This is a genomic window from Pseudomonas sp. HLS-6 TE3448 (genome assembly GCF_053629555.1).
Window position 1 is genome coordinate 627,672 of sequence record NZ_JBRJIO010000001.1, and the last position, 57,671, is coordinate 685,342.

At 56.5% G+C, this 57,671-nt stretch carries 47 protein-coding genes, 1 other RNA gene and 2 pseudogenes (2 of these 50 cut by a window edge); 21 read left to right on the forward strand and 29 right to left on the reverse strand.

The genetic code is table 11. The features are described 5' to 3' along the window. The 3 genes from dnaJ to grpE all read right to left on the reverse strand — a co-directional run. A protein-coding gene (gene dnaJ, locus AB7M23_RS02965; protein ID WP_065758253.1) for a molecular chaperone DnaJ crosses the window boundary here: on the reverse strand, window positions 1-1,081 show its 5' portion. It extends 44 nt beyond the left edge of the window; 1,081 of the gene's 1,125 nt are visible here — the first part of the coding sequence; the start codon lies at window positions 1,079-1,081; the stop codon falls past the left edge of the window. A gap of 192 nt (window positions 1,082-1,273) precedes the next feature. Next, window positions 1,274-3,190, reverse strand: a complete 1,917-nt coding sequence (dnaK, locus tag AB7M23_RS02970) for a molecular chaperone DnaK (RefSeq protein ID WP_065758252.1) — start codon at window positions 3,188-3,190, stop codon at window positions 1,274-1,276. Between the two features lie 101 nt (window positions 3,191-3,291). Continuing rightward, complete coding sequence (grpE, locus tag AB7M23_RS02975) at window positions 3,292-3,858, reverse strand: nucleotide exchange factor GrpE (protein WP_065758251.1); 567 nt, start codon at window positions 3,856-3,858, stop codon at window positions 3,292-3,294. A gap of 229 nt (window positions 3,859-4,087) precedes the next feature. On the opposite strand from grpE, the gene recN reads away from it, so the two are divergent. Continuing rightward, on the forward strand, window positions 4,088-5,761 hold the full coding sequence (recN, locus tag AB7M23_RS02980; RefSeq protein ID WP_099775844.1) for a DNA repair protein RecN: 1,674 nt from the start codon (window positions 4,088-4,090) through the stop codon (window positions 5,759-5,761). A gap of 74 nt (window positions 5,762-5,835) precedes the next feature. Here the strand turns inward: recN and fur are convergent, their stop codons facing one another. Then, window positions 5,836-6,240 carry a ferric iron uptake transcriptional regulator gene (fur, locus tag AB7M23_RS02985; protein ID WP_065758249.1) on the reverse strand — a complete coding sequence of 135 codons (405 nt, stop codon included), beginning with the start codon at window positions 6,238-6,240 and terminating at the stop codon, window positions 5,836-5,838. Window positions 6,241-6,337: 97 nt separating this feature from the next. Between fur and AB7M23_RS02990 the strand changes: the two genes are divergently transcribed. Beyond that, entirely contained in the window at window positions 6,338-6,859 is a 522-nt protein-coding gene (locus tag AB7M23_RS02990; RefSeq protein WP_065758248.1) for an outer membrane protein assembly factor BamE, read from the forward strand. A gap of 52 nt (window positions 6,860-6,911) precedes the next feature. Here AB7M23_RS02990 and AB7M23_RS02995 read toward each other — a convergent pair whose 3' ends face one another. The 3 genes from AB7M23_RS02995 to AB7M23_RS03005 are packed head-to-tail and all read right to left on the reverse strand — an operon-like array spanning window position 6,912 to window position 9,067. Then, the gene (locus AB7M23_RS02995; protein ID WP_065758247.1) at window positions 6,912-7,229 is read right to left on the reverse strand and encodes an RnfH family protein; all 318 of its coding nucleotides are present in this window, start codon (window positions 7,227-7,229) and stop codon (window positions 6,912-6,914) included. Then, window positions 7,222-7,656, reverse strand: coding sequence for a type II toxin-antitoxin system RatA family toxin (locus tag AB7M23_RS03000; RefSeq protein ID WP_065758246.1), 435 nt, complete (start codon window positions 7,654-7,656; stop codon window positions 7,222-7,224). The genes AB7M23_RS02995 and AB7M23_RS03000 overlap by 8 nt, the downstream gene beginning before the upstream one ends. Window positions 7,657-7,663: 7 nt before the next feature. Then, window positions 7,664-9,067, reverse strand: coding sequence for a sodium-dependent transporter (locus tag AB7M23_RS03005; protein ID WP_065758245.1), 1,404 nt, complete (start codon window positions 9,065-9,067; stop codon window positions 7,664-7,666). Window positions 9,068-9,181: 114 nt separating this feature from the next. Between AB7M23_RS03005 and smpB the strand changes: the two genes are divergently transcribed. Beyond that, complete coding sequence (smpB, locus tag AB7M23_RS03010; protein ID WP_065758244.1) at window positions 9,182-9,664, forward strand: SsrA-binding protein SmpB; 483 nt, start codon at window positions 9,182-9,184, stop codon at window positions 9,662-9,664. A 50-nt stretch (window positions 9,665-9,714) separates the two neighbouring features. On the opposite strand, the gene AB7M23_RS03015 is transcribed toward smpB, so the two are convergent. Beyond that, the gene (locus AB7M23_RS03015) at window positions 9,715-10,482 is read right to left on the reverse strand and encodes a GntR family transcriptional regulator (RefSeq protein ID WP_065758243.1); all 768 of its coding nucleotides are present in this window, start codon (window positions 10,480-10,482) and stop codon (window positions 9,715-9,717) included. A gap of 254 nt (window positions 10,483-10,736) precedes the next feature. Here AB7M23_RS03015 and AB7M23_RS03020 point away from each other — a divergent pair, with 254 nt between their 5' ends. From AB7M23_RS03020 to AB7M23_RS03050, 7 genes and pseudogenes are all read left to right on the forward strand, one after another. Next, entirely contained in the window at window positions 10,737-12,425 is a 1,689-nt protein-coding gene (locus AB7M23_RS03020; RefSeq protein WP_454240180.1) for a lactate permease LctP family transporter, read from the forward strand. Between the two features lie 150 nt (window positions 12,426-12,575). Beyond that, on the forward strand, window positions 12,576-13,400 hold the full coding sequence (locus AB7M23_RS03025) for a (Fe-S)-binding protein (protein ID WP_065758241.1): 825 nt from the start codon (window positions 12,576-12,578) through the stop codon (window positions 13,398-13,400). Further along, the gene (locus AB7M23_RS03030; RefSeq protein WP_065758240.1) at window positions 13,397-14,851 is read left to right on the forward strand and encodes a LutB/LldF family L-lactate oxidation iron-sulfur protein; all 1,455 of its coding nucleotides are present in this window, start codon (window positions 13,397-13,399) and stop codon (window positions 14,849-14,851) included. The genes AB7M23_RS03025 and AB7M23_RS03030 overlap by 4 nt, the downstream gene beginning before the upstream one ends. Further along, complete coding sequence (locus AB7M23_RS03035) at window positions 14,851-15,522, forward strand: LutC/YkgG family protein (protein WP_099775849.1); 672 nt, start codon at window positions 14,851-14,853, stop codon at window positions 15,520-15,522. The genes AB7M23_RS03030 and AB7M23_RS03035 overlap by 1 nt, the downstream gene beginning before the upstream one ends. Then, on the forward strand, window positions 15,519-18,329 hold the full coding sequence (locus AB7M23_RS03040; RefSeq protein WP_065758238.1) for an FAD-binding and (Fe-S)-binding domain-containing protein: 2,811 nt from the start codon (window positions 15,519-15,521) through the stop codon (window positions 18,327-18,329). The genes AB7M23_RS03035 and AB7M23_RS03040 overlap by 4 nt, the downstream gene beginning before the upstream one ends. 124 nt (window positions 18,330-18,453) lie before the next feature. Next, window positions 18,454-18,845: a transfer-messenger RNA gene (ssrA, locus tag AB7M23_RS03045) on the forward strand. 73 nt (window positions 18,846-18,918) lie between these two features. Then, window positions 18,919-19,131 (forward strand): annotated as a pseudogene (locus tag AB7M23_RS03050) (integrase); the annotation flags it as partial. 36 nt (window positions 19,132-19,167) lie between these two features. On the opposite strand, the gene AB7M23_RS03055 reads toward AB7M23_RS03050, so the two are convergent. Both AB7M23_RS03055 and AB7M23_RS03060 read right to left on the reverse strand, forming a co-directional pair. Beyond that, entirely contained in the window at window positions 19,168-19,452 is a 285-nt protein-coding gene (locus AB7M23_RS03055) for a helix-turn-helix domain-containing protein (protein ID WP_454240181.1), read from the reverse strand. After that, window positions 19,442-19,637, reverse strand: a pseudogene (locus tag AB7M23_RS03060) (hypothetical protein). The gene AB7M23_RS03055 and the pseudogene AB7M23_RS03060 overlap by 11 nt, the downstream one beginning before the upstream one ends. A 352-nt stretch (window positions 19,638-19,989) precedes the next feature. Between AB7M23_RS03060 and AB7M23_RS03065 the strand changes: the two are divergent. Next, the gene (locus AB7M23_RS03065; protein ID WP_409281860.1) at window positions 19,990-20,466 is read left to right on the forward strand and encodes a BRO-N domain-containing protein; all 477 of its coding nucleotides are present in this window, start codon (window positions 19,990-19,992) and stop codon (window positions 20,464-20,466) included. A gap of 507 nt (window positions 20,467-20,973) precedes the next feature. Here AB7M23_RS03065 and AB7M23_RS03070 read toward each other — a convergent pair. The 5 genes from AB7M23_RS03070 to AB7M23_RS03090 form a co-directional block, all read right to left on the reverse strand. Beyond that, window positions 20,974-22,449, reverse strand: coding sequence for an N-6 DNA methylase (locus tag AB7M23_RS03070; RefSeq protein ID WP_454240182.1), 1,476 nt, complete (start codon window positions 22,447-22,449; stop codon window positions 20,974-20,976). 153 nt (window positions 22,450-22,602) lie between these two features. Beyond that, on the reverse strand, window positions 22,603-24,195 hold the full coding sequence (locus AB7M23_RS03075; RefSeq protein WP_454240183.1) for a restriction endonuclease subunit S: 1,593 nt from the start codon (window positions 24,193-24,195) through the stop codon (window positions 22,603-22,605). Further along, complete coding sequence (locus AB7M23_RS03080; RefSeq protein ID WP_454240184.1) at window positions 24,192-27,038, reverse strand: type I restriction endonuclease subunit R; 2,847 nt, start codon at window positions 27,036-27,038, stop codon at window positions 24,192-24,194. Before AB7M23_RS03080 ends, AB7M23_RS03075 begins: the two co-directional genes overlap by 4 nt. 666 nt (window positions 27,039-27,704) lie before the next feature. After that, entirely contained in the window at window positions 27,705-28,616 is a 912-nt protein-coding gene (locus tag AB7M23_RS03085) for a restriction endonuclease (protein ID WP_454240185.1), read from the reverse strand. 27 nt (window positions 28,617-28,643) lie between these two features. After that, entirely contained in the window at window positions 28,644-28,775 is a 132-nt protein-coding gene (locus tag AB7M23_RS03090; RefSeq protein ID WP_454242215.1) for a hypothetical protein, read from the reverse strand. Between the two features lie 232 nt (window positions 28,776-29,007). Here AB7M23_RS03090 and AB7M23_RS03095 point away from each other — a divergent pair, with 232 nt between their 5' ends. Continuing rightward, window positions 29,008-29,811, forward strand: coding sequence for an HNH endonuclease (locus tag AB7M23_RS03095; protein ID WP_454240186.1), 804 nt, complete (start codon window positions 29,008-29,010; stop codon window positions 29,809-29,811). A 196-nt stretch (window positions 29,812-30,007) separates the two neighbouring features. On the opposite strand, the gene AB7M23_RS03100 is transcribed toward AB7M23_RS03095, so the two are convergent. The 5 genes from AB7M23_RS03100 to AB7M23_RS03120 form a co-directional block, all read right to left on the reverse strand. Continuing rightward, complete coding sequence (locus tag AB7M23_RS03100; protein ID WP_454240187.1) at window positions 30,008-31,564, reverse strand: methyl-accepting chemotaxis protein; 1,557 nt, start codon at window positions 31,562-31,564, stop codon at window positions 30,008-30,010. Window positions 31,565-31,977: 413 nt separating this feature from the next. Next, window positions 31,978-33,234, reverse strand: coding sequence for an aromatic amino acid transport family protein (locus tag AB7M23_RS03105; protein WP_099775875.1), 1,257 nt, complete (start codon window positions 33,232-33,234; stop codon window positions 31,978-31,980). A gap of 316 nt (window positions 33,235-33,550) precedes the next feature. Then, window positions 33,551-34,150, reverse strand: a complete 600-nt coding sequence (locus tag AB7M23_RS03110) for an HAD family hydrolase (RefSeq protein WP_065760943.1) — start codon at window positions 34,148-34,150, stop codon at window positions 33,551-33,553. Then, window positions 34,147-35,016, reverse strand: coding sequence for an acyl-CoA thioesterase II (gene tesB / locus AB7M23_RS03115; protein WP_065760942.1), 870 nt, complete (start codon window positions 35,014-35,016; stop codon window positions 34,147-34,149). Before tesB ends, AB7M23_RS03110 begins: the two co-directional genes overlap by 4 nt. 75 nt (window positions 35,017-35,091) lie before the next feature. After that, window positions 35,092-35,661 carry a GNAT family N-acetyltransferase gene (locus tag AB7M23_RS03120; RefSeq protein WP_065760941.1) on the reverse strand — a complete coding sequence of 190 codons (570 nt, stop codon included), beginning with the start codon at window positions 35,659-35,661 and terminating at the stop codon, window positions 35,092-35,094. Window positions 35,662-35,757: 96 nt separating this feature from the next. Here AB7M23_RS03120 and AB7M23_RS03125 point away from each other — a divergent pair, with 96 nt between their 5' ends. Together AB7M23_RS03125 and AB7M23_RS03130 are read left to right on the forward strand one after the other, a co-directional pair. Next, a complete protein-coding gene (locus AB7M23_RS03125) occupies window positions 35,758-36,669 on the forward strand; it encodes a histone deacetylase family protein (RefSeq protein ID WP_065760940.1) in 912 nt (303 codons plus the stop codon). A gap of 149 nt (window positions 36,670-36,818) precedes the next feature. Then, window positions 36,819-38,057, forward strand: coding sequence for a TIGR03862 family flavoprotein (locus AB7M23_RS03130; protein WP_454240188.1), 1,239 nt, complete (start codon window positions 36,819-36,821; stop codon window positions 38,055-38,057). Window positions 38,058-38,105: 48 nt separating this feature from the next. On the opposite strand, the gene AB7M23_RS03135 is transcribed toward AB7M23_RS03130, so the two are convergent. Continuing rightward, window positions 38,106-39,437, reverse strand: coding sequence for a DEAD/DEAH box helicase (locus tag AB7M23_RS03135; protein ID WP_454240189.1), 1,332 nt, complete (start codon window positions 39,435-39,437; stop codon window positions 38,106-38,108). Window positions 39,438-39,535: 98 nt separating this feature from the next. Next, a complete protein-coding gene (yedA, locus tag AB7M23_RS03140) occupies window positions 39,536-40,468 on the reverse strand; it encodes a drug/metabolite exporter YedA (protein WP_099775879.1) in 933 nt (310 codons plus the stop codon). A gap of 149 nt (window positions 40,469-40,617) precedes the next feature. Between yedA and AB7M23_RS03145 the strand changes: the two genes are divergently transcribed. Continuing rightward, window positions 40,618-41,076, forward strand: a complete 459-nt coding sequence (locus AB7M23_RS03145; protein WP_102051680.1) for an Lrp/AsnC family transcriptional regulator — start codon at window positions 40,618-40,620, stop codon at window positions 41,074-41,076. On the opposite strand, the gene AB7M23_RS03150 is transcribed toward AB7M23_RS03145, so the two are convergent. From AB7M23_RS03150 to AB7M23_RS03160, 3 genes are all read right to left on the reverse strand, one after another. After that, window positions 41,073-41,678 (reverse strand): 3'-5' exonuclease, encoded by a 606-nt coding sequence (locus AB7M23_RS03150; RefSeq protein ID WP_065760937.1) that lies wholly within the window; start codon window positions 41,676-41,678, stop codon window positions 41,073-41,075. The two genes, AB7M23_RS03145 and AB7M23_RS03150, sit on opposite strands and share 4 nt — an antisense overlap. A gap of 19 nt (window positions 41,679-41,697) precedes the next feature. Next, window positions 41,698-42,177: an NYN domain-containing protein gene (locus tag AB7M23_RS03155; RefSeq protein ID WP_099775881.1), complete on the reverse strand. Its 480-nt coding sequence runs from the start codon at window positions 42,175-42,177 to the stop codon at window positions 41,698-41,700. A gap of 94 nt (window positions 42,178-42,271) precedes the next feature. Beyond that, on the reverse strand, window positions 42,272-43,021 hold the full coding sequence (locus tag AB7M23_RS03160; protein ID WP_454240190.1) for a DUF2076 domain-containing protein: 750 nt from the start codon (window positions 43,019-43,021) through the stop codon (window positions 42,272-42,274). 239 nt (window positions 43,022-43,260) lie between these two features. Between AB7M23_RS03160 and AB7M23_RS03165 the strand changes: the two genes are divergently transcribed. From AB7M23_RS03165 to AB7M23_RS03190, 6 genes are all read left to right on the forward strand, one after another. Beyond that, the gene (locus tag AB7M23_RS03165) at window positions 43,261-44,340 is read left to right on the forward strand and encodes an endonuclease/exonuclease/phosphatase family protein (protein WP_454240191.1); all 1,080 of its coding nucleotides are present in this window, start codon (window positions 43,261-43,263) and stop codon (window positions 44,338-44,340) included. Between the two features lie 597 nt (window positions 44,341-44,937). Further along, window positions 44,938-45,336, forward strand: coding sequence for a hypothetical protein (locus AB7M23_RS03170; protein ID WP_454240192.1), 399 nt, complete (start codon window positions 44,938-44,940; stop codon window positions 45,334-45,336). A gap of 298 nt (window positions 45,337-45,634) precedes the next feature. Beyond that, window positions 45,635-47,155: an AAA family ATPase gene (locus AB7M23_RS03175; RefSeq protein ID WP_454240193.1), complete on the forward strand. Its 1,521-nt coding sequence runs from the start codon at window positions 45,635-45,637 to the stop codon at window positions 47,153-47,155. Then, the gene (locus tag AB7M23_RS03180) at window positions 47,155-47,811 is read left to right on the forward strand and encodes an HNH endonuclease (protein ID WP_454240194.1); all 657 of its coding nucleotides are present in this window, start codon (window positions 47,155-47,157) and stop codon (window positions 47,809-47,811) included. The genes AB7M23_RS03175 and AB7M23_RS03180 overlap by 1 nt, the downstream gene beginning before the upstream one ends. Window positions 47,812-48,435: 624 nt before the next feature. Beyond that, window positions 48,436-49,983 carry a hypothetical protein gene (locus AB7M23_RS03185; RefSeq protein ID WP_454240195.1) on the forward strand — a complete coding sequence of 516 codons (1,548 nt, stop codon included), beginning with the start codon at window positions 48,436-48,438 and terminating at the stop codon, window positions 49,981-49,983. 600 nt (window positions 49,984-50,583) lie between these two features. Continuing rightward, on the forward strand, window positions 50,584-52,353 hold the full coding sequence (locus AB7M23_RS03190; RefSeq protein WP_454240196.1) for a retron Ec67 family RNA-directed DNA polymerase/endonuclease: 1,770 nt from the start codon (window positions 50,584-50,586) through the stop codon (window positions 52,351-52,353). 90 nt (window positions 52,354-52,443) lie between these two features. Here the strand turns inward: AB7M23_RS03190 and AB7M23_RS03195 are convergent, their stop codons facing one another. The 4 genes in view from AB7M23_RS03195 to AB7M23_RS03210 are tightly spaced (at most 2 nt apart) and all read right to left on the reverse strand, a layout consistent with a single transcriptional unit that may run on beyond the window. Beyond that, window positions 52,444-52,914, reverse strand: a complete 471-nt coding sequence (locus AB7M23_RS03195; RefSeq protein WP_454240197.1) for a hypothetical protein — start codon at window positions 52,912-52,914, stop codon at window positions 52,444-52,446. A 2-nt stretch (window positions 52,915-52,916) separates the two neighbouring features. Beyond that, window positions 52,917-54,959, reverse strand: a complete 2,043-nt coding sequence (locus AB7M23_RS03200; protein ID WP_454240198.1) for an integrase — start codon at window positions 54,957-54,959, stop codon at window positions 52,917-52,919. Next, window positions 54,956-56,890, reverse strand: coding sequence for a hypothetical protein (locus AB7M23_RS03205; RefSeq protein ID WP_454240199.1), 1,935 nt, complete (start codon window positions 56,888-56,890; stop codon window positions 54,956-54,958). Before AB7M23_RS03205 ends, AB7M23_RS03200 begins: the two co-directional genes overlap by 4 nt. Continuing rightward, a protein-coding gene (locus AB7M23_RS03210) for a site-specific integrase (RefSeq protein ID WP_454240200.1) crosses the window boundary here: on the reverse strand, window positions 56,883-57,671 show its 3' portion. It continues 684 nt past the right edge of the window; the window shows 789 of its 1,473 coding nt (coding positions 685-1,473); its start codon lies beyond the right edge, outside the window; its stop codon occupies window positions 56,883-56,885. Before AB7M23_RS03210 ends, AB7M23_RS03205 begins: the two co-directional genes overlap by 8 nt.

A 57,671-nucleotide genomic window follows, 5' to 3' on the forward strand; every position in this document is an offset into this window, starting at 1 on the left:
TGGCCTTGGGAGAATGGGAGCTGTCACAGTCCAGCGAATCGCGCAGCTCTTCGAGCAGTTCACGCTGACGGCGGCTCAGATTGACCGGCGTCTCGACTGCGACGCGGCACATCAGATCGCCCGCCGCACCGCCACGCACCGGGGCAACACCCTTGCCGCGCAGACGGAACTGCTTGCCGGTCTGAGTACCCTCAGGGATCTTCAGCTTGACCCGACCATCAAGGGTCGGCACTTCAAGCTCGCCACCCAGCGCAGCATCGGTGTAACTGATCGGCACTTCGCAATACAAATGCTTGCCATCACGCTGGAAGATCGCATGCTCGCGCACATTGATCACAACGTAAAGGTCGCCGGTAGGCCCACCATGGCTACCCGCCTCGCCCTCGCCAGACAGGCGGATGCGGTCTCCGGTATCGACACCGGCCGGCACCTTGACCGACAGCGTCTTGTACTCTTCGACACGCCCTTCGCCATGGCATGCATCGCAAGGATCGGTAATGATCTTGCCTTGGCCATGGCAACGCGGGCAGGTCTGCTGGACCGAGAAAAAGCCCTGCTGCATGCGCACCTGGCCAATACCACCACAGGTCGGACAGGTCGACGGCGAAGAGCCCTTCTTGGCACCGGAACCCTCGCACGGCGAGCAGTTCACCAGTGTCGGCACACGGATATTGACCGTGGTACCACGCACCGCTTCTTCGAGGTTCAGCTCCAGGGTGTAGCGCAGGTCACTGCCACGCTGGGCACCGCCACGGGAACCACCCCGGCCACCACCAAAGAAGTCGCTGAACACATCACCGAAGATATCGGAGAAGTTCGCACCGCCAAAGCCAGCACCGCCACCACCCATGCTAGGGTCGACGCCGGCATGGCCATACTGGTCATACGCCGCACGCTTGCTGCTATCGGACAGCACTTCGTAGGCCTCGTTGGCCTCCTTGAATTTTTCTTCCGACTCTTTGTCATCGGGATTACGGTCCGGGTGATGCTTCATCGCCAGACGACGATAAGCCTTCTTCAGCTCCGCCTCGCTGGAGCCGCGCTCTACACCCAGAACCTCGTAATAATCACGCTTTGCCATAAGTCTTTGTACTCTTGAGGACGTTCGGCAAACCTCTGCGCTACTCGCGCTATGCCGCCAGCATTCAAACCCGGTCGAATGCCGTAAAAATTCGGGTATTCCAGACACGCCAACGCGGGAGCAAGCCCCCGCGCGGCGACATCCTACCAGCCACCGCTAAAATGCAGTCAACCGGCCGACAACCTGTAGTAATTACTTGTTGTCTTTGACTTCTTCGAACTCGGCGTCGACTACATCGTCATGCTTGCCAGCTTCTTCCGCAGGCTTGGCAGCAGCTTCAGGCTTCTCGCCCTGCTCAGCGTACATTTTCTGAGCCACTGGCGCGGAGACCTTCGACAGCTCTTCGACCTTGGCATCGATGGCAGCCTTGTCATCGCCTTTAACGGCAGCTTCCAGCGCTACGACCGCAGCTTCGATAGCAGCCTTCTCTTCGGCAGTGACCTTGTCACCGGCATCAGCGACCATCTTGCGAGTCGAGTGCACCAGCGCATCACCCTGGTTACGGGCAGCGGCCAGCTCTTCAAACTTGCGGTCTTCCTCGGCGTTAGCCTCGGCATCACGCACCATGCGCTCGATTTCTTCGTCCGACAGACCGGAGTTGGCCTTGATCACGATCGACTGAGTCTTGCCAGTGGCCTTGTCTTTCGCACCAACGTGCAGGATACCGTTGGCGTCGATGTCGAAGGTCACTTCGATCTGAGGCACGCCACGTGGTGCTGGTGGAATGTCAGCCAGGTCGAACTTGCCCAGGGACTTGTTCTGTGCGGCTTGTTTACGCTCACCTTGCAGCACGTGAATGGTCACGGCGCTCTGATTGTCATCAGCGGTCGAGAACACCTGCGACTTCTTGGTCGGAATGGTGGTGTTTTTCTCGATCAGCGCGGTCATCACGCCACCCATGGTTTCAATACCCAGGGTCAGCGGGCTAACGTCCAGCAGCAGAACGTCTTTCACGTCACCTGCCAGAACGGCACCCTGGATAGCAGCACCCATGGCAACGGCTTCGTCAGGGTTGACGTCTTTACGCGCTTCTTTACCGAAGAAATCGGTAACGGCTTTCTGTACCAGCGGCATACGGGTCTGGCCGCCAACCAGGATCACGTCGTTGATCGAACCTACGTCGATACCGGCATCTTTCAGCGCGATACGGCAAGGCTCGATGGTGCGCTGAACCAGGTCTTCAACCAGCGATTCCAGCTTGGCGCGGGAGATCTTCACGTTCAGGTGCTTAGGACCGGTGGCATCTGCAGTGATGTACGGCAGGTTGACATCAGTCTGCTGGCTCGAAGACAGCTCGATCTTGGCTTTCTCAGCGGCCTCTTTCAGGCGCTGCATGGCCAGCGGGTCACCCTTGAGGTTCATGCCGCTTTCTTTCTTGAACTCGTCAACAAGGTAGTCGATCAGACGGATATCGAAGTCTTCACCACCGAGGAAGGTGTCACCGTTGGTTGCCAGTACTTCGAACTGGTGCTCACCATCAACCTCGGCGATCTCGATCACCGACACGTCGAAGGTACCGCCACCCAGGTCGTAAACGATCACGGTGTGATCGCCCTTGGCCTTGTCCATACCGTACGCCAGCGCAGCAGCGGTAGGTTCGTTGATGATGCGCTTGACGTCCAGACCAGCAATACGACCGGCATCCTTGGTAGCTTGACGCTGGCTGTCGTTGAAGTAGGCAGGCACGGTAATAACCGCTTCAGTCACTGCCTCGCCGAGGTAGTCTTCGGCGGTCTTCTTCATCTTTTTCAGGATTTCAGCCGAGATTTGTGGCGGCGCCATTTTCTGGCCGTTCACTTCAACCCAAGCGTCGTTGTTGTCCGCCTTGACGATCTTGTAAGGGACCATCTGGATGTCTTTCTGAACGACTTCTTCATCGAAACGACGACCGATCAGACGCTTTACCGCGTACAGGGTGTTGTGCGGGTTGGTGACAGCCTGACGCTTGGCCGACTGACCGACCAGAATCTCGCCATCGTTGGCGTAAGCGATGATCGATGGGGTGGTACGCGCGCCTTCGGCGTTCTCGATAACCTTGACGTTACCGTTTTCCAGAATGGAGACGCAGGAGTTGGTGGTCCCCAGGTCGATACCGATGATTTTACCCATGTTAACTCTCCCGAAACTTGAATAAGGTTGCCGCAGCAGTGCTGGCTAACTGCGGTAATACTTGAATGCTTGACACCTAAATGGGGACGCCCCGGACGATTTCAAGCCTGCTCGTCAATCGACGGCGAAACCGGCGCCGGCGCCTTGCTGACCACAACCATGGCTGGGCGCAGCAGACGACCATTGAGCTGATAGCCCTTCTGGAACACTTTCAACACGCTGTTAGGCTCTACCTCAGCGCTTTCCTGCATGGCCATGGCCTGGTGATGCTCAGCATTGAACGGCTCGCCATGCGGGTCGATGGCTTCAAGGTTGAAGCGCTTGAGGGTGTCGTGGAACATTTTCAGCGTCAGCTCAATGCCTTCACGCATTGGGCGAATGCTTTCATCATCGGCGCTGGAAAGCTCCAGACCGCGCTCCAGGCTATCGATGACCGGCAGCAGGTCGCCAGCGAACTTTTCCAGGGCGAACTTGTGGGCCTTCTCGATATCCTGCTCAGCACGACGGCGAATGTTCTGCAGATCGGCTGCCGCACGCAGAGATTGATCCTGGGCCGCCGCCAGCTGCTCTTCGAGCACCTGAACGCGAGCATTGAGGTCGTCGCCGGTCGCGCCTGCGGATTTGTCGGCGTTCAGATTCTGTTCGTCCAGCATCTGTTCGTCAGCCATAAAATCTCTCCTTTCAATTTTGTCAGCGAGCTGAACTCGCGCATCTGCCGCCTATATGGGGTCGCAAAATGCAGGTTCAAGGGCTGAAATCAGCAGAAGCACACCCGCGCTATGATCACTCGCGATCAAAAGCCACCTCACTCAAGCAAACAGAGCTAAAACCAAGCATTGTCAGCCGATTTGAAAACACTGTATAAATAACCAGACTTAACACTTGGGAGCCGCCCCAATGCTGGTGCATCTGTCTGTACATAATTACGCCATCGTCGAACACCTGGACCTCGAACTGTCCCGTGGCATGAGCGTCATCACTGGCGAAACCGGGGCCGGCAAGTCGATCATGCTTGACGCCTTGGGCCTGACACTCGGCGACCGGGCCGACAGTGGCGTGGTACGCCCAGGTGCAGACAAAGCCGACATCCTGGCCACCTTCGACCTGGTCGACATCCCCGAGGCTCGAGCCTGGCTGGCCGAGCGCGACCTGGACACCGACGGCCCCTGCATCCTGCGGCGCGTCATCACTGCCGAGGGGCGTACCCGCGGCTACATCAACGGCACCCCCTGCCCGCTGAGCGACCTCAAGGCATTGGGCGAACTGCTGATCGACATTCACAGCCAACACGAACATCAGTCGCTGCTGAAATCCGACACCCATCGCCGCCTGCTTGACGAATACGCCGGCGCCACCGACCTCGCCCGCCAGGTGCAGCTGGCGGCCCAGCGCTGGCGACAAACGCGCCAGGAACTGGAGCGCCTGTCCAACTCCAGCGAAGAGCAGCAGGCTCGTCACCAGTTGTTGAGCTATCAACTGGAAGAGCTGGACAACCTGGGCCTTGGGGAAGATGAGCTGGAGCAACTGGAGCAGGAACACAAGAACCTGACCAACGCAGAGGCCCTGTTCGGCATTTGCCGCCAGGTCATCGACCATTGCAGCGAAAGCGATTCGGGCAATGTACTCAGCGCACTGACCGCCAGCCTCAACCGCCTGACCGCTGTGCACAACGCCCCCAAAGCACTGGGCGAAGCTGCCAATCTGATTGCCAGCGCGCAGATTCAGGTCGAAGAGGCCGTAGGCGAACTCAATCGCTTCCTCGACAACTTCGATGCCGATCCAGCGCGCCTGCAACAACTGGAAGAACGCCTCGACACCATCTATACGCTGGCACGCAAGCATCGGGTTCATCCCACTGAACTGACTCAGTTGCAGTGCAAGCTGAGCAGCGAGCTTGGAACGCTCGACGCCAGTGATGAAGCAATCGAGCGCTTGAGCGAAGAACTCGCCGCCTATGCCCGCCATTACCAGGAAAAAGCCAGTGAGCTCAGCACGCTGCGCAGAGCCGCCGCGGACAGCCTGGCCTGCGCCGTGGAGCAAGAAATCCAGCGCCTGGGCATGCCCGGGGGGCGCTTCAACATTGCACTGCAGGCCAGCAACAGTGACGAACTACTGCCCCACGGCCTGGAACAGGTCGAACTGTTGGTCAGTGCCAACCCCGGCCAACCGCTCAAGGCGCTGGCCAAGGTAGCCTCCGGGGGCGAGTTGTCGCGCATCAGCCTGGCGATTCAGGTCATCACCGCACAAACATCGCGCATCCCGACACTGGTGTTCGATGAAGTCGACGTAGGTATTGGCGGCCCGACAGCCGAGATCGTCGGCCAACTGCTACGCCGACTGGGCGAGCGCGGCCAGGTACTTACGGTTACCCACCTGCCGCAAGTCGCCGCCCAAGGCCATCATCATTTATTCGTACACAAAGTACGCAACAGTGATGCGACCCACACGGCGGTCGCCAACCTGAGCAAACGTGAGCGCGTGGAGGAAGTGGCACGAATGCTCGGCGGCATTGACCTGACCAAAGAGTCCCTGGCCCACGCGCGCAAAATGGTCGTCACCAGCAAGGCCTGAAATATCCACTCACCAAAAATCACGAAGGCGACCCCAGGGTCGCCTTCTATGCCGTGCCTTAATGCTGGAAACGATTAACGCTTCTTGCGCACATACAGCACCAGATTGTGATCCACGAGCTCAAAGCCATGCTCGGCAACAATTTCTCTCTGGCGCTTTTCGATCTCGCTGTCGAAGAACTCGATCACTTCACCGGACTCCACATTGACCATGTGGTCGTGGTGGCCGCCATCAGCGAGCTCGAATACCGCGTGACCACCATCAAAGTTATGACGGACCACCAGGCCTGCCGCTTCGAACTGGGTCAGCACCCGGTAAACAGTGGCCAAGCCGACGTCCTCGCCTGCCTCCATCAACGCTTTGTAGACGTCCTCGGCGCTCATATGACGCTGCTCGGTTGAGTCAAGCATCTGTAGAATTTTGACTCGAGGCAGGGTCACCTTGAGACCGACTTTGCGTAGTTCGCTATTTTCAACCATGGTCAGCTTTCTCGCCGATGCTGCTTCGCAGCTTCTCTTAATACGGGTATGATCGGGGTTTACGTTGTCCAGCCAAGATAGTGGAAGTCGCCCACCGATGCAAAACACCAAGCTCTTGCTAACCAGCCTCACGTTTGTGGGACTGCTCGCACTCGCCGGTTGTTCATTCCCCGGGGTTTACAAAATCGACATCCAGCAGGGCAATGTCGTAACGCAAGACATGATAGACCAATTGCGCCCGGGAATGACCCGCCGGCAAGTGCGGTTTATCATGGGCAACCCACTGATTCAGGACACGTTCCACCCTAATCGCTGGGACTACCTGTACAGCCTGCAACCTGGTGGCGGCCAACGCCAGCAGGAACGCATGAGCGTTTTCTTCAACGAGAACGACCAACTGGCCAACCTGTCCGGCGACTTTATGCCAGGCGTGAGCCGTGACCAGGAGATCCTGGGGAGCGACGGCAATACCACCATCAGCCCGGCGCGCGGCAACGAAGCGGCTAAAGAAAAGCCCGCCAAAGCCGGCTCGCTGGAAGAGAAGCTGCAACGCGACGTGGATACCATCGAAGTTATCCCAGTGCCCGTGCAACAGCCGCTGGACACCTCGCCGCAGTAAGGCACACATAAAAAAGCCCGGATCATTCCGGGCTTTTTTATATCCGTTGTTTTTAGCGCTTGGCTTTTTTGAACACCCGAGCCACCTTGGCTGCACGCTGCTTGCGCACCTCTTTAGGGTCAACCAACAGCGGCCGGTACAACTCGATACGCTCCCCTGCCTCGACCAGGCGCTCAGCCGGATTGGGCACGACACGCCCAAAGATACCCAACGGGCACTCGCTCACGTCGACCCCTGCAAGCTGCTCGGCAATGCCGGACAGGCGCACCGCCTCGCTCACCGAAGTCCCTTCTGGAACGCTGCACGCCAGCAGCCACTGACGCTCGGCAGTTGCATAGACCACTTCAATTTCAAGCATCGTCTCAGCCATTGAGTTGCTTTGCCCGCTGACAGAACGCATCAACCAGGGTATTGGCGGCCTGATTGAAGAGTGGGCCCAAGGTGGCCCGCACCAGCGGACCGGCATAGTCGAACGACAGGTCAAGGCTGATCTTGCAGGCCTTTTCGTTCAATGCCTTGAACACCCAGACACCGTGCAACTGGTTGAACGGCCCTTCCTCCAGGTTCATTTCGATCGACTGCCCGGGTACCAGCACATTACGCGTCACAAAGCGCTGGCTCATGCCACCCTTGGCAACCTCCAGGCTGGCGCGCATCTGCGTATCACTGGCCTCAAGCACCGTGCTCGATGAACACCAAGGCAGAAACTCCGGATAACGCGCCACGTCATTGACCAGATCGTAAAGCGCCTGGGCAGGGTAAGGCAGCAGGGCCGAACGTTGAATATGGGTAGTCATCCAGGCGTCACTTCCAAAGCTGAGCGGCAAACACAATCAGAATGCCGAGGGGCGCCACATAGCGCATCAAGAAGAAGGTCAGAGCAAACAGCAGCGGGCTGCGCATGGCCAATTCCTCGCGCACCGCTTCACGCCCCATGATCCAACCCGCGAATATCACAAAGCACAAACCACCCAGCGGCAACATGATGCGCGAGGTAAAGAAGTCGATCACCCCGAAAAAGTCCAGGCCGGCCTTGGCGCCCCATTCATAGAGCCGAAAGCCACTTTCATCGCTCACAAAGAACTTTGCCTGCTGCCAGACGTTGAACGAGAACACCGTGCCCAGGCCCACCAACCAGCAACTGAATGCCAGCCACGTGGTGATCCAGCCACGCCGCACACCCGTACGCTCAACCAGGTAGGCAACCATTGGCTCAAGCAGTGAAATTGCCGAGCTCCAGGCAGCCACTGCCACTAGAACAAAGAATACGACGCCCATCAACTGGCCGAAGGCCACATTGCCGAAGGCGAATGGCAATGCGACAAACATCAACCCTGGCCCTTCGCTGGGGTTCAAACCGGCGGCAAACACAATTGGAAACAACGCCAGACCGGCAAGCAACGATACAAAGGTATCAAGCAGGGCCACCGACACAATCGTACCGGCAATCGATGATTGCTTCGGCATGTATGCGCCATAAATCAGCAGAGAACCGACACCAACACTCAGCGAGAAGAACGCATGCCCCATGGCTGGAAGCAGGCCATCCATCAGGCGCGACGGATCGAAGTCGAACATGAAGTGCACGCCCTGCATGAAGTGCCCGGTGGTCAGGCTGTAGCCCAGCAGGATTACCAGCAGCAGAAACAGCAGCGGCATCATGATGCGCAGGCTGCGCTCCAGCCCGGCGACAACGCCCCTGGCGATCACGACCGCAGACAGCGCCATGAACAGGCTGTGCCAGAGCACCAGGCGCCAAGGATCACTGATCACACCATTGAAGTAGGCGCCCACCTGGTCGGCCGTCACACCTTGAAAATCACCCCGCCCCATGTCGAGGATGTAGTCAAACGACCACCCGCCCACAACGCTGTAAAACGAGAGAATCAACAATGCGGTAAGCATGCCGGCGAAGGCCCACCAGGACCAGCGCGGCGAGTGGCCGGTTTCAACTGCCAGATCACGCAAGGCATTGGCCGGGCTTTGCCGGGTACGCCGCCCGATCAAGGTTTCGGCCAGCATCACCGGAATACCGATCAAGGCGATGCAGGCAAGGAAAACCAGGACAAAGGCACCCCCACCGTAAACCCCGACCATGTAGGGGAATTTCCAGATGCTCCCCAGGCCTACCGCTGCGCCTGTCGCCGCCAGCACGAATACCCAGCGACTGGCCCAGCCACCATGGACAGAAACCTTGTCCGTCGACATCGACACACTCAACTCAGAAAAAAGAGCGCGCATTGTCCGGGATTCACTCCGGCGGCTCAAGCGCACCGCAACCCCGTAGCCGACAGCGCAGCGACTGCCTATAATGCCGCCCCTATGGCTAAAAAAACGAAACACCCCACAGGGACCATCGCGCAGAATAAAAAGGCGCGACACGATTACTTCATCGAGCACAAGTTCGAGGCCGGTTTGGTCCTGGCCGGTTGGGAAGTAAAGAGTCTGCGTGCCGGCAAGGCGCACCTGACGGACAGCTACGTGGTGCTCAAGGATGGCGAGGCATGGCTGATGGGTAGCCATATCACGCCACTGACCACGGCCAGCACCCACGTCATTGCCGACCCGACACGTACCCGCAAACTGCTGCTCAACCGCCGCGAGCTCGAGCGCCTGCATGCGGCTGTGCAGCAGAAGGGCTACACCTGCGTCGCCTTGTCGATCTACTGGAGCAAGCACTTGATCAAGTGCGAAATTGCGCTAGGTAAAGGCAAGAAGGAATACGACAAGCGCGATACCCAGCGCGAGCGTGATTCCGACCGCGAACTGCAGCGCGCAGTGCGCAGCAAGGGCCGGGAAGACTAACGCCCGCCACACCCTGGCACCGGCATGGCCGGCCCCTGAAAAGCGGCTGGCTAGCGGCCTTTGCGGCGCTCGGCCCGGGCAACCCGTTGCACTTCCTGACGCACCTCTTCGAGGACTTCCTGCACATACAGAATGTGCCGGCTAGACACCTCACGAGCATCTTGCGCACGCCCCTCGACAATCGCCAGATACAAATCACGGTGCTGGGCAATCAGCATGTCGCGTGTCTCGCTGCGCTGCTTGTACATACCGCCAATGTTGGTCACAACGTTGCGCTTGAGCAAGTCGAACAACCCACGAATGGTATGCAACAGAACAGCATTGTGGCTGGCCTCGGCAATCGCCAGGTGAAAACTCGCATCGGCAGCCCCCTCCTCGGCCCGACTGACTTCATCGGCACGGGCGTAGCAATCCTGAAGCGCATCGAAGGCGGCTTTCAGTCGCTCGCGATCAACCTCGGTTGCACGAATCGCCGCATAGTAGGCACACGAGGCCTCCAGGGTGTGCCGGAACTCAAGCAGATCACGCTGCGCTTCAGGATTATTCTCAAGCAGCAGTAACAATGGATCACTGAACGTCGAGCCCAGCGACTCAGCCACGTAGTTACCGCCACCCTGGCGACTCACCAGCATGCCCCGGGCCACCAGTTTCTGGATGGCTTCACGCAACGACGGCCGTGAAACACCAAACTGCTCAGCCAGCAACCGCTCGGCCGGCAATCGCTCGCCAGCAGTCAAAGTGCCTTCAAGAATCATCCCCTCAAGCCGTTCGACAATGTCATCGGACAAACGGCGCTGGCGGACCTGATCGAAAACCATCACGTACTCTCCACTATCCCGGGCACCTCCGGAGCCGCCTATTCTGGCGTATCCACACCCGATCGACACCCATCAGTTTGCATCTTTCCAGACCACTCAGGCGTCTTTTCCTACGTCCTGATACGAAAGTTTCGCCGAGGCAAATTGACACACCCCCGGCACGGCTTTTAACCTAGCGCCACGACATTGTAAATTGGTATTACCAATTAACCAACTGTCAGCGCACGACCAACAACAATTAGGGGCCACCCCATATGCAAACCTGGCAACAGATCTACAGTCCGCTTGGCAGTCTTGGCTTGTCCGCTATGGCGGCAGTCATCCCCATCGTGTTCTTCTTCCTGGCTCTGGCCGTATTCCGCCTCAAAGGCCACATCGCTGGCAGCATTACCCTGGCGTTGTCGATCCTGGTAGCGATCATTGCGTTCCAGATGCCTGCCGACATGGCGTTCGCCGCTGCCGGCTATGGCTTTGCCTATGGCCTGTGGCCCATTGCCTGGATCATCGTCGCCGCCGTCTTCCTGTACAAATTGACGGTCAAGAGCGGTCAGTTCGAAGTCATCCGCAGCTCGGTGTTGTCGATTACCGACGACCAACGCCTGCAGGTGCTGCTGATTGGCTTCTGCTTCGGTGCGTTCCTTGAGGGTGCGGCCGGCTTCGGCGCACCTGTGGCCATCACCGCAGCGTTGCTGGTAGGCCTGGGCTTCAACCCGCTCTACGCTGCCGGCCTGTGCCTGATCGCCAACACCGCGCCAGTAGCATTCGGCGCCTTGGGCATCCCGATCATCGTGGCCGGACAAGTCACCGGCATCGACGCGTTCAAGATTGGCGCCATGACCGGTCGTCAACTGCCACTGCTGTCGATGTTCGTACCGTTCTGGCTGGTGTTCATGATGGACGGCCTGCGCGGCGTCAAAGAGACCTGGCCAGCAGCGCTGGTCGCCGGCCTGAGCTTCGCCGTCACTCAGTACTTCACCTCCAACTTCATCGGCCCGGAACTGCCGGACATCACCTCGGCCTTGGCCAGCCTGATCTCCCTGACCCTGTTCCTGAAGGTCTGGCAGCCCAAGCGCTCGTTCGCAACAGCCAACGCCAGCGTAGGCGCGGCTGCAGTTCAGAGCGCTGGCGGCTTTGGTCAGCCACGCACGACCCAGCCGTCGCCTTACAGCCTGGGTGAAATTTTCAAAGCCTGGTCGCCGTTCCTGATCCTCACCGTGCTGGTCACCATCTGGACCCTGAAGCCGTTCAAGGCGATGTTCGCCGCTGGCGGCTCGATGTACAGCTGGGTGTTCAACTTTGCCATCCCGCACCTGGATCAACTGGTCATCAAGAGCGCACCGATCGTTGCCAACCCAACGGCGATCCCGGCGGTGTTCAAACTTGACCCGATCTCGGCCACCGGTACGGCGATTTTCTTCTCTGCCCTGATCTCGATGCTGGTACTGAAGATCAACATCAAAACTGGTCTGACCACTTTGAAAGAGACCTTCTACGAGCTGCGCTGGCCCATTCTTTCGATTGGCATGGTGCTGGCCTTTGCCTTCGTCACCAACTACTCGGGCATGTCCTCGACGATGGCTCTGGTGCTGGCCGGTACAGGCGCTGCGTTCCCGTTCTTCTCGCCGTTCCTGGGTTGGCTGGGCGTGTTCCTGACCGGTTCGGACACCTCGTCCAACGCGCTGTTCAGCTCGCTGCAAGCCACCACCGCACACCAGATCGGGGTCAACGACACCCTGCTGGTTGCGGCCAACACCAGCGGCGGCGTTACCGGCAAGATGATTTCGCCACAGTCCATCGCTGTCGCCTGCGCCGCCACCGGCCTGGTCGGCAAAGAGTCGGACCTGTTCCGCTTCACGCTTAAGCACAGCCTGTTCTTTGCCACCATCGTCGGCCTGATCACCCTGATCCAGGCGTACTGGCTGACCGGCATGCTGGTGCACTGATTCACGTTACGCTTGATGCAATAAACCTGGCGCGGGCACGCTCGCGCCAGTTGTTCAACAACCCCGCCTGCAAGGTTGCCGAAAGCTTCGCTGGATAAAGTGCCGGCAGCACGCAGGATGGATAACCGGGCCCACCCGGAGACACGCCTGATGAGCGACCTGTTTTACAACGCCGTGCCTAACGCCACCCGCGTCGCACCGCCACTGCCCCAACCACGGGAATACCCACAACACAAACCCGCGAAGGTCTACCTGTTCGGTACCTGTGTGGTCGATCTGTTCTACCCGGAAGCGGGCATGGACGCGATCCGCCTGCTGGAGCGTGAGGGCATTCGTGTCGAGTACCCCCAAGGCCAGAGCTGCTGTGGTCAACCGGCTTACACCAGCGGTTACACCGAGCAGGCCCGGGAAGTGGCCAGGGCACAACTGGCGCTGTTTGCCGGCGATTATCCGGTGGTCGTCCCGTCTGGCTCGTGTGCGGGCATGATTCGCGAACACTATGCGGACCTGTTCCACGACGAACCTGCCACACTGCAACAGGTCAAGGCGCTTGCGGCGCGTACCTATGAGCTGGCCGAATTCCTCCTGCATGTGTGCAAGGTACAACTGCAGGACAGCGGTAATCCGGTCAAAGTGGCGCTGCATACCTCATGCTCGGCACGCCGGGAAATGAACACCCATGTACACGGTCGTGCGCTGCTGGCACAACTGGGTAATGTGGAACGGGTCGAACACGACCATGAAAGCGAATGTTGTGGCTTTGGCGGCACCTTCAGCGTCCGTATGCCAGACATTAGCGGTGCAATGGTCGCAGACAAGACCCGCGCCCTGAAAGACTCCGGTGCCCACCAGGTGGTGAGCGCCGACTGCGGTTGCCTGATGAACATCAACGGCGCCCTGGAAAAACAGCGTGAAGCGCTGCGCGGTCAACACTTGGCCAGCTTCCTCTGGCAACGTACCGGGGGTGGTCAATGAGCACGCCATCGCTGATTCCGACCGTCGAGGTGCAGGACGATTTTCGCGCTCGGGCTCACAAGGCCCTGGGCGATCAACAACTGCGGAACAACTTCCGCAGCGCCATGGACTCGCTGATGACCAAGCGCGCCGTGGCGTTCAGTGATGCTCATGAACGTGAGCATCTGCGCGCATTGGGTAACGCCATTCGCGCTCGCGCATTATCCAAGCTGCCCGACTTGCTCGAGCAGCTTGAGCAGAACCTGACTCGCAATGGTGTGAAGGTACACTGGGCGGAAACGGTGGACGAAGCCAATGGCATCGTCCTCTCGATCATCCGGGCTCACGAGGCCCGGCAAGTGATCAAGGGCAAATCGATGGTCAGCGAAGAAATGGAGATGAACCATGTCCTCGCTGAACAGGGTATTGAATGCCTGGAATCGGACATGGGCGAGTTCATCGTCCAGCTCGACCACGAGAAGCCTTCTCATATAATTATGCCGGCAATCCATAAGAATGCCGGCCAGGTCGCGTCCTTGTTCCACGACAAACTTGGCGTGGAGTACACCAAGGACGTTGACCAACTTATTCAGATCGGCCGCCGGGTACTGCGTGAGAAGTTCTTCGAGGCTGATGTCGGCGTCTCCGGGGTGAACTTCGCGGTTGCCGAAACCGGCACCTTGCTGCTGGTAGAAAACGAAGGCAACGGGCGTATGTCTACCACCGTGCCGCCGGTGCATATTGCCGTGACCGGCATCGAAAAAGTGGTCGAGAACCTGCGCGATGTGGTGCCGCTGCTGTCGTTGCTGACCCGCTCCGCACTCGGCCAGCCGATCACCACCTACGTCAACATGATCTCCGGCCCACGCAAGGCAGAAGAGCTCGACGGCCCACAGGAAGTCCACCTGGTGCTGCTCGACAACGGCCGCAGCCAGGCCTTCGCCGACAGCGAACTGCGCCAGACCCTGAACTGCATCCGCTGTGGCGCCTGCATGAACCATTGCCCGGTCTACACCCGCATTGGTGGCCATACCTACGGTGAGGTCTACCCCGGCCCTATCGGCAAGATCATCACCCCTCACATGGTCGGCCTGGCCAAGGTTCCAGACCACCCGAGCGCGTCATCGCTGTGCGGTGCCTGTGGTGAAGTTTGCCCGGTGAAGATCCCGATTCCAGCCCTGCTGCGCCGCTTGCGCGAAGAAAACGTGAAAGCGCCGGACAGCCCGCATCAAGTCATGCGTGGCCAAGGCAGCAAGTACTCACGCAAGGAACGGATGATCTGGAACTTCTGGGTTCGCCTGAATACATCGCCAGGGCTTTACCGCCTGTTCGGTTTCTTCGCTACCCGCTTGCGCCAGTGGGTGCCGAACAACGTCGGCCCCTGGACACAGAACCACAGCGCCCCGAAACCGGCTGCCCGCTCGCTGCATGAGCTGGCGCGTGAACACCTGGCCAAGCAGGACAAGCACTGATGAGCGCAAAACAGAACATCCTCGCCAAACTGCGCAAGAGCCTCAGCGGCACCACACCGCTGGCCGACAATTTCGATGAAGCGCTGGTCACCGAACCTTGGCGCTATGCTCCCGAGCAACGCATTGCCCAACTGCGCAAGTTGATGGAAGCGGTGCATACCGAAATCCACCTGACGACCGCTGCCGATTGGCCGCAGCGCGTGGCGCAACTGATGCGCGAACGCCAACTGCCCAGCCTGCTGATCGCCCCGGCCACGGCTCATGGCCAGCAGCTGTCGGCCTACTGGCAGCAATGCGGCGACCTGCCGCCACTCAAGGCCTACGACCGGCCCGTGGAAGAGTGGAAAGCCGAGCTGTTCAATGACACACCGGCCAGCCTCACCGGCACCCTGGGCGCGATCGCCGCGACTGGCAGCCTGATCGTCTGGCCAACCCCACAGGAACCACGCTTGATGAGCCTGGTGCCGCCGGTGCATTTCGCCCTGCTCAAGGCCAGCGAAATCCATGACAACTTCTACGAGGTCCAACAGAAGTTTTCCTGGGCCGCCGGCATGCCGACCAACGCCCTGCTGATCTCCGGCCCCTCGAAAACAGCCGACATCGAGCAGGTACTGGCCTACGGCGCCCACGGCCCGAAAGACCTGGTGGTGTTGATCCTGGAGGACCAATGAGCCTACCTGCCACGTTTCTGCACGACGTTCAGCGGCTGATCCCCAAGGACCGCCGCTTCGATGATCCAACCTCAACGTTAGCCTTCGGTACCGACGCCAGTTTCTATCGACTGATCCCCAAGCTGGTGATTCGTGTCGAGTCTGAGGATGAAGTGGTCGCCCTGCTCAAACTGGCTCAACGTGACCACGTGCCAGTGACCTTCCGAGCGGCGGGCACCAGCCTGTCCGGGCAAGCCATCAGCGACTCGGTGCTGATCGTCCTGGGCGACAACTGGAACGGGCGCGAAATCCGCACCCAGGGCCAGCAGATCCGTCTGCAACCCGGAGTGATTGGCGCGCAGGCAAACGCCTGGCTGGCCCCCTTCGGGCGCAAGATCGGCCCTGACCCGGCCTCGATCAACGCCTGCAAGATCGGCGGCATCGTTGCCAACAACGCCAGCGGCATGTGCTGTGGCACCGCCCAGAACACCTACCACACGCTGGCCGGCATGCGCCTGGTGCTGGCCGATGGCACGCGCCTGGACAGCGAAGACCCAGCCAGTGTCCGCGCCTTCGAGCAGAGCCACGCCGCACTGCTGGACGAACTCGCACGGCTTGGCCGCGAGACACGCGCCAACACCGAACTGGCTGCGAAAATCCGCCACAAATACCGCCTGAAGAACACCACCGGTCTCTCGCTCAATGCCCTGATCGACTACGACCAGCCGCTGGATATCCTCTCCCACCTGATGGTCGGCTCCGAGGGTACCTTGGGCTTCATCAGTGCGGTCACCTACGACACCGTCATCGACCACCCGCACAAGGCTTCGGCTCTGATCGTCTTCCCGGATGTGGAGACCTGCTGCACCGCCGTCAGCGTCCTGAAGAGCCAGCCCGTTTCAGCCGTCGAGCTGCTTGACCGTCGCAGCCTGCGTTCAGTGCAAGACAAGCCGGGAATGCCGGCCTTCGTCCAGCAACTGTCGGAAAGCGCCTGCGCGCTGCTGATCGAGTCGCGCGCCGCCAGCCAGGCACTGCTGCATGAGCAGCTTGCACAGATCATGGCCTCGCTGGCACCGTTTCCGGTGGAAAAGCAGGTGGACTTCACCGAAGACGCCAAAGAAAACGCCAAGCTCTGGGCTATTCGTAAAGACACCTTCCCGGCCGTCGGCGCCGTGCGCAAAACCGGCACGACGGTAATCATCGAAGACGTGACCTTCCCGGTGGAACAACTGGCCATCGGCGTGAACCGCCTGATCGCCCTGTTCGACAAACACCACTACGACGAAGCGATCCTGTTTGGTCATGCACTGGAAGGCAACCTGCACTTCGTCTTCACCCAAGGCTTCAACAGCGCCGAGGAAGTCGCACGCTACCAGGCGTTCATGGACGACGTGGCGCACCTGGTGGCCGTCGAGTTCGGCGGCTCGCTGAAGGCCGAGCACGGCACCGGGCGCAACATGGCACCGTTCGTCGAACTGGAATGGGGCGAGGACGCCTACCAACTGATGTGGTCGCTCAAGCGCCTGCTTGACCCCAACGGCATCCTCAACCCGGATGTAGTGCTCAGCCAAGACCCACAGATCCACTTGAAGAACCTCAAGCCGTTGCCGGCGGCCGACGAAATCGTCGACAAGTGCATCGAGTGCGGGTTCTGCGAGCCGGTCTGCCCGTCCAAGGGGCTGACCCTCAGCCCACGTCAACGCATCGTCATGTGGCGTGACATCCAGGCCAAGAAGCGCGCCGGCATTGATACCCGAGAACTGGAGCGCGACTACCAGTACCAAGGCATCGATACCTGTGCCGCTACCGGCCTGTGCGCACAGCGTTGCCCGGTAGGCATCAACACGGGCGAACTGGTGAAGAAACTTCGCGGCCAGGCCGCACAGCATGTAAAAACAGCGGACTGGCTGGCCGAGCACTTCCACTCGGCGCTCAGCGGAGCCCGCCTGACCCTGATGGCCGCCGATACGGCACGCAAGCTGCTCGGCGCGCCGCGCCTGGCCCGTATCAGCAACACACTGAGCGAGCTCAGCAAGGGCCGTATACCGCAGTGGACGGCAGCCATGCCGCAGCCGCTCAAAGCCATGCGTTTCAGCCCGAGCAGCCACGATGCCCGCCCCCGCGTGGTGTACCTGGCCGCCTGCGTTTCGCGGGTCATGGGCCCAGCCGCGGGCGACCGTGAGCAGACCTCACTGCTGGACAAAACCCGTGCGCTGCTGGAAAAGGCCGGTTACCAGGTGGTCTTCCCCGAGAATCAGGACGGCCTCTGCTGCGGCCAGCCGTTTGCCTCCAAGGGCTACGCAGAACAGGCCGAGCACAAACGCCAGGAACTCATCAGCGCACTGCTGCATGCCAGCCGCGGCGGGCTCGACCCCATCTACTGCGACACCAGCCCCTGCACCCTGCGCCTGGTTCAGGACCTGGCCGACACACGACTGGACCTGTACGACCCTGTGCGCTTCATACGCACCCACCTGGTCGACAAACTGGAGTTCACACCGCAGGACGAACCGATTGCCGTCCACGTGACCTGCAGCACCCAGCACCTGGGCGAAAGCCAGGCACTGATCGACCTGGCGCGGCGCTGCAGCAAGCAGGTGGTGATTCCGGAAGGCATTCACTGCTGTGGTTTCGCTGGCGACAAGGGCTTTACCACACCGGAGCTCAATGCCCACTCACTGCGCAGCCTGAAGGATGCCGTGCAGCATTGCAGCGAAGGGATCTCCACCAGCCGCACCTGTGAAATAGGGCTGTCCAACCATGGCGGTATCGACTACCACGGCCTGGTTTACCTGGTGGACCGAGTCACACGGGCGCGCGCTATCTGAGTGCAACCATGGATCGCCAGCCTGGCCGGCGATCCATGGTGCCAGCAGACAGTCGACGTTACCCCAGCGAAAGCGTATACTCCCCTGTGAACGCCTAGAAAGCGTTCCAGCTAGAGCAGCAAATGGGGCCGATTAGGATTCGACGCCGGTAGCGAAACTCTAGGTGCATGCCGAGTTGGTAACAGAACTCGTAAATCCACTGTTGCAACTTTCTATAGTTGCCAATGACGAAACCTACGAGGGCTACGCTCTCGCTGCGTAAGCAGCTGAGCCCGCTCTTCTGGTAGCTTCGGCTCCAGCAATCACCAGGGGATGCCTGTAAACCCGAAGTGATTGTCATACAGAACAGGATCGCCGCGTAGTACGTTGTGGACGAAGTGGCTAAAACTTACACAACTCGCCCAATGCACCCTGCCCGTCGGGCCGCTGAGGGTTAACTTAATAGACACGGCTAAGCATGTAGTACCGACAGCGGAGTACTGGCGGACGGGGGTTCAAATCCCCCCGGCTCCACCAATTTGTCTTCCCAGGAAGACCCAGAAAAGCCGTAAAGCCTAGAGAAATCAAAGCTTTACGGCTTTTTTATTGCGAACATGGATGGGCCCCGGAGTTGATCGAAGTCGCCCTCGCCCACGTCGATAAAGCCGAAGTCCGAAGCGCGTACAACCGAGCGGACTACATCGAGCGCCGGCGCCCGATGATAGTTTGGTGGAGCGAGTACATCCAAAAAGCGGCAACAGGCGATCTATCGGTTACGGCTATCCATAGCGACCGAAGCGGTAACGTCGTACCGATTCGTTGATCGGACAACCGTCGCTGGCGGTGATGGAACTGGCTGTCAGATGGCCTGGAGGTCTCGCAACGCTTCCGGGTGCTGGCTGGCAACCCGCAACAGGGTCTGTGCCGCACCGGCAGGTCGCCGACGACCTTGCTCCCAATCCTGCAGCGTGCGCAGGCTGACGCCCAGTAGCTCCGCAAATGCACTTTGAGACACGCCGACTTTGGCCCGGGCCTCAGCCGCAGCCGAAAGCTTCACCTCGGTTGTGCGTGCGGCCTTGCCAGCCTTGATTTGACGTACCGAAGCCAGCAAGTCCTTCTGAAAGCTTTCCATTTCATGGTCCATTACTGATTTCCTCTTTCAATTGATTCAGGAAGGCTGTCGGCAAGTTGTCGAACTTCGCCTTGGTGTAAGCGATCAGCAGCCAGCGGGTTTGCCGCCAACCAAGTGATGAATTCCTAGCGTTCGTCATCACACCAGATTGATTCGGCGTAACGCTCGAATATCTCAGTTTCGATGATCGTGTACATGATAAAAACATACGGCAAGGCCGTATAGCGGTGCAAGGTTCGCTGGTCGGATGCTTGCAATGCCGAGCACCAGCGCCTCCAGGACCTTGCTCTTGCAGGCATCAAGCAGTAAGGTCTATACATCGCTACCCATTAGCGATACAGGATTGGCGTCCTGTCTGGTTCGGAAGACACAAAAGCCGCTGTCGCGGCTTTTTCGTGTCCTGCATGTGGTTGCCTGTTATGGGCGGGCCGTATGTGGGCATCTTCGGATGCGCCGGGGTCCAACTAGCCGGTACGCCAACCCATACGGTTCCGCCCACCCTGATTGGCGTCAGGAGGCGGTGTTATCACCTCTAGTGGAAAATTCAAAATGAACGAGCATTTCGAACCCACGCGGTTCACGCGCAACAATCGTTTCATCCATGCATTGATACTCGATGCTCAAGCCTGGTTTAGCGTTGTCGATCTCGGCAGGCTTATGGGCTACTCCCTGAACGAGCGCCTCATTCGCAAACTCGACACCGACCAGTATCGTGTTCTCTCGCTGAACTACCACGGGGAAATTCAGGATACGTTGATGGTGAGCGAGTCCGGCATGTATGCGCTCATGGTCTATCACCAGATCCCTGAAAATCGAAACCTTCGGCAGTGGTTGACGCATGACGTCATCCCCGCACTACGAAGAACCACAGCCTCCACAGCAGAGAATGGGCCAACGCTCACCACGCTGCATTGGGCGGGTCATTCCGTGAGTCTTTTGCATTGGCAAAACACCGCCTGGATTCAATGGCGGGATATGCCAGTGCTGATGCCTTCAGTCGAGCATGCCAACGGACTCAGTCGTTAAATTGACCTCTTACGGTCCATCTCACGACGCCGTGCCACTGTCATAGGCAGCAGTGGCGCGGAACATCTCGAAAGTTTGCCCCCCTTCTATATGCGTCAGGCCAGAGCAAAAAGCCTCCCGTATTTCCCCCGTGGCGACAGTCGCCACTATTTTTCTGCTGTCGCTGGGCTTTTAAAGCCAAGCCCCTGAGGACAGGAAGGCTTTGCCTTCGCGCCCTCAGGGGCTCACAAAAAAATACGACAAGCGGTCATCAGGCCAGGTAAGCCCACCTAACTTGGTGGAAGCGCACGACATAGAGCCTCATATTCTGCGCTGTTTCGGCTCAGAAGCGCTCCACCATCATATGAACCTCAGCGATAATCGTCTCGCGCAGGTCGAGGCGAATATCATTCAGATTGATAACGGCTGCGATGAACAGCGGCTTGGCCTTCGCGTAGGTTTCCTAATCGAACACGGCATCTGGATTACTCTACCTGCTCATGTGAATAGTTCCTTTTCTGATCGGTGCTACGCGATGCCCTTGAGAATCGCCCGAAAGCAGTTCAACCCCGCCTCGACGTTCTCGATGATTTCCTCGGCCAGATCGTCCGGCTCGGGCAGATTCTCCAGGTCGACCAGCGACTTGTCCTTGAGCCAGAAGATGTCGAGGCTGGTCTTATCGCGGGCGAGGATCTGCTCAAGGCTGTACTTGCGCCAGCGGCCTTCGGGATTGTTTGTCTCGTGCCAGGTTTCCTGCCGCTCTTGGCGATTCTCCGGATGGTAGCAGGCGATGAAGTCCTTCAGATCGTCGAAGCGCAGCGGCTTCTTCTTCAGCGTGTGGTGGATGTTGGTGCGGTAGTCATAGATCCACACCTCCCGAGTCCATGGCTCCTTACGGGCAGTCCTGTTGTCGAAGAACAGCACGTTAGCCTTAACGCCTGGGCGGTAGAAAATGCCGGTGGGCAAACGCAGGATCGTATGAAGGTCGGTGGTTTCCAGTAGTTTCTTACGCACCGTTTCGCCGGCCCCCCCCTCGAACAGTACGTTGTCCGGTAGCACCACGGCCGCCTGACCGGTGGTTTTGAGGATCGTGCGAATGTGCTGAAGAAAATTAAGCTGCTTGTTCGAAGTGGTTGCCCAGAAGTCCTGGCGGTTGTAGGTCAGCTCGTCGGTTTCGTCTTCGCCTTCCTCGTTGGTAAAATTCATCGAGCTTTTCTTGCCGAACGGAGGGTTAGCAAGCACATAGTCGAAGCGACGGCCATCGTCGGCTATCAGCGCATCGTTGGGAGAAATGCTGCTCTGGCCGTCGATCTCGCCGATGTTGTGCAATAGCATGTTCATCAAGCACAGACGGCGAGTGCTGGCAACAATTTCGTTCCCGTGGAAGGTCGAAGTCTTGAGGAATACTTTCTGCTCTTGGTTTAGAGCTGGGTTGGCTGCCAGGTATTCATAGGCTGCCAGGAAGAAACCACCCGTACCGCTGGCCGGGTCGGCGATGGTCTTACCCGGCCGCGGGCGCACGCATTCGACTATGGCGCGAATTAGAGCGCGCGGGGTGAAGTACTGCCCTGCACCGGACTTGGTGTCTTCGGCGTTCTTCTCCAGCAGGCCTTCGTAGATCTTACCCTTTACGTCTTCACCCAGTTTGACCCAACGCGTTTCATCGATCATAGCAATCAGACGGGTCAGCTTGGCCGGGTCCTGGATCTTATTCTGTGCCTTGGCGAAGATCTGTCCGAGAATGCCCGGCGTGCCGCCGAGCAGCATCATCGTTGTGACGTAATGCACTTCCAGCTCGGCGCCGCGCTTCGCCAGCAAGCTTGGCCAGTCATAGCCCTTGGGAATGCCAATATCGCGCATGTAGGGTGGTTTGGCGTACTCGTCGGCCATCTTTAGGAAGATCAGGTAGGTCAGTTGCTCCAGATAGTCGCCGTAACCCACGCCGTCGTCGCGTAGGGTGGTACAGAAGCTCCAAACCTTGGAGACGATAGCATCAGTGCTCATTCAGCAACCTCAATTTTTTCGTGATCAGAGTCTTCGTCATCATCATCCAGCAGGGCAACCACCATCTCAGTCTGCCTGCTCACGGCCTGGACAACGATGGAGATACGCCTGACCTTTAGTGGTCAGTCCGAAAGGATGCGGTCGGCCGTTGGCTCATATCGGTTTGGCGACCTTGCGCCCACGCTTTGTAGTGGGCTCTAGGGCGGTGCGCTCGGCGCGGATGCGCTCCAGCAACAGTCTGGCTGGCTCGTCGCCGGGGTGCTGCGGCACAAGCTTGCCGGAAAAGGCCTTTTTCAGGATGGACTGCCGCAAGGCTTCAGCCTGTTGCAGGGTGGTGGTGATGGTTTGATCAAGTTGGTCAGCTCCAGAAAGGGCTGCTTCCATTTTCAGTGTCAGGATAGCTTTCTCGGCGGGCGAGCAGACTGGAATGGCTGTTCCTTTGATAAGGTCAGTATTTAAGTTCGGTTGCGCTGCGCCCTGATCAATGTTCCGCAAGCGCTGTGTTTGGCTCTGCCAGAAATAATAATGATAGAGAAGACAATCTTGAGGAAGCCCAAGGAAGGCGGCCACGCCGTCATTCATTGTTGCTGAAATCAGGCATATCTTAGGGACACCAAGGGTTGCACCGCTATTTGACAGAAGCAGTGTATTTGGAGCTATTTGTCGGGTTTTGTTAAGTCCAGCCTCTTTTATTGTGTATGTGTAGCTTGTCAAGTATGGAAAAGAATCCTTGGTAAGGTCGGCAACTTTAAGAAAAGGGATATTTCCATCATAGAACTTGGGGTCGCCTGCTGGGCGGGGTGATCCTCCTCGAACAACCTCGCAGAGTTGATGGACTTTCAGCCAAGCCCAGCCCTGCGGCAGCTCCGGCAACTCTGCTAGTTCATCAGCCGTCAGTGGCGGCAGTACTTTCGGCTCCTTGGGCTTGGCCGGCTTGTTGCCGGTCTTGCCGGCGGCTTCCCAAGCCTGCTGTGCTTCCGCCCACTCCACTAGCTGCTGCTGATGGCGTGCCTCACGCTCCTGCTGGATGCGCGCCAGCAACGCTTCGGCGTTTTCCAGCCTGTCGGGATTCTGTGCCCGCCATTCGGCGGTCAGCTTGCCCTCGAAGGCGTACTTGAGCAGAGCTTGACGGTAGACCTTGAGCTGTTGCTGGGCGGTGCGCAGGTTTTCCACGCCCTTGTCCAGCTCGGAGAGCTGTTCTTCGAGTTTGGCGACGATACGTTGTTGCTCAGCAGCAGGTGGGAGTGGGACTTCACTGTGCTCGAGGTAAGTGGTTGGTACACGACGCTGACCGACAGCGCCGGTCATGTTGCGCTCGGCCTCAATCCGGAAGGCTTTGGATGAAAAGAAGTAGTAGAGGTAGGCCGGACTGATACTGCCTGCCGGGCGCAGCACATGAAATTCGGTAGAGCCAAAGCCAAGATTGTTTTTCAGCGCAGGCACCACGGCCATCTTGCCGTTTTCCATGCACGGCGTGATTTTGGCAAACAGCACATCGCCTTCCAGAAAGCCGGTATAGCCTTTCTTGACCTCTGCAAACTTCCGGAGGGTATTTACATCTATCCCGCCGGTTTCGGCTTCCACGGCTGGCATAGGGACAAAGGAAACCAGGAGGTCATCCTCAATCTCCGACTTGTCCAGGGTTGGGTTGATGGCTGCTATTTCGGGAAGCCGGACCTGTTCCCAACTGGCAGGCAAGCTGCGGATCTCCTTACCCGAAATTTTCTCTACTAATTCAATCTTCACGCCACCAACGCCTCATTGATCTCATCCAGCACCGCCTCGTAAGCGTCGCCAAACTGTTCGTAGAACTCGCCCAGCCCGCCGGCTCGGTCAAATGGCGCGAAGCTTAACATCCTGGTGTCGATATGTACTGAGCTGGCGATGTGATCGCGGATCATCTGCAGCCACTGCATCTGCTGCTCGTTAAACTTCTCGCCCTTGCCGGCGTGGCGCTTGAAGATCCACTGCTTGAAGTTACGCGCCACTGTTTCCTCGAAAGGCGTCAGCTTGTCGTCCAGCCCGCAGACACGGCGAATCAGCGCCACAAGCGCGGTCAGGTCGCTCACTGGGTGCTTGCCCTTGTACTCCTCCAGCCGGGCATAGGCATGCCAGACATGCAGCGGTGCCAGCTTGGGATGGTCGGCTTTGAGAGCGTCGAGCGCAGAACGCAGTTGCTCGAAGGTCACTTCGCGGCGGCGCTGCGGCGCGCTGAAGTAGATGGTCAACGCCTCCAGCTCGTCGCGGTGCGCCAGTAGCCAGGCGCTAAAATCGTCAGCCTGCTGACGGGTGACTTCTAGGCTGTCGGCCTGCCAGCCGTCATGTAGTACCTCGTCCAGGGTTTCGTGGTCGATCACCTGCTCGCGCTCTCGACGGATGCTATTGAGCAGCTCGATCAACTCACCGTTGAGTGATGTGGCAGCCTCTTTGACCAGCTCGGCCTGGGCTTGGTCGCGCAGTGCCTCGCCGGGATTGCTGCCGAGGGGTTGTTCGGCCAGATCCAAGGCTCGGGCTTCTACCAGGTCGGCGTCAATGGCATTGAACAGCCGGGCAACAATGTGGCTAAGCGGCTTGCCGCCAGTGTGCGCCTCCACTTTCTTGTGTTCGTCTGGCTCCAGCTGCTTGGCTAGCCGCGCCAGTCGCCCGGCCAGGGAGCTGACGGTATCGCTGTCGCTGGCGCCAAGCATCACGCCCATGGCGAGATCCTTGAACGGTACGCTGGGCTTAGTAATCAGTGGCTGGCTGGCGGTCTTCAGCGATTTGGTGACGCCGATGGCATCAACGATGGTGTAGTGGGTCTTGGCTGTCTTCGCTGCAGACGAGACCTTCTGTAGGTCGTCCTTCTCGAGGGTGCGGGTGCCGCGTCCTTTCATCTGCTCGAAGTAGTTGCGGCTCTTCACGTCCCGCATGAACAGCAAGCACTCGAGCGGCTTTACGTCGGTGCCGGTGGCGATCATATCTACGGTGACGGCAATGCGCGGGTTGTACTCGTTTCGGAACTGGCCGAGGACAGAACGAGGATCTTCGCCCTCCTCGATAACGTTACCCTGCGCATCCTTGCGGCCATCGGCAACCCGGTAAGTGACCTTCTTGCAAAAGGCGTTACCTTCGCCGAACTCCTCGCGCACGCATTGAATGATGTCGTCAGCATGGCTGTCGGTCTTGGCGAAAATCAGAGTCTTGGGCACCTGAAAGTGGCCATCTTCCTCGTAGCGACCGGGGAAAATCACAGGTAGCTTGTCGCGGAAGGTACGAATGACGGTGCGGATCTGATCGGGGTTGACGATGTCGCGGTCGAGTTGCTTGTTGCTATAGGCCTCGTCCTCGTCCTGCTGCTCCCAGCGCTTGCGCCGGGTCAGTCGCTCGCGCCGTTCCACTTGCTGCTCAGCCTTGAGCTGGCCGCCCTGTTTGGTGACGGCAGTTTCGATTAGGTAGACCTCGTTACCGACATTGACGCCATCAGCGACCGCCTTTTCATGGTCATAGTTGCTGACCACGTTCTTTTTAAAGAAGCCGTAAGTACGATTATCGGGGGTAGCGGTGAGTCCAATCAGGCTGGCGTCGAAGTAGTCGAGCACTTGCTGCCACAGGTTGTAAATGGAACGATGACATTCGTCGATGAAAATGAAATCGAAAAACTCCGGCGGGATGGCCGGGTTATAAACTACAGGCATGGGTTGCTTTGGCTGGGTCAACTGCTCTGCCGGGCTCAGCTCATCAATAGAATCGTCAAGCTCCTCGCCCTTGAGGATGGAGTACATGCGCTGGATTGTGCTCACACAAACCAGGCTGTCCTTGGCGATGTAGCCCGACTTGAGCCTCTGGACCGGGTACAACTCGGTGAACTTGCGGCTGTCATCGATGGGCAGGTAACTCATCATTTCCTGCTCGGCTTGCTCTCCGAGGTTCTTGGTATCAACCAGGAACAGAACACGTTTGGCCCCTGCATATTTGACCAAGCGGTAGATGGCGGTTATGGCGGTGTAGGTCTTGCCGGCCCCAGTGGCCATCTGGATCAGCGCGCGCGGCTTATCAACTTTGAAGGACTCTTCCAGGTTGTTGATCGCAACTTCCTGGCAGTCACGCAGGCGTAAGGCACTGGCCGGCAGCCTGTGCGGATTGAGCTCAGGCATGCCTTGCAAACGGGCTCGCAGCGTGGCGGACTGGCCGAGCCATTCTCGCAGGGTTTCCGGACGGTGGAAGCTGAACACCTCACGCGAGCGGGGCTTAGGATCGCGTGCATCGGTGAAGCGGGTGATGACGCCGGTAGCCTCGTAGAGGAAGCGCAACGGTTCTTTGGCCTTGATCCATTTCAGCTGGGCGTTGGCATAATCCTCGGTCTGGCTCTCGACGGCGGTGATGTGATGGCCGGCCGTCTCCGGCTTGGCCTCGATCACTCCGACCGGTTTACCCTCGATGAAGAGAATGTAGTCGGCAGGACCGACGCTTGTCTGGTACTCGCGTACAGCAACACCGATGCTGGCGCTAAAGTCGATTTTCTTCTTCGGCTGCACCACCCAGCCAGCGACGGCCAGCTGTGCGTCAATCTTGTCACGAGCGAGTTGTTCAGGATTTTGGTTGAGGGTCATAAAGCTGCCTTGCCACTACGATCCATGGGAATGGCTCGATGGTAATACGTTCGGGTGGGTGTTGGCATCTGGCCATCCCCACTTATTTCCGTGAACGTTGGGCCGACACCATGGGAACATTACGTATGCACGCGAGGCACTCAAAACCTAGGAGGTGGCCTCGCCAACCACGGGAGTCACTACCGTGTCCGAAAAGTCCCGGTGGACATACCCCTACAAAAACCGGACACCGCTTTCCCATTAATTTGATGCAGCTTCCATACGTTTGAATTCTCTTGGAGAACGGTACTCAAGGGCGAAAGCAGTTGTTTAAGCCTAGGGAAGGCATGAATTATGGATTCGTTGAGCCCGTCACAGTTGAAGACTTATCCTGGCTTCCCCTGTTAACTGAGAGGTTTGGCGTGGTATTCCATTAGGTATTCCAACAAAAACTATAAATCGGAATTAACTTGACTAATCAATTACTTATCACTCGAGTTCAGACCACCCCGGCCACCAAATACGCAAAACAGAAAAGGCACTTAGCGAACCTCGCAAGTGCCTTTTTTGTGCCCGCCTGGGTTGTTTTGGCTGGGTAATGCCGACTTTAGCCTCACCAGCCCATGCCGCATCTGCGGTTATCCAACTTCATACCTACTTGGCTGAGCCGGCCACCGGCGTTGCAAGTCACTCCCCCGCGAAATAATCGCTGTCCAACTGCTTCACTTCATAAACCCGCTTAACGCTCACACCCAGGTTGTTCTCCACCATCAGTCGTGCCAGCTCAACACCGTCGATCAGCACCACTTTGATGTCCAGCCCCAGCGCTGCAGTACGGGCACCATCGGAGAACTCCGACGTGGTGATAAACACGCCTTTGCGGGCACGCTGGCGTGTCAAAGCACCGATAAACTTGTCGACTTCCGGGCGGTGCACTGTGTTGGTCCAGCGCTTGGCCTGCAGATAGATTACGTCGAGGCCGAGTTTGTCTTCTTTGATAATCCCATCGACCCCATCATCATTGGTCGCCTGGGTCGCCTTGCCGGCTTCCTTGCGCGAGCCGCCGTAGCCCATAGCGATCATAAGATCGACCACCAACTGTTCAAAGAAACTGGGTGTAGCTGCCCGGACTTGCACTAACAGCTCGTCTGCGAGTGACTGCACCAATGCTTGATGCGCCTCTGCCAACCGCTCGTCGGGCGTGGTTTCGGCAATATCAACATCCAGCAAGGCAGGTGCGTCAGGCTCTTGCGGTTTGACGGTATGGAAGTCCGCGAACTCGGGGAACTGCTTCAACCAGCCCACCGTGATGCGCTCCGGGCCATTGGCCAAGGCATCAAGGCCGCGCACAGTGATCTGCACCATGCCCTTGGCGGGAATGCACAGCAGCCCGGCCTTATTCAGGTAGGTACGCGCCCAGCCAACACGGTTGTTGATCACCGTCTGATGGCCGGAGGGCAGGCGCTCCTTACGCTCGTCCTCGGTCAGTTGGAACTGATCGGACACCCGCTCGCGCAACTCATTGAGCGGCAGCGGCGCACCGTTCTGTACATTGGCCAGCACAGGCCGCATCACGCTTTGAAAATCCGGAATTGCCACTGTTACTCCCTAATCTCCCCGGCCGCTTTAGGCGCCGCTCACGAGGCTCTCATCGTGGGCAGCAGCGGTCTTGAGCATCTTCAAAATCACCAGCGCAATCGCCCGGCTCTTGGTTTCGTTATCCAACACTTCCGACGATAACTTCTCATGGCCGGTCATGAAACTACAGCGGCGACACCTCTTCACGACACCCTTCGGCCAAAGCCACGCAAAAAGGGACATCTGAAGCAAGCTCGAATCATGCAAGGGGCCATTCTAAAGCGATGGCGCCGCGGCAACCCGCAGATCTGGCGCAGAGCTGACGTTAAGCACTGATGCACATCAGTCAAAGATCCTGTAGGAAATTTCCTCTTTTTTGGTAGGCTTTTGATATCAGTCGAGAGGAAATGAAATGCCCGTCGTCATCGTTGAAAACGACACATCGAAGTGGCAAGACGAAACAGGTGCTGTCTATCACTTCCCCAAGCGATATCAAACCTGGCTCGCTCAGGGAACCGAAGTGATCTACTACAAAGGGCGCATCAAGGACAAAACCTTTGCTTCCGTCCGCCTCAGCGCCGATCCGCATTATTTTGGTATGGCACGCATCGGCAAAGTCTACGCAGACCGGAGGAGTGATAAGGGTGACCTGTTTGCACTGATCGAAAACTTCACGCCGTTTGAAAGCGCTGTCCCCTTAAAAATTGATGGAGCGTACCTGGAGACTATCCCCACCACCCGCGTGAGTAACTATTGGCGCGACGGGGTTCGGCCCATTTCCCAATCCGATTACGATGCCATCCTCAACCATGCGAAGCCCCTGCCTTCGCAGGCTGACGCGGTTGTGCCGAATACCGAAGACGATCCATGGACCTTTGAATCGGCTAATGAAGGCAGCAAGACAAGCTACTTTGGAACCCGTTACGAGCGCCGGAAAGATCTGAGGATGAAGGCTATCGCTATCCACGGGCTTAACTGCAAGGCATGTGGGTTTGATTTCGAACAAGCTTATGGCGAGCACGCGAAAGGCTTCATTCACGTTCACCATGTAGTACCGATTTCGGACTTTGGTGGGGAGAAAGCCGTTAATCCTGAGACTGACCTCGTAACGTTGTGCGCCAACTGTCACGCAGTGGTCCATCGAAAGCGGGATATGACTCTAAGCGTTGATGAGCTTAAAGGAATGTTGCGCGGGAGATGGGTAGTTGAGCCTTAGTCGTGCTCGTTAGCTTAACGATCACCAACTCACGACAAGGCCAACTCCTTACCATTAGCCCCCTCCGCTACCGCCCCAAAACCGCAAGCAAATCCCTCACCTGACGCCCCTAACGGTGCTACTGGGCAGCTTACCGAACAAATTGCGATAGGCCTGGGTGCCTTTTTGTGTCGACAGGGACGGCGTTTCTCTCAGCTCAGACCTTAAAACGCCCCACCAACACTTCCAGCTCATGACCGAGCCGTGCCAGTTCGATGCTTGACGAGGCGGTCTCTTCACACGCACTCGCCGTTTGGTCGGAGATGTCGCGCACGTTGATCACACTGCGGTTGATCTCCTCTGCCACAGCACTTTGTTGTTCCGATGCGGTGGCAATCTGCTGGTTCATCAGTTGGATGGTGGAGACTGTGCGGGTGATGTTCTCCAGCGCGGTGACTGCACGCCGGGTGGATTCAACACTGCTTTCGCTCATCTGCCGGCTGCTGTCCATGCTCACGGCAACCGCTTGGGTACTGCTTTGTACGCCGGCGACCAGGGACTCGATTTCCTCAGTGGATTGCTGGGTGCGCAAGGCCAGGTGGCGGACTTCATCGGCCACGACGGCAAAGCCACGCCCGGCCTCACCAGCACGGGCGGCTTCAATCGCTGCGTTCAGGGCCAGCAGGTTGGTCTGCTGGGCCACCGCCTTGATCACATCCAGCACGCCGCCAATCTTGTCGCTTTGTTCCTTCAGATGGCCCACCGCATCTGCCGAATGCCCCACTTCCTGGGCAAGGCGCTCGATCTGTTCAATGGCCTCGGCCACGACGCGTTCACCTTCGCTGGCTTGCTGGTCGGCCATGGAGGCCGCTTCAGAGGCTTCTTCGGCGTTGCGTGCTACATCCTGCACGGTCGCGGTCATTTCGTTCATGGCGGTGGCGACATGGTCGGTCTCAGCTTTCTGGCTGTTCACGCCGGCACTGGTTTGCTCGGTCACTGCTGACAGTTCTTCAGCTGCGCTGGTCGCCCGGATCACACTGGTGCGAATGCCATCGATCAACTCACGCAGGCTGACGGTCATCTGGTCGAGCCGGGACTGCAGTTGGCCCAACTCGTCGCGTCGATTGACGTGCACATCCTGGCTCAGATCGCCGTGAGCAATGCGCTCCACCACCTGGAGGGTATGCTGCAGCGGGTTGACGATCTGCCGGGTAATGACCCAGGCCGACAGGACGCCGAACAGCATAGCCAGTACGGTGACAATACTCAGCGTGGCCTTGGCAGACGCTGCATCGCTGTCACGCTTGGCATTTTGCGACTGGATCAGTTGCTGCGTGGTGTTGATGAGCACATCGCCCAACTGCGCCATGTGTTTGAACAAGGACGCGGTATCCGCGTTGGGCTGGCTCAACGCCTGCAGGATCTGCCGGTACTCATCTATCGACTGACGCTGCTGGCGGATCAAGTCCAGGTCGGCGGGCGCTTCGAAATGATGTTCGATGCTTTCCAGGTGGGCCGCCAATTTATCCAGAATCTGCTGTAAAGGGCTCAAGCCTTCAGCTTGAAGGTTGCTCCCCATGCGCAGGCGCTGAATACGCAGGTCTTTGGTGTAGTCGCTGACCAGTGCAATTTTCTCGATCTTCTCGCCACGCTCGGTAAGGGTGTTGAGCGCATACCACCCTGTGATAGCCAGTAACAACGTAAGCCCCAACACCAGGCCAAAACCCCAACCCAATTTGGCGCTGACACGGATGTTGCTGATCCAGCCGAACATAAAGACTCCAGGCAGAAATGCAGGTGCACATTGAAAAAGTAGTGACCTGACTATCGGCCAGAAGCTTTGCTGCTTAACCCCGAGAAAACCTTCCAGGGCGGCTATAACCCGCAGGATAGACCGCTCGTCTGAAATTTTTTTAAGCGCCACGAGGCATGTCAATCCACGCCTGATGCCTTGCAGGCCACGCTGCCCGGGGCTTTTTACGTGACACCCGCAACGACTCAAGCAGCGCTTACCCAGGAACCGGGAGGCCAGACAGCCGCTTCGATGCTTTGGTCGAATTTCCGTCGAGGCAAAAATCATGTCACGCTCAATGCCAGGTGATGAAACCTTTCACCAACACCCTGCAGCCCTTGAGGCCAGAAACAACAAAGCCCGCTTAGTGCGGGCTTTGTTGTTTGCGTAGGTGCTTACCAGCCGGATGGCAACCAACCCAGCGCGCTGGAAATCGCATACAGCATGCTGCACAGGTACAGTACTACCACCATGCACTGCAGCACAGGATGGGCGATCCAGCCGCACTTCCAGGCGGGCTCGATGTCACCGTATTTGCGTGCCGAACGCAGCATCAGGATCGGCATGATCGACAGAATCACACCACTGAATACGCCGGCAAAGTACAACGCACTGACGAAACCCACCATACCGCTATAGGCCAGCAGGAATGGCGGTACGCAAACGATGGCCAATACCATCAGGCGGCTCTTTGGATGGCTCTCGGCGCCCAGCTTCGGGAACTTGTCGAAGATGTTGGTCAGGAAGCTACCGCCCAGGCCCCAGTAGGAGGTCATCATCGCGCACAGGGCAAAGGTGTTGGCGGTGTAGAACGCCCACTGGCCCAATGCCTGCCCCCAGGCCAGGGTCGCAACTTCCGTCTGGTTTTCCAGACCGTTCAGCGAGATAACCGACATTGGCACAATGGCCAGCAGCACGAAGGTGATCACCATGCCGGTAATGACAGCCACCGGCAGGCGCTTGGGCGCATGGCTGAAACCACGGGCCATTTCCGGCACTACGTACTGGGCCGAGAAGCAGAACACGGCAATGTTGAACACCGGAATCATGTAGACCCAGTCGCCTTCGAGCAGGTTGGCGAAGTTCGTGTTCTCATGAACAAGCGTTGCGACGACCAGCACCAGGGTCATCGAGACCATACCGATACTGATGAACTTTTCACCCTTGCCAATGGCTTTCAAGCCCAAGTACAGCACCAGCGCCGCAGGGGCGAAGAACAACAGGCTGCCCAGCGCAGGGCTGATACCGAAGAACTGGCTGAGAATCTTGCCGCTGCCGCTCATGTAGGCGATCAATGCGCCAATACTGTTGACCGCTACCGACAGAAAGATTGCCCAGGCACCGAACGAGCCGACATAGCGTTGAGCCAGGCCGCTGAGCTGGTGATGGCTACGGGTACGCAGCGCCGTTTCCGAGACATACAACATGGAGATGGTGGTGAATATGCCCGCCACGGCCAACCACAGCAGCAGCGGCATGTAGCCGGCCTTGCGACTGGCATAGGCCATGGACAACACACCGGCACCAATGTTGGTACCCACGATCATTGCCACAGCCTCGACGAAGGTCAGCCGTTTGACCTCCAGGCCTGAGGACTCAGTCGCCTCGGCGTGGTCCGCGCCTCGTGCGGCTGCGTTAGGGGATGTACTCATGATCAATCACACTCACTACGTATTTGATACCGGATGCACCTGAACTGGTGCGTCACAGAACCCGCCTTTGTGAGACGACTTCCGTGTCTTGATTTCTAGAGCGGCGCGCAAAATATCACACAAGGTGTTTGAAATAACCCCCACATAAGGCGAAACGCCATACACAGACACGGCCTGTAACACTTGATATAGAGCGGTTTCATTGAGGGGCGGCTCGTTTCGCCCGACATATGCCGGGCGAAACGAGCGCTGCAGGAGCGAGGGGAAAACTCAGGAGATCAGATCGCTTTTTGCCGATACAACGGATGCGCTGAACCTACAAGCCAGTGCGCAGCAGGGCATGCAATGCCCGGCAATCCGCCGCATGCCAGTCGGTGAGCGCTGGCCAGGGATTGTCCGGCAGGTTGACCAGAATGGTGCGTGTACCTGCCGCACGACCGCAGTCGAGGTCAAAGCGGTAATCACCCACCATGACCATCTCGTTCGGCGAGACATCCCAGGCCTCGGCCAGCTTGAGCAACCCTCCCGGATGCGGCTTGGGGGGTGCTTCGTCACGGCCCAAAATGCTCTGCACGGGGAAACAGTCCGCCAGGCCAATGGCCTCCAGCGTGACATGCGCCAGCTCACGGGCATTACGGGTGAGGATGCCTAGCTGGCAGTCGCGCGCGACCAATTCACGTACCAGCTCAACCGCCCCCGTCGCCGGGCGCGACGCGATAGCCAGGTCACGCTCATGTTCCAGCAACCAGGCATGCTTGGCGGCGGCTTCCTCTGCTGGAAGGGCCGCCAGATGGGTCAAGATGTCGTCTTCGGCGGGAATGTCCAGCGCTTCGCGGATGGCGGCAAAATCGTGCACGGCGACCGTCAGGGTGCCGTCCATGTCAAACACCCAATGACGAATGTGGTGCAGGTTCATGCCCAGTCCTTGCGATGGCGAATCAGCCCTTCCTGGCACGACGATGCCACCAGTTGCCCAGCACGGTTGAAGATATTGCCGCGCGAGAAACCACGGGCATTGCCCGCCCAAGGGCTGTCCATCGCGTACAGCAACCAGTCATCGGCGCGCAGGTTGCCGTGAAACCACAAGGCATGATCAAGGCTGGCCAGTTGCATGTCCTTGTGCCAGACCGATTTGCCATGCGGCATCAACGAGGTGGTCAGCAGGCCAAAATCCGACGCATAGGCGAGGATGTATTTGTGCAATGCCGGCGAGTCAGCCAGGTTGCCGTCGGCACGGAACCAGGCGTATTTGATCGGGTCACCTGGCTGCGGGTTGAACGGATCTTTCTCGGTCACCGGGCGCACTTCGATCGGCTTGGCGCAGAGCAGCTTTTCGCGCAGTTGCTCCGGTATGTGCTCGGCCATACGTTCGGCAATTTCCACTTCCGACGGGAGATTTTCCGGGCCGACCACGTCCGGCATCTGCGCCTGATGCTCGAACCCTTCTTCGTCGTACTGGAATGAAGCGCTGCAGGTAAAGATGGGCTGCCCTTTCTGGATCGCCGTTACCCGCCGGGTGCTGAAACTGCCGCCATCACGCACACGGTCAACCGAGTACACCACCGGCATCGATGCATCGCCTGGGCGCAGAAAGTAACCGTGCAGCGAATGCACATGGCGTGCTTCTTCTACGGTCTGGGTGGCGGCGGAAAGCGACTGGCCGAGTACCTGGCCACCATACAACTGACGAAAGCCGAGGTCTTGGCTACGCCCACGAAACAGGTTTTCCTCGATCGCTTCCAGACTCAGCAGGTCGACCAGATCGTCCAACACGTGGCTCATTCGAGATTCTCCAAAGCAATGCCCAGTGGCCAAATGATACAGGGTTTGTCATTGCTGGCCGTTATGTTCGGTGATTCACCCGCGCAGGGTCGTTTGCCATTGCGTCCGATTGATCCGGTACAGAACATGCGGGCGCAGTGGATGCCCCGGTGGAATTCTCGGGTGCTCGAAGTTGCTGTCAGGGTCAGCCTGCATGCCGATGGCCTGCATGACTTTCTGCGACGGCAGGTTGCTTTCGCTGGTAAATGAAACCACCTGCTCCAGCCCCAACTGTGCGAACGCGCAGCGTAGGCAGGTCCAGGCCGCCTCACTGGCAAAGCCTAGCCCCCAGTGACGCCGCGCCAAGCGCCAACCGATTTCCACCGCAGGAGCGAAGCCCGCATTGAAGTTGACGTTGAGCAGGCCGGTCATGCCGATAAACGCACCACTGTCCTTGCGCTCCAGCGCCCACAAACCAAAACCGTATTCCGCAAAATGACCACGCAGGCGCCCAATCAGCGCAGCGCTTTCCAGGCGCGTCAGTGGCGCCGGGAAGTAGCGCATTACCTGGGGGTCGGCACACATCGCAGCAAACTCGCGCAAGTCGTCATCCTGCCATTGGCGCAACACCAGCCGCGCGCTTTCCAGCTCCAGTATGGGGGTCATGGCCTGTTCCTCTCTCTACCGCTATGCCTGTACAACGCTGGCACCGCAACCCCCACAACTGGCAAGATCAAGGCTTGATCTCGTCGCGAAGCTGCCATGCCCCTTCCCCTGATTTACCATGACGACTACAGCCCGGACTTTCCCGCCGAGCACCGTTTTCCGATGGACAAGTTCCGTCTGTTGCGCGACCACCTGATCGACAGTGGGCTGACTACCGATCAGGCACTGCTGCGCCCCGAGCTGTGCCCAAACGAGATTCTCGCGCTGGCCCATGATCGCGACTACATCGCGCGCTACATGGACGGCGCACTTTCCCGAGAAGACCAGCGCCGCCTTGGCTTGCCGTGGAGTGAAGCACTCGCACGTCGAACCGTACGGGCGGTCGGCGGCTCATTGCTGGCCGCCGAACAGGCACTTAAGCACGGTATCGCCTGCCACCTGGCGGGAGGGACCCATCATGCTCATTATGACCATCCTGCCGGATTCTGCATTTTCAACGACCTGGCCGTGATCAGCCGTTACCTGCTGGAAGCCGGGCGCGTGCATCGCGTCCTGATCTTCGATTGCGATGTTCACCAGGGCGACGGCACCGCACGCATTCTTCACGATACACCGGACGCCATCACCGTTTCACTGCACTGCGAGCAGAATTTCCCGGCGCGCAAGGCCCAGAGTGACTGGGACATTCCGCTACCTCGGGGCATGGGCGATGCCGACTACCTGAGGGTGGTCGAGGACGCACTGAACTACCTGCTGCCCCTGTACCAGCCTGACCTGGTGCTTTACGACGCGGGGGTCGATGTCCACAAGGACGATGCCCTGGGCTACCTGCAACTGACCGACGCGGGGGTTGCCGCCCGCGATGAATGCGTGCTGCGCCATTGCCTGGGACGTGATATCCCGGTGGTTGGCCTGATTGGCGGCGGCTACAGCAAGGATCGCCAGGCCCTGGCACGGCGCCACGGCATTCTGCACCACAGCGCACACCGGGTACTTTACCCACAATGACTGTGGAACCGCCTGTGGATAACCTGAGTGAAAGCCAGCCCAGCCCTTGATCGGCGTGGCCTGCAGAATGCCGATCATTTTTTGTACAGTGTTTCCCGGCCCCCGCCTCAGGTAGAATGCCGGCTCTTTTCAATCGCCTGCAGCCCACCATGACTGAGACCTCTCACCCGCACCGCCCACACGTCGCTATCATCGGGGGCGGCCCGGCTGGGCTGATGGCCGCCGAAGTGCTCGGCCAGGCCGGGATTGCAGTCGACCTTTACGACGCCATGCCCTCGGTGGGCCGCAAGTTCCTGCTGGCCGGCGTCGGCGGCATGAACATTACCCATTCAGAACCCTACCCGGCCTTTGTCTCGCGCTACGCCGAGCGTGCCGACGCGATCAAGGCGCTGCTCGACGACTTTGACGCAGACGCCCTGCGCCAGTGGATTCACGGCCTGGGCATCGAGACCTTCATCGGCAGCTCCGGCCGGGTGTTCCCCCGCGACATGAAAGCCGCGCCCCTGCTACGCGCCTGGCTCAAGCGCTTACGCGACAGCGGTGTGGTTATCCACACCCGTCACCGCTGGCTCGGCTGGACGAGCGAAGGCAGCTTACGCATGAGTTACCCACAGGGCGAGCTAGCGCTCAAACCAGATGCGGTGTTGCTGGCACTCGGTGGCGGCAGTTGGGCACGGCTCGGATCAGACGGCGCCTGGTTGCCCTGGCTGAAAGCGCAAGGCATCGAAACAGCACCGCTACAGGCGGCCAACAGCGGCTTCGAGGTCGAGGCCTGGAGCGCGCTGTTGAAAGAGAAGTTTGCCGGTGCGCCACTGAAAAACATCGCCATGAGCCTGCCAGGCCAAGCGCCGCGACTGGGCGAGTGCGTGGTCACTGAACTCGGCCTTGAGGGCAGCCTGGTCTATGCCTTGTCGGCGCAGATCCGCGAGACCATCAACCGCGACGGCCATGCCACGCTGCTACTGGATCTGTTGCCCAACAAGCCTGTGGATAACATTGCCGCCGCACTGGCCAAGCCCCGTGGATCGCGCTCAATGGCCAAACACCTTCACAGCCAATTGGGCCTGGACGGGGTCAAGGCCGCCCTGTTGCGCGAGCTGACCGCCCCAACGACCTTTGCCGACCCGCTGCTACTGGCTCGTGCGATCAAAGCGCTGCCGGTCACGCTGGTGCGCCCTCGCCCACTGGACGAAGCCATCAGCAGTGCTGGCGGGGTGACCTTCGAAGCGCTGGACGAACACTTGATGCTGCGCCAGTTACCTGGGGTGTTTTGCGCGGGGGAAATGCTGGACTGGGAAGCGCCCACCGGTGGCTATCTGCTCACCGCCTGCTTTGCCAGTGGGCGTCGGGCCGGGCTGGGTATGCTGGAGTGGTTGAAGCACCCATAAGCCACACGTGTAGCGTCGGCAACGCCGACGCACACGATGACCGAGCGATTACGGCTTGCGCTTGCGCGGGCCGGTGTTGAAGGTCGGCACCTTACGTACAGGCTTGGCCTGTGGTGCGGCTGCAGGCGTTTCACCGCTGTCCAGCCAACGACCAAGGCTGCGCTTGGCACCACCCTCTTTCGGCTTTTTCGGCTTCTTTGGCTTTTTCAGGATCTGCCCACTGGCGTCGGTCACCGGTACCCGGTGCTCTGGCGCGAAATCCGGCTCTTCGTGACGCGGCAGGGTCTTGCGGGTCAGGGTTTCAATGGCCGAGAGCAGTTGCACTTCATCAGCACACACCAGCGAGATCGCTTCACCGGTGTTGCCAGCACGACCGGTGCGGCCAATGCGGTGAATGTAGTCTTCAGCCACGATCGGCAGGTCGAAGTTCACCACCAGCGGCAGGTCGTCGATATCCAGGCCACGGGCGGCCACATCGGTCGCCACCAGGATCTGGATTTCATTGGCCTTGAAGCTGTCCAGTGCCCGCTGGCGTGTCGCCTGTGGACGGTCGCCGTGAATACCGTCGGCATTCACGCCTTGACCGCGCAGGCGCTCCACCAGTTGATCGACACCATTGCGGGTCTTGGCAAACACCAGCACCTGCTTCCAGCGCTGCTTGCGCATCAGGTGGATGAACAACTCTGGCTTGCGCTTCTTGTCCACAGGGACAATCCACTGTTTGACCGTGCTTGCCGCAACGTTACGCGGACTGACTTCGATGCTCAGCGGTTCATTGAGCATCTGCCCGCCCAGCAGGCGAATCTCGTCGGAGAAGGTGGCCGAGAACAGCAGGGTCTGGCGACGGTTAGGCAACACGGCGTAAATCGCCCGCAGCTCCTCGGAAAAGCCCAGATCAAGCATGCGATCGGCCTCATCCAGCACCAGCGCCTGAAGCTGATTGAACTTCAGTGCATTCTGCCGAAACAGGTCCAACAGGCGCCCAGGCGTTGCAACCAGCAGGTCGACGCCTTTGCGCAGCTTCATCATCTGCGGGTTGATGCTCACCCCGCCGTACACCGCATAGGTGCTGAGCGGCAGGTGTTCGGCGTAGTCCTGGATATTGCGGTGAACCTGCTCGGCCAGTTCACGCGTCGGCACCAACACCAGCGCACGCACCGAGTTGCTGGCAACCTTGGCACCTTCCATCGTCAGGCGCTGCAGCAGCGGCAAGGCAAAACCGGCCGTTTTGCCGGTGCCGGTCTGGGCGGCCGCCATCAGGTCACGCCCGGCCAGCACTGCCGGAATGGCTTGCGCCTGAATCGGCGTCGGCGAGTGGTAGTCGAGGCGCTCAAGCGCGCGCAGCAAAGGTTCAATCAGGCCAAGTTTGGCGAATGTCATGGCAATACCGTCAGGGGAATTCAGCAATGGCGGCAGTTTACCTTGTTCGACGTCCCGGCATGCAGCACGCCGTTGTCAAAACAGCCACAACGCCCCCTTTACTTGGAAAACGCTTCCTTGCCCACCTCGACAGCCGGAACGCTGGCGGCACTCGGCTTACGCCACTGAGGAACACCAATCAGCACGACGGCACCAATGATCACCGCCATCGCCAGACACTCCTCGAAGCCAATCTGCTCGCCCGCAAAGACAATGCCCAGCAGCACCGCCACTGCCGGGTTGACGTAGGCGTAGCTGGTGGCCGCTGCCGGGCGCACATGCTTGAGCAAGTACATATACGCGCTAAAGGCCAGGATCGAGCCGAAAAACACCAGATAGGCCAATGCCCCCCAACCCGCAGCGGTCGGCATCTGCGTCATGCGCTCACCGCTGAGTGCGCTACCCAGCAACAACACCAAGCCACCCACCAGCATTTCCGCCGCACTGGCCATCGGCCCCTGAGGCAGTGGCAGGCTTTTGCTCCACACTGAACCAAATGCCCAGGAGGCTGCCGCAAACAGAATCAGGGCCGCACCCAGCGGGCTCGCCTGAAGGTTCGAGCCCAGGTTAAGCAAACCGATACCCAGCAACCCGAGGAGAATCCCTGCCCACTCCAGACGCGTGTTGCGTTGCCCCCACAACAGGCCAAACAACAGTGTGAACAATGGCACGGTCGCAACCGCCAAGGCCGCAACCCCGGAGGCGACCCCGGCATGCTCGGCGACCGTTACGCCTCCGTTACCGCAACTGAGCAGCAATACGCCGATCGCTCCCGCCGCGCGCCATTGCGGCCAGGTCGGTGCGGGCACCCCACGCCAGCGCAGGAACGCATAAAGCAAGGTACCGGCAATCATGAAACGCACCCCCGCCATCAACAACGGCGGCCAGGACTCCACACCGATGCGAATCACCAGGTACGTCGAGCCCCAGACCAGATACAACGCGAGGAAGGCACCGATCAATAACAGTGGAAAGCGACGAGAGGCAGGCATGGCAGGCTCGAAATCGAGTAAGTAAGGGGATTAGTTTAGAAAGCAGCCCAACTAAACTTAAGCTACAAAACCTGTTTATAGTGCCGTAACAGTTTCTAAACAAAGGTTGTTCAGGCCCATAACCTTCTTTTCAAAAGATCTCTCGCACCATGGATAAATACGATCGGATGCTCCTCGCCGCGCTGCTGGAAAATGGCCGCGCGTCCTTCGCTCAGTTGGCCCGCAAGGTTAACCTGTCGGCACCGGCGGTCGCCGAGCGGGTGGCCAAACTGGAAGCCAGCGGAGTAATAACCGGCTATCAAGCCAAGGTCGACATGAGCAAGATAGGCCTGCCTATCCAGTGCGTGATCGAACTGCGCCTGGCCAGCCACGGCAATCAACAGGCCTACGAGGCGCTGACGCAGATCCCTCAGCTCACCGAGTGCCACCGGGTCACGGGCGACCCCTGCGTGATCATGCAGGCGGCTGTCGGCTCGATGCCGGAACTGGAAGACCTGATCAACCGGGTTGCCCAGTTCGGCTTCAGCAAGACCTCGATCATTCTCTCGAGTGCGGTCGAACGGCGCGTGCCCTTGGGGCAGCTGGATAACCCGGCGAAAAAAGCCTAGCGATAGCGCTTGAGCGTTTCGGCGATTTTCGCCGCGGGTACTTTCTGCAAACTGCAGAACAACGGGTGCGAGACTGCACTCACGCCGTGGCGCAAACGCAACTCATCGGCCAGGTGCTGAGCCAGGTTGGCAGCCATCTCGGCGTCGGCCATGGCCCGGTGAGCGGTACCGGTGTCCGGCAAGCCAGCCCAGCGGGTCAGGGTGCCCAGTTTGTGGTTCGGCGCGGCTGGCAGCAGGCGTCGGGACAGCAACATCGAGCAGGCAAAGTGCTGGGTACGCTGACGGTTGATCTGTGCCAGCTCGTAATCCCAGAACTTCTGGTCGAAGGCCGCGTTGTGCGCCAGCAATGGCGTGTCGCCCACAAACTCAGCGACCTCGTTCATGACCTTGGCGACCGGCGGCGCACTGCGCAGCATGGCAGTGGTGATACCGGTCAGCCCGGCGACAAAGGCAGGCACCGCAAGCCCGGCATTCATCAGGCTCTGGTAACGCTCGACAATACGCCCGTCTTCAAGCATGACCACGGCCACCTCGGTGGCGCGGCAACCGGGGCCCGGGGAAATACCGGTGGTTTCAAAGTCGATGACAGCGATACGTTCCACAAGAACCTCTGGTTTGAACTCAATGCTTGAGCAGCAACTCGCCTTCGATGGGCACGTAGCGACTGGCGGCGCGGATCAGTGAATTGGCGGTGAGCCCCGGCACGCCATAAGCGACCGCTTCGACCCCATGACGGCTGATAATGCGTTCAAGCAGCAGGTCGAAGTCACCATCGCCCGAGGCGAGTACCACTTCATCAACCCGTGCGGCAGCATCCATCACATCCAGGGTGATGCCCACATCCCAATCGCCCTTGGCCGAGCCATCGCTGCGCTGGATGTAAGGCTTGAGTTTGACCGTAAAACCGAGGTTGCGCAGGATCTGCTGAAACTGCTGTTGCTTGCTGTCACCACGGTCGATGGCATAGGCAACGGCCTCGACGATCTGCCCGTGTTGGCTGACATCAGCCCAGAACGCGGCATAGTTGAAGTGACAGCCATAGGCCTGGCGCACGGTGTAGTAGAGGTTCTGCACATCGGCGAACACTGCGATTTTCTTCACCGTACTTCCTCATTACGCCCAGGGACCGGCCACCTGTGTCAGCCGTTTCGGCGCACAGTATGCCAGCCCCAGGGCGAATGCGGGTACTCGCGGCTCAGACGTAGGAGTCGTCGTCGCTGAAGAAGCCACCATCGTCGTTGTAGTCGGTGCCCATGAAGCCGCCCTGATCATTGCCATAACCGCTATTGTCGGCGGTCAAGCGTTGCTCATCATTGCTTCCCCAGCCGCTGTCGCTGGCCGGTGCCGGCTCTTCCTTGATCACCTCGGTCACCGTTTCAGGCTGCGAGTGATGATTGAACAGGCTGCTGATGCCTTGTGCGAGCATCACCCCACCGGCAACGCCAGCGGCAGTTTGCAAGGCACCACCCAGGAAACTGCTGGCACCGCCACGGGCTGGCGCAGCAGCAGGCTGTGCATACGCTTGCGGCTGCGGCGCGACACCTGGCGCGTTGAACGAACTGGCCGGAGCCGGTTCGCGCCAACCGCCAGTGCTGGTGGGCGGAGGCGAGACTGGCTGACTGGCAACCGGTTGAGGTTGAGGCTGTCGGGTGCCGCTGCCGAAGATGCCGGACAAAAACCCACCGCTGCTTTGGGTCGTCGCCGCGACTTGAGCCTTCGCCTGGGTGAGTTCAGCTTGCAGCTGCTTGTTCTGTTCGTCGAGGCGCTTGATGGCAGCCTCCTGAACCAGAATTGCCTGAGTCATGTAGTACGGGGCCGCACTCTGCTGTTGCAGGTGCTCGGCGATCCGCGCTTGAGCCTGGGCGTCTCGTGGCGCAGACGTGGCCTCAGCCTGCTTGAGCTTGGCAAACAGGCCATCGATCAGGGCTTGCTCTTCGCTGTTCATGAACAACCTCGTTGGATAACTGGAGAAACAGACTCACTGAAAATAAGGGCCGCGGCCAGTGATTCAATGCACCTGAAGGATGAAACTTTTTTCAGGTCAATGGCCCTCGGGGATGCGATATGGACTAAAGAATCTACCCCACGTTCGCTTCAGTGCACGGTATTTCTTTCTGACCAACGGTAGAGACCCCGTAGCTAGGGTATGCTCAGGCATCACCCGGAACCCGCCAAGCCGCGCCGATGATCCGATTACTGCGCAATACCCTGCTTACGCTGTTACTGACCATTGCCCTGCTCTGGACGCTGGCCTCACACCTGAGCTGGCAACCTGCCCCCCGCGAAGACCTGCCCGTCAGTTGTACGGCCAGCAGCACGCCGCTGGTGCCTGGTCAGGCACTCAAGGTCATGACCTGGAACGTGCAGTACCTGGCCGGCAAGCGCTACGTCTTCTGGTACGACGAAGGACGCGGCAGCGATACACGGCCCACCGCTGAAGACCTCGCGCATAACCTCGACGAGGTAGCCCGCGTGATTCGTGCCGAACAACCCGATATCGTTCTGCTCCAGGAACTGGACAACAATGCCAAGGCCACGGGCTATCACGATCAACTGGCGTTGTTGCGTGAACGCCTGGTCGACCTCTATCCGTGTGCGGTACAGGCCTACGACTGGAAAGCGGAGTTTGTCCCGGACTGGCATGTTTTCGGCAGTGTTGGCCGCAGCCTGGCAACCCTGAGCCGTTACCCGATCAGCAAGGCTCAACGCCTGCAACTGCCGACAACCGCGAGCAATGCACTGAGTCGCCTGCTCCAGCCCCAGCACGCGGTGCTGGCCAGTTACCTGCCACTGCGTGACGGCGGCCAATTGGCGGTGCTCAACACCCGCCTGGCGCACTATGAAACGCAGAATGATGTTCAGCGCCAACAGGTTCAGGCGCTGGTTAAACAACTTGGCAGCCTGGAACGCCAAGGCGCGGCATGGTTGATTGGAGGGGATTTCAACATGCTGCCACTCGGACAGTACCGGCGCCTCACGCCCCAGCAACGCGGGTTGTACGCGGCTGACAGCGACCTGCACCTGCTCTGGGACACGTACCCCATGATCCCCAGCAATGCCGAGGCCAGCGGTGTAGATCGCGCCCGCTGGCTTACCCATTATCCCAACGACCCCAATGTGAGCGCTCCGGACCGAACCCTCGACTACCTGTTCCACAGCCCCAAGCTCACGCGTGTAAGCGCACAGGTGCTGCAGCAGGACACCCTGGAAATCTCCGACCACCTTCCTGTGAGCGCTCGCCTGCTGCTGCCGGTAGCGCCTTGACTATTTGCGCGGTTTGGCTCGCGCCGTGGCTTCGGCTACCAATGGGTCATCGGGCCAATAGTCACTGATACCAAATGACTGCTCTTAAGATTGACACCCCCTGCCCCCAGAAAAACCGGGGCCTAGCTCAATCGGGGTGCGACGGTGGTTGACTGTCAATTCTAGCTCCAGTGATTGACTGAAATCACCCTACCCAGCCATCACCATTGACACCCCGAAATCACCCTCCATTCCTGCTCTCTGCAGACCATTGACACCTTTCCTCATTCGCATGGAAAGCCGGTAGAGCCAACGAGGCTGGACGACGGATACTTCAGGTCAAAGGTGCAATAGACCAAAGAGCTCACGATTCAAACTCCTGAAGAGTCCTACAGCGATGAACTTTGGGGCCACCCCAAGAAGGCGCCGGCAGCCCCAATAGTCAGAACCAGAGGTTCACGACTTTGCCTATTGGGTGTGGCACACCGAGGCGCACGTCCGGCAGCCATTCGACTGCTGGTACGTATTGCGAGCTTGACGCACTGCGCTCACACAGCTCGTGTGGTAGCCGAGGTCGAGACGATTGTGGGGGGCCGGCAAGTAGATGCACGAACTGGTATGCACCTCGTGATCGCCGTTGGCTTGAGCCCGCTCTTTGTTCGATTGGGCAAGAACCGAGGCCGCAAGGGTCTTGGTCGTGGCGCTGTGACGGATGTGAGCCCGACAGGGCCGAGACGCAGCTTGCTGCGGCTCGGTTCACGACAGCCGGTCTGCCGCAGGCAGCACGCCCCAACCAACCTGGAGATGGCAATGCAGGACGAAAAGGACGATACAGTCTATTGCAACATTCGAATGCCGGTTGCCCAGGGCAGGCAGTTGCTCCAAATCGTGAATGCGCTTAGAGAATCTCAGGCCCTACCCAGCCTGGATCGCGTATTCCAAGATATGCAGAGCGAGCTCTGCATGAGCATCGAGAACGTCGACAACCCGTCAACCTGGGGCCCTTGGTGCCAGTGAATTCTGCACCGTCAAAGCTCATCATCCAAACATTCATCGCCTCACATTCGCTTCCAAGCCAACAACGTTCTGAGCTCTAGATCGCATCTGCAACCTGCCGGCTCGCATCACCACCCACCCATGCCGGCAAGCTGTCCAGGCCGTAAGAAAACAGTCCAGCGCCCACAGCAGCACGGTGTGACCTATTGATACGCTAGCGATAGCGTTCCCGCAGTGGCATATTGCCGTCTTGAATAAGCTTTCCAGGCTAACGGAAGGCGATGATGGCTAGGTTGGTAATAGATAGGGATCATCATTGATGAGATTTCAAATTGATTCAGTTCAGGCTGATGGTTTCTGGGTGCCGCTGACCGACAATCGACTCACAAACATGCGTGACAACATTTACACGATGATTGTTGGGCAGAATGCGGTGGGCAAAAGTCGGCTATTGAGAAAAATCGTCAGCAACTATATTTTTGCCGACAAAGATCTTGAGCACTTTCGCCCCAAAACCAAAGAGTATTTTGAATTTAGTGAGCGCCACCCCAACTACCAGCTTTTCTATTCCAATCACAATAACAACTACTCAAGCCACAAGCATACTGATATAGAAATACCTGCAAACTCAAATGTTCATCCGGACATATGGCATGCGCTGTATTCTCAGAATGAGCTAACATCCTCGTACTTCGATCCTGACGACCTAATTGAAGAACCACTCAGTTATGGGCGTGGGGAGGTTATGCCTTCAAAAGGTTCGACTTGGTCACCTACTCATGTAATTGCTGTATCCACGGGGCGGCACGATAGATTTCCAAACTCAAGCCAGTTTAAAAAAGAGTTGGCGTCATCGAGCTATAGCTACATAGGTACAGAGCGACCACATGGAAGCAGCGTGCCTAGCAGCATTGCTTCCCTAATAGATGGCCTATTAAAAGGTCAACAAAATACGCACAAGCTCTCGAAGATTTTTGATTATCTCGGCTTCTTTCCTTATCTCGACCTCAAGCTTAGCCTGGATATGAAGCAGTTAAAAAAATTAAGCGAATTGGAGAGGAACGAACTATACCTGAGCTGCCATCCTGACCTCATTGAATATCTGGCAGGCGAGCAAGAATACATTCCGTTTATCGACAGCCATCGCATAAAATTTCATGAAACACTAAGGCGGCAAAAAAGATATCATATTGAACTTAATTTTTGGGGCCTTGACTCAGGAATAGATCGAGAAATTCTGAGTGATTTAGTACCACTCTTGAAGGTCGGCCTCGTAAAAATTTACGATGTAACCCTGATCAAATCAAATGAGAAATCGAGACTAAGACTAAGCCAGGCAAGCTCAGGGCAGCAGTGTATGCTGACCATTATGCTTGGTATTGCGGGCTCAATTCAGAATGGATCATTAATCTGCATCGATGAGCCAGAAATTAGTCTACACCCTCAATGGCAATCAAACCTTGTCAAACAGCTACAAGAAGTGTTCTCTGATTACTATGGCTGTCATTTCATAATCGCGACTCACTCCCCACAGTTAGTGTCCGGCCTCGCAACCGAAAGCGGCTACGTGCTCAACCTGGAAGAAAAAAGACTTTATCACTCTTACGAGTACGCCAAACGATCCGCAGATTTCCAACTTGCAGAAATATTTCATTCCCCAGGGCAAAACAACGAATATTTACTCCGAATAACTCTCCTTCTTCTTACAAAAATAACTCGCCGCGAACAACTAGAACTAGAAGACAAAGAAACAATCCATAAGCTTCTGCTGATCAAAAACAAAATGAGTGACACCGACCCGGTATATCACCTCATCGGACAGCTTGAGGCTCTGTATTGATGAAACCTATAGCCTTCACAGGTGCAGACCTCACATTTGTAGAGGCATACGATGGGGTAAACCATCGTATTTGGAACTCTACAACAGGGCCAATTATTCCGCTTAGAGCTTCCATTCGCGATCATTACCTTGAAGAACAAGGTTTCGTCTGCGCGTACTGCCGAATGCTCAAGCGAGAAAAACATGGCTTGACTTGGGACGTCGAACACATAATCCCTAAGTCAGAGCATCCACGTTTTTTATTTGAGCCACTAAATCTCGCGCTGGCTTGCAAAGAATGCAATTTGAGCAAACATGACAAAAGCGTCTTAATAGCCCCTCTAAACGGCAAGTCTGCTTACCCAAGAGATAAAGACTCATTCGCCATAATTCACCCGCACCTTGACACCTACTCCGAACATATGGAAGTAGCTTTCATTGCGGGCAAAGTATTTCATCGCCCGAAAAACAAGCACAAAGGCAAAGAGACCTTCATAATGTGCGACCTAATAAGATTCTCGTATGAATATGGGGAATGGAAAGACTTTAGCTACGGCATCACCAAGGAAGTAAACGATTTTCTAAACAAGTGCCCTCCCAACTCAACTCCCCAGCAGATATCTCAACTTCTTGGCTTTTTGAGCTTCACCGTCAATGTTGACTTTGCTCCGCAGTGAAACTGAAAAAAGGATCGAGCCCCTATCGCATCACGACAGGCCTATCGTGATGCGACTGGCTAGCCAAACTATTCAACATCAACATCAACATCAACATCAACATCAACATCAACATCAACATCAACATCAACATCAACATCAACATCAACATCAACATCAACGTCATGGTAGGCATGCAGTCATCTACCACTTACGTTAAGTCTTTCTAGGCTTGGCTTTTGCGGTGGCTTCCGCAACCAATGGATCATCGGGCCAATGGTCATCGACAGCATCTTGACACCCTAGAGTTCGACAGGTCTACGACCTTGAAAAACGGGCTATTTGACGGTGATCTTGTGACAATGCTTGACTGTCAAACATTCTGCTTTGGATTGACATAAAGCAATGAGGCACTGCCACAGGATTGACGGATAATGCTCCTAAAATTCTCTATAAGACCTAATAAATTCATCGTGGATTGACATCAGCCTTAATGGCCCTTCGTTGCGTAGACACCGCGACGGGCCTGTACTGAGTCGGCAGGCGCCGGTCACCACAGGCCGGAGACAATCTAGGCTGCTACTCACAAGTGAGAGTAATCGGGCAGAATCGAAGACCCTCGTCGTGAACAATAGAGAGAAAATAATGAGCATAGAAAATGAGCTATTGGCTTTCCTCAGTAGCCAAATCAAGGATGGCTCCAACAAGGCGAGAGACATCGAGATTGTCAACCATTATTATGGATTTAATGATTCAGTTTGGCCCACCCTAGATGAGACAGCCAAGAAATTTAACATTGGAACTAGGGAGCGAGTTAGGCAACTGCTAAACGCCAAGTTCAGGAGCCATGTAGCCCCTGAAAGCATGAAAGCATTGCGTGAAGTTTTGAACATACTAGAATCTAAAGCATTTTGGGCTCTTTCCGAATTCAAATCTGTAATTTCGACCCATGGATTGGTAGGCGCAACATTTAGCGTAAAAGGCATATTCAACTTAGCAGAAGATGTAGGGCTTGAAAATGAATTCGACATTTACACCCCACAACTAAAAAAGGCAACACGAACCTCGATAGAGTCAAGCCAAGAAACCTTCATAATCAAAAAAACTAATCTAGCAAGAATAGAGTCCGCACTGAAATCGGCAAAGGATCTACCAGGTCGCTGCGGGATCGCAAACTTAAGATATATATCAGAGTTTTTAGGAAGCGAGTACGAGCACGTAAAAGAAATTATCGCATCAACTCCAACTGCATGGATAAAAAATGACGGCAACCATTTTTGGTATCTCTTCGAAAATAAAGATAATACAATCATAAACTACAGCGAGAAAATATTTTCAGCTGTTAATTCTTGCGAATCTAAACGCCTGGCTTCATCGTATCGAAACGCTTTAGATGGTAGAACTCACAAGCACCCATATCCACCAGAAGAAATAATTCAGGAATACCTTGAAAGCTCAATCTACTTCAAAAATAATTCCGGCCTATTAAAATTTGAAGGGGAGACTACCGAACTAAATCAGATAGATGAGGATATTTTCTCCTATTTTTCTGGGCATGCACTAGCTAAATTTCCAGAACTCCGGTCTTACTTGAACTTAAAAGGGTATGGAGCGGCCCACATATTAAAGGCAATAAGCTCTTCACCTTTGGTGTTTGTGGATAAAAGCAACGGAAGGCAGCACTACACTTACAGCCTTATCGCCCCTAGAAAAACCGATACTATTAACTCACCTTCTTTAGAACGCTATGATACATATTTATCCAGATTGAGAAAGCTGCTAGATACAGGAACGGATAACACCGTAGAGCAAAACGCACGTAAAGAACAGACAATACTCCAAGCCTGGCTCTTTGAAGATAAAGAACAAGAACAATGCGCCCTTTGCAACTGCAACTACAGCGTTCGCACTTTAGTTGCCGCACATAAGAAAAATCGTGCAGAGTGCAACGATGCAGAACGGCTCGACCCGTATATTGTCATGCCGTTGTGCCTTATGGGATGTGATTACCTGTACGAGCACATGTACGTTTACATTGATAATGGAGTAATTCGTAAGGGTGTTGACTTAGCAGGCGCCGACTATGAGGCTGCGACGATACAAAATCTTGTAGGAAAAAAAGTAGACCCAAGGTGGCTAATGGGCTTGAGCAAATACTTCAGAACACCAACCTATCCGAAAAAAGGCATCTAATTTTGAATCAGGCTTGACCGCTGTTGGTTGACTGCAGCCCAAAGCGACCTACCGCAACCGCTCCATACCGATCAGCCGACCGAGCATTCTGAAAACACATAGGCGGTTGACCTTCCTGGCCAAGTACGATGCAATCGGTAATCACGTGTGTACGATTCAACAGCCTTTATCAAGTCGCTCAAAGCCAGAATATCGAGACCCCCTTGAACCAACAAAGCCTTACTTTGTTCGATCACATAGGAAGCTCAAATTTCGAAGACGTTCTAAGAGTCCTATACCACTCAAAGCTAGTAGATCAACAACTGGGAAGCCCACAACATGAATTCTCCTTCCTAAGCAGAAACTGCTACGGCGCAGCAGGAAGGTAGTGGCGGACGATTGCAAGGTAAAATTCTTTCTCCGCCAGCATTGCAATTGGATCCAATTTTTTGATAGGCTCCGACTTCGGTTTACGGGCAGATTTTGGGTCGCGCATCGCGATCAGTGAAAAAATTGTCCGAAAGGATTGCCCTTGAGATGACTTAGCGATTCTTCGCGGTCCTGGTAATGCGTAAGAGTGCCCGTAAGCCACCTCATTTTCCGGCATGGCAGCAGTGAGTAATGAAGAAGATTGACGATCTACGCGCAGCAAGAACTAAACCAGATCTTGCCCTGCTGCTGAAAATTGATTCTTCTCATCTCACTAACGTTCTTTACAGATTGAGACCTGAAACTCAGTATAAGAGTTTCACTATTCGTAAAAAAAGCGGTGGTGACCGCACTATCCACGCACCATCCGACGAATTGAAGTCCATTCAGAAAGCTCTTTCGACTTTACTGCAAGACTGCGCTCAAGAAATTGAAAAGTCAAACGGGCCGAAGTTTAAGTCTACTCTTGCTCATGGCTTTGTCCGAGATCGTTCAATTCTGACGAACTCAGTGATGCATTTAAATAGAAAAAACGTTCTAAACATTGATTTGAAAGATTTTTTTGATGGCTTTAACTTTGGTAGGGTTCGAGGCTTTTTTATCGCCAACAGGAATTTCCAGTTACATCCTGAAGTCGCGACGGTAATTGCACAAATTGCTTGCTATGATAATAAACTCCCTCAAGGAAGCCCGTGTTCGCCTGTTATCACAAATTTGATAACGCACGCACTTGATATCCGCTTGGCATCTCTGGCGAAAGATAACTCTTGCATATATACTAGATATGCTGACGATATAACAATTTCGAGCCGCGAGAAAGAGTTTCCTTCGACCATAATGGCGGAGGGGGCTAGCAGCTATACCCCAGGTAAACGGTTGCAATTAGAGATTAAGCGCGCTGGATTTGAGATTAATCATCCGAAAACAAGAATTCAATACAAAGATTCGCGTCAAGATGTAACGGGGCTGATCGTAAATCGGAAGCCAGGAGTTAAGAGCGAATATTGGAGAACTGTGCGATCGCAGTGTCATTCGCTTTTTAATACTGGAACCTTCAAGGAGGATGTGTCTGGAACTCCAACGGAGGGAAATATTTTTGCCCTTGAAGGTAAGTTGAACTTTATAGATCAGATTGATTTTTTTAATAGGAAGCGCAATAAGCCTATTCTAAATCCCAATTACGAGCCTTCAAATCATGGCTCTAATACGCGGAAACTATTGAGTGGCCGTGAACGCACGCTGAGTCGCTTCCTTTACTATAAATATTTCTATGGTAATGCTAAGCCAACGGTTGTCTGCGAAGGCCAGACTGATAATATATATCTGAAAGCAGCAATCAATAGGCTGGCTGTTGGTTACCCTAAGCTGGTTAGGCCAAAAACTGTTGCTGCACCATATGAATTGCTTGTTCAATTCATTAACTACACTGGCCGCACTAAGTTTTTGCTTGAGCTTGCAGGCGGAACTGATTATTTAAAAAAGTTTGTCGCCGAGTTTGGTTCTCATTTCAACTCCTACAAAGCTCCAGTTCCGACGCGCCCCGTTATACTAATCCTCGATAACGATGATGGATTTAACGCAATCGAGGGGATTTTGAAGGGCAATAAGTATAAGCCAACTATTTTCCCTTCTGGCTTGGCTGCCAATGATTTCAGAAAAGCCGAGTTCATTCACGTAGTTCACAATCTCTATATTGTTCTTACTCCATTGGCGAAAAGTGGGACGAAGACTTCTATTGAGGATTTGTTTCCTCAAAGCGTCAGGGATACTAAGCTTGGTGAGAAAACCTTCAACAAAGAGAATAAAATAGATACCATGAAGGAATATGGAAAAGAGTTTTTTGCGACGAAAGTAGTGACTCCCAAAAGGAATGAGATCGACTTTTCAGGTTTCAATATCATACTGAAAAGATTGGTGCAGTGCATTGAGCATTTCGCTACGATGGCGTTGACGAAATCCTGAGTTGCATTTCCGTATTGCTCACGATTTTGAGCCTATTAGCTGACTGGTGTTGCCGTAATACCCCGTCAACACGGAAACTTTCGAGTAAGCTCACGCCGAAGTGAAGCTCATGTCATTGTTATTACGCGGCATGGGTTCGACCTTCGGCGAGCGGTCCGAGCGGCTATCAGCCATCGAGTGTTCCAGTTCACGCACCCGGTGCCACAACTTCATATTCTGAGCCAGCACGTTATCACGCTGTATCTGAGCGATTGACAGCGTTTTTTCCAGCGTCGCCAGCTGACTTTCCATCTGCCGGATCTGTTTGCCGTTCGATGACCCCGTCCCTTTGCTGGCCTCTGCCCGAACCGCCTCGATTTGAGCCAGTAGCGGTAAATGCGCTTTACGTGACTTCTTCAAGTAGCCACGGTCAAATCCAGCTTCCAGACTAACTATGCTGGCGGTGAGTTTCGACAAGTCTAAGCCCACATGCTCAGGCACAATAGGCTTCCCAACCAAGAGGCGCTGTAAGGCTTCCTCGCAAGTGCTCAACCCCTTGCTTGTTCCGTCACCAGACTTCATCGTTAAACCTCCACTGAGTCAATCAGGCGGGCTTTGAAGGCGGTTAAACGTTCAATGTCGCCCTTCACAATTTGATATTCGCCCGAGCCTTCTGCGTAGCTGCACAACTCATCCGTCGCATCCTTAATCGCCACATTAAGCTTATCGGGCTTGATGATCGCGCCCACGCATGACAGGCATTCCGTGTAGTCACCGAGCAAGAAAGAGTCACAGCGGCCCACCTTTGAACAGCCACCCAGCAACGTCGGCCGGTAACTAATTTCACCGTTTTTTACCCGTTGTTCGGTGTCAGCGCGCACATCCTCAATCTGAATCTCACCCGACTTAATTCGCTCTTTCTGTTTCTCCATGTACGAGCCGGTGCCGCCGAACAGCGGTTCCTCATAAAACAGAAGATCGGCAATCAACTGGTTCGCCACCGACATGGGCATGGCCATCTGATACTCGAAGGCGAAGTGATTGCTTGGCAGCACAAAATCTTTCTTCTTGTCGTCGTAGTAGCCAAAAACGGTGCGCAGGTTATCGTAGTGATTCGAATAATAGCGCGCCATTTCAATCGTCATGTGCTTGAACTGCACCCGCAACGTCGGCAAAGAAAGAAAACCGCTACTGCTACCGTAGAATGACAGCGAGCGCCGAAACTGATGACTTGTCAACGGCCAGGGCTGGCCGACAGCAAACGCTGGCTCATTATAAAAGTCCCGAGAAGGATCGCTCAGCCCCAGCTCCTCTAAGTCCTCTTTCTTGATCAACAGTCGGAGCAGAGCAATTCCTCGTGAATTGTTAAAATTCGTCACGCCAACCTCGGCTCTGTTCCGCGTATAACAAAGAACGGACGGATTGAGAAACAGCGGGCAGTGGGCATCCAACTCAATTTGGTAGAGTTTGGCGAGGCCGCGACAGATCGCCTGGGCGACTTCGACCGCCCTGACGACCTCCCCCGGCGCGAACCATGTGCCTTCTTTCTTGTAGCCGGTGAACTTCGTGGTGGTCGAGAACACGTTCACTGACTGCGCCTTATCACGCTCGATGCCCTGATCATCGACAACTGCCTGCCTGACTACTTGATCGGAAAAACAGTTATACGGCATACGCATCACCTCCTGATCGCGCATGCCTGTGTAGAGGTGTATCACCGTTTTCACCACATCCTGCATCTGGACCAAGACCCGTTGCAGGCGCCTTAAATGAGAGCACTCAAACTCACCGGCAAACACTGAGGTCAGACCGTGATCCTTGATCGCTTGCGCCATGTCGGGTCGCCAGTGTGCCTTACCACCGACACCCAGACATCTCTGACGGACATAAGTGATACCGTAATACTCATCAGCAAAGCAGGCGATAAAGGCATCGAAACGTCCAACACCTAGATAAAGCTGATCGAGCAGGTCGCCGGTAAGATTGATGAGCTTCAAATAGATTTGAGTCGGAATGACCGGATACTGCTTGTAGTCGGGCCGCTCGCCGTCAAAGTGGTCGGGATTAAGCACGGCATAACCCAGCTGTGCTTCGCCCACCCTGGCCAGTCCTTGCAAAATCCCTGCAAGAACCTTTTTACTAAAGCTACTTTGGCCAATAAAAGCCCCCAGATAAACCGGCACGGTAAAGAGCTGATGTAAGTACAGTACGCCTACCATGGGCTTCTCTTTCTGCTCATAGCAGAACTGAATGGCCACGCGCAGCACGACCCAATACTGGTTCAATGTGCTTGCACTTAGTCCACCTCTTCGCCCGCCACCTGCAAAATAGATAATGCAAAACAGCAGATATTTGGCTTCTTCTATCAGCGCCTGCTGCTCTGGCCCACTTTCATCAAGCACCGTATCAAAAAGTATTCGGGCGATTTTGTTTGCACTCAGCCGGTAAGGGTTAAAGTCCCAAACGGGCTCGCCGTATACCGCCGTGGCGTTGCCGCTCTCATCACGACAAAGAACGAAATCGGGCGCGGGTTTGCCGAGGAGTTGCGACGCTTTATCTGGCTCATTAGCCGGCAGAAACCGATCGCTGATAAAAAGACTGCCAATGGACTGGACAACAGTGTTCAAAACACCACTCCCATTTTTTCATAACGGCTCAGGCGGTTTTCCCAGAACATCGTGAGCTCACCGTATTTAAACACCTTAGCCTTGATCACTTCGACCAACTGCTTCACCGCATCCGAACGCTCGCCAAGCGCCTCAAGGATGAACTCGATTCGGATGGATAATTCCTTGTAGAGCGCTTCAGCATGTGCCGCATCCGGCGCTGCTTTACGCACCGCATTGATCACATACTGCAAGCTCACAATCTTGTGTATGTCTTCTTCATCGCTGTGACAGATATAGTGCTCGCAGTACAAGCAGCCGTACTGGCTGCGGCAGTTCGGCGCTATTGCAACAGCCCCAAAATCGTGCACAGGGATAGGCTGATTAAACCCGTCACAGTGGCCCGTCGCCATCGCGATCTCTCCGTTCGCGGGCCTCTGGCTGCGTTCACGCACGACTTGAGCGGCATGATGCATGGCCCGCCAGAACTGTCCGAACTCAGCTGCCTGCTGCTCAGGCGTAGCCTCCGAATAAGTCGAAAGATTCACCGCCCCGCTGTGATTCAAGTTTGCCGCTACCATGGACGGCGACACGCCAGCGGTGTGCATCCCCAGGCTCTTGTGCTTGCGCATCTTGCGCGGAGAAAGAATCTTCACCTTAGGGTCGAGGAAGTTGCCGCTGACGGTCCTAAAGAACCGAGACATCATTTCAGTTGTCTTAAAATCAGAAAACTCGTGATCGGTACTTACTCGTTCGCCAGTCGCGGGCATCGTAAAGAACAACCCCTCATGTGTCGCGCCATTCAGAATCCACTCACGAAGCTTCAGGTACTCCTTGAGCAGCGGCAAACCCGTGTCCCGCCCGATGTTGTAGAGAGTTGCTTTCCCGCCCGCCCGGAACTTTACGGCCGATAGCTCTTTCGTGATTGGAGACTTCTCAACTTCGAGCGCGTCTGCATATCTAAACTGGTCAAACTCGGTCGGAGTAGCGCCTGTGATCATCACGAAAATATTCGCATAGGCTTTCGCGGCAAGACCTGCTACCTGAAGTCGGTGCCAGTGGCGCTCATATTCGTTGGCCGAATCCAAGTTCGCCTTTGCGGCTGCTAGATCGTGCTCTGCTTCCGATTTATAGAGTCGCCTTCGCCCCTTTTTTTCGCTAGCTGCCCTCCACTCTTCGAACGTCGCAATCCGTCGCTCGGCGGCATTATATGAAGACGGCGACTCCTTGAATGGGCCAACCCAACCATGGTTGGATGGAAACCCAACCACCTCATAATCCCTGATATTCACAACGAAGGGATAGGGCTGCCTGTTCAGGACGAAAGCGCTGCATTGCCGGGCAATGGCCAAACAAGCGTCCCGGTACACTTCAACATGGGCACCGCTGGCTGCTTCAGAGCCCTTCTCCGCAATTATCCTGACCGCACCCGCGAGAATATTGTGGCTGTCTTCTGGATAAACCAGTTCAATAACTATGGAAGCATTGCGCTGATAATTTAGCGCACTTCTAGGCTTCCATGCCTGATGGACTATTTGATGATTCAGGTGCGCAGTATAGTTTTGATAGGCCTCCTGGGCTTGCGGTGCACTGGAAAACACTTCTCTGTAGCCTTGCGCGTTCAGCCAGTCGATAAAGTATTCGATAATTCTCAATCGCGCTCGGACACTCGAATCACGCAGACCGACCAAGGACTCAAGTAGCCTCATAACCAGTTCACGGCGGTTTTCAACAAAAGACCCAATCACTACCGGAGTGCCTCGATCATCCCAAACGCTTTCATTCTCGCCACGAATGACATACGCGAAACTTCCGATATCAAACGGCTTCTTCATCACCTTCGGAGACAGTTGCAAGCGCAAACGCTCAGGCTCGGCAAACTCATGGGTGACTTCACTTAGCGTAATAATCTGCGTATTTGGACGATGCTGGAATTGCTGACGACTATTCACCGTGCGCCTCCACCTTCAGCGTCGCGTAGCCGCCATTGAACAACCTGCCCTCCCAAATCTCTTGGGCAATGACCTTTTCGTGAGTCATCTTGAACAATTTAAGATAGTTCTCTGTCGTTTCTCTGGACTCGTGGTGCATGCGCTTTTGAATAAAGTCGATATCTTCGCCAGTCTTCATCGCTCCTTCCTGAACCAATGGCTGCAAGCGCTGGTAAAGCTGATAACCATAGGTCGCTCGCAGCCAGTGATATGAAAAGTCTTTCGGAAATGGGCTAGAGGCTTTTTGGATCAATTTGCGCTTAATTGTGTCCGTTACTTGTCCTGTTTGCGGCGACTTCACGATCGTATAGCGCGGATCGCTTTCGGCCATGTAATAGCAGTTGCCTTGATCGGAGAGAAACAAATACATATCGTCCTCGGCCATCAACAGGCCGGGATGACTGGCCTCTAACTGAGCGCGGAATTTCTTTCGCCGCGCTTTCATCAAAGGGCTTTCGGAAAGCGTGACCAGTTCTTCGGCAAGTTGCTTCGGAACGTACAGGACTTGCGGTTTGTCGTATTTCGTATCAATACCTGTGCCGGGGCCGGCATGTAATTTATAGGCACCCTCAGGCTGCAGCCTGTCCCCTGTAAAGCCCTTCAAATGCTTCAAGCGTATAGTCAAAACGGTTTGCTTGCGGGCGCCCGTCATTAGCCCGATCATCAAGATCAATCGCTCAACTACAGACCATTCTTTTTCTTTGCAAATGGCGGCAAGAAACGCACCTAACTCACGATTGGA

Bases quoted from the DNA above. Each gene is read 5' to 3' on its own strand.
- dnaK (WP_065758252.1), bottom strand. From the start codon at position 3,190: ATGGGTAAAATCATCGGTATCGACCTGGGGACCACCAACTCCTGCGTC.
- grpE (WP_065758251.1), bottom strand. From the start codon at position 3,858: ATGGCTGACGAACAGATGCTGGACGAACAGAATCTGAACGCCGACAAA.
- recN (WP_099775844.1), top strand. From the start codon at position 4,088: ATGCTGGTGCATCTGTCTGTACATAATTACGCCATCGTCGAACACCTG.
- fur (WP_065758249.1), bottom strand. From the start codon at position 6,240: ATGGTTGAAAATAGCGAACTACGCAAAGTCGGTCTCAAGGTGACCCTG.
- AB7M23_RS02990 (WP_065758248.1), top strand. From the start codon at position 6,338: ATGCAAAACACCAAGCTCTTGCTAACCAGCCTCACGTTTGTGGGACTG.
- AB7M23_RS02995 (WP_065758247.1), bottom strand. From the start codon at position 7,229: ATGGCTGAGACGATGCTTGAAATTGAAGTGGTCTATGCAACTGCCGAG.
- AB7M23_RS03000 (WP_065758246.1), bottom strand. From the start codon at position 7,656: ATGACTACCCATATTCAACGTTCGGCCCTGCTGCCTTACCCTGCCCAG.
- AB7M23_RS03005 (WP_065758245.1), bottom strand. From the start codon at position 9,067: ATGTCGACGGACAAGGTTTCTGTCCATGGTGGCTGGGCCAGTCGCTGG.
- smpB (WP_065758244.1), top strand. From the start codon at position 9,182: ATGGCTAAAAAAACGAAACACCCCACAGGGACCATCGCGCAGAATAAA.
- AB7M23_RS03015 (WP_065758243.1), bottom strand. From the start codon at position 10,482: ATGGTTTTCGATCAGGTCCGCCAGCGCCGTTTGTCCGATGACATTGTC.
- AB7M23_RS03020 (WP_454240180.1), top strand. From the start codon at position 10,737: ATGCAAACCTGGCAACAGATCTACAGTCCGCTTGGCAGTCTTGGCTTG.
- AB7M23_RS03025 (WP_065758241.1), top strand. From the start codon at position 12,576: ATGAGCGACCTGTTTTACAACGCCGTGCCTAACGCCACCCGCGTCGCA.
- AB7M23_RS03030 (WP_065758240.1), top strand. From the start codon at position 13,397: ATGAGCACGCCATCGCTGATTCCGACCGTCGAGGTGCAGGACGATTTT.
- AB7M23_RS03035 (WP_099775849.1), top strand. From the start codon at position 14,851: ATGAGCGCAAAACAGAACATCCTCGCCAAACTGCGCAAGAGCCTCAGC.
- AB7M23_RS03040 (WP_065758238.1), top strand. From the start codon at position 15,519: ATGAGCCTACCTGCCACGTTTCTGCACGACGTTCAGCGGCTGATCCCC.
- AB7M23_RS03055 (WP_454240181.1), bottom strand. From the start codon at position 19,452: ATGGACCATGAAATGGAAAGCTTTCAGAAGGACTTGCTGGCTTCGGTA.
- AB7M23_RS03065 (WP_409281860.1), top strand. From the start codon at position 19,990: ATGAACGAGCATTTCGAACCCACGCGGTTCACGCGCAACAATCGTTTC.
- AB7M23_RS03070 (WP_454240182.1), bottom strand. From the start codon at position 22,449: ATGAGCACTGATGCTATCGTCTCCAAGGTTTGGAGCTTCTGTACCACC.
- AB7M23_RS03080 (WP_454240184.1), bottom strand. From the start codon at position 27,038: ATGACCCTCAACCAAAATCCTGAACAACTCGCTCGTGACAAGATTGAC.
- AB7M23_RS03090 (WP_454242215.1), bottom strand. From the start codon at position 28,775: ATGACCGGCCATGAGAAGTTATCGTCGGAAGTGTTGGATAACGAAACC.
- AB7M23_RS03095 (WP_454240186.1), top strand. From the start codon at position 29,008: ATGCCCGTCGTCATCGTTGAAAACGACACATCGAAGTGGCAAGACGAA.
- AB7M23_RS03100 (WP_454240187.1), bottom strand. From the start codon at position 31,564: ATGTTCGGCTGGATCAGCAACATCCGTGTCAGCGCCAAATTGGGTTGG.
- AB7M23_RS03105 (WP_099775875.1), bottom strand. From the start codon at position 33,234: ATGAGTACATCCCCTAACGCAGCCGCACGAGGCGCGGACCACGCCGAG.
- AB7M23_RS03110 (WP_065760943.1), bottom strand. From the start codon at position 34,150: ATGAACCTGCACCACATTCGTCATTGGGTGTTTGACATGGACGGCACC.
- tesB (WP_065760942.1), bottom strand. From the start codon at position 35,016: ATGAGCCACGTGTTGGACGATCTGGTCGACCTGCTGAGTCTGGAAGCG.
- AB7M23_RS03120 (WP_065760941.1), bottom strand. From the start codon at position 35,661: ATGACCCCCATACTGGAGCTGGAAAGCGCGCGGCTGGTGTTGCGCCAA.
- AB7M23_RS03125 (WP_065760940.1), top strand. From the start codon at position 35,758: ATGCCCCTTCCCCTGATTTACCATGACGACTACAGCCCGGACTTTCCC.
- AB7M23_RS03130 (WP_454240188.1), top strand. From the start codon at position 36,819: ATGACTGAGACCTCTCACCCGCACCGCCCACACGTCGCTATCATCGGG.
- AB7M23_RS03135 (WP_454240189.1), bottom strand. From the start codon at position 39,437: ATGACATTCGCCAAACTTGGCCTGATTGAACCTTTGCTGCGCGCGCTT.
- yedA (WP_099775879.1), bottom strand. From the start codon at position 40,468: ATGCCTGCCTCTCGTCGCTTTCCACTGTTATTGATCGGTGCCTTCCTC.
- AB7M23_RS03145 (WP_102051680.1), top strand. From the start codon at position 40,618: ATGGATAAATACGATCGGATGCTCCTCGCCGCGCTGCTGGAAAATGGC.
- AB7M23_RS03160 (WP_454240190.1), bottom strand. From the start codon at position 43,021: ATGAACAGCGAAGAGCAAGCCCTGATCGATGGCCTGTTTGCCAAGCTC.
- AB7M23_RS03165 (WP_454240191.1), top strand. From the start codon at position 43,261: ATGATCCGATTACTGCGCAATACCCTGCTTACGCTGTTACTGACCATT.
- AB7M23_RS03170 (WP_454240192.1), top strand. From the start codon at position 44,938: ATGCACCTCGTGATCGCCGTTGGCTTGAGCCCGCTCTTTGTTCGATTG.
- AB7M23_RS03175 (WP_454240193.1), top strand. From the start codon at position 45,635: ATGAGATTTCAAATTGATTCAGTTCAGGCTGATGGTTTCTGGGTGCCG.
- AB7M23_RS03180 (WP_454240194.1), top strand. From the start codon at position 47,155: ATGAAACCTATAGCCTTCACAGGTGCAGACCTCACATTTGTAGAGGCA.
- AB7M23_RS03185 (WP_454240195.1), top strand. From the start codon at position 48,436: ATGAGCATAGAAAATGAGCTATTGGCTTTCCTCAGTAGCCAAATCAAG.
- AB7M23_RS03190 (WP_454240196.1), top strand. From the start codon at position 50,584: ATGAAGAAGATTGACGATCTACGCGCAGCAAGAACTAAACCAGATCTT.
- AB7M23_RS03195 (WP_454240197.1), bottom strand. From the start codon at position 52,914: ATGAAGTCTGGTGACGGAACAAGCAAGGGGTTGAGCACTTGCGAGGAA.